The 56,633-nt window shown below is 59.9% G+C and carries 53 protein-coding genes and 1 pseudogene (2 of these 54 running past the window's edge); 27 read left to right on the top strand and 27 right to left on the bottom strand.

Going from position 1 to position 56,633, the window contains the following annotated elements; all coding sequences use genetic code 11:
- The 4 genes from JQ575_RS23370 to JQ575_RS23385 all read right to left on the bottom strand — a co-directional run.
- A protein-coding gene (locus JQ575_RS23370) for an amidase (protein WP_212035498.1) crosses the window boundary here: on the bottom strand, window positions 1-454 show its start. It extends 968 nt beyond the left edge of the window; only the first 454 of its 1,422 coding nucleotides appear in the window; it begins with the start codon at window positions 452-454; its stop codon lies off the left edge, out of view.
- Between the two features lie 6 nt (window positions 455-460).
- Window positions 461-1,624, bottom strand: coding sequence for a M20 aminoacylase family protein (locus tag JQ575_RS23375; RefSeq protein ID WP_212035499.1), 1,164 nt, complete (start codon window positions 1,622-1,624; stop codon window positions 461-463).
- A 6-nt stretch (window positions 1,625-1,630) separates the two neighbouring features.
- Complete coding sequence (locus JQ575_RS23380) at window positions 1,631-3,160, bottom strand: M81 family metallopeptidase (protein WP_212035500.1); 1,530 nt, start codon at window positions 3,158-3,160, stop codon at window positions 1,631-1,633.
- A 239-nt stretch (window positions 3,161-3,399) separates the two neighbouring features.
- Complete coding sequence (locus JQ575_RS23385; RefSeq protein ID WP_212035501.1) at window positions 3,400-4,530, bottom strand: M20/M25/M40 family metallo-hydrolase; 1,131 nt, start codon at window positions 4,528-4,530, stop codon at window positions 3,400-3,402.
- 390 nt (window positions 4,531-4,920) lie between these two features.
- On the opposite strand from JQ575_RS23385, the gene JQ575_RS23390 reads away from it, so the two are divergent.
- The 4 genes from JQ575_RS23390 (at window position 4,921) to JQ575_RS23405 (ending at window position 10,048) form a co-directional block, all read left to right on the top strand.
- Complete coding sequence (locus JQ575_RS23390; RefSeq protein ID WP_212035502.1) at window positions 4,921-6,501, top strand: ABC transporter substrate-binding protein; 1,581 nt, start codon at window positions 4,921-4,923, stop codon at window positions 6,499-6,501.
- 64 nt (window positions 6,502-6,565) lie between these two features.
- Window positions 6,566-7,507, top strand: coding sequence for an ABC transporter permease (locus JQ575_RS23395; protein WP_212035503.1), 942 nt, complete (start codon window positions 6,566-6,568; stop codon window positions 7,505-7,507).
- A complete protein-coding gene (locus JQ575_RS23400; RefSeq protein WP_212035504.1) occupies window positions 7,507-8,430 on the top strand; it encodes an ABC transporter permease in 924 nt (307 codons plus the stop codon). The genes JQ575_RS23395 and JQ575_RS23400 overlap by 1 nt, the downstream gene beginning before the upstream one ends.
- A gap of 1 nt (window position 8,431) precedes the next feature.
- A complete protein-coding gene (locus JQ575_RS23405) occupies window positions 8,432-10,048 on the top strand; it encodes an ABC transporter ATP-binding protein (protein ID WP_212035505.1) in 1,617 nt (538 codons plus the stop codon).
- Window positions 10,049-10,253: 205 nt separating this feature from the next.
- Here JQ575_RS23405 and JQ575_RS23410 read toward each other — a convergent pair whose 3' ends face one another.
- Window positions 10,254-11,114: an alpha/beta hydrolase gene (locus JQ575_RS23410; RefSeq protein WP_312016004.1), complete on the bottom strand. Its 861-nt coding sequence runs from the start codon at window positions 11,112-11,114 to the stop codon at window positions 10,254-10,256.
- A 154-nt stretch (window positions 11,115-11,268) separates the two neighbouring features.
- Here JQ575_RS23410 and JQ575_RS23415 point away from each other — a divergent pair, with 154 nt between their 5' ends.
- Complete coding sequence (locus JQ575_RS23415; RefSeq protein ID WP_212035506.1) at window positions 11,269-12,006, top strand: 1-acyl-sn-glycerol-3-phosphate acyltransferase; 738 nt, start codon at window positions 11,269-11,271, stop codon at window positions 12,004-12,006.
- Here JQ575_RS23415 and JQ575_RS23420 read toward each other — a convergent pair.
- A complete protein-coding gene (locus JQ575_RS23420) occupies window positions 12,003-12,626 on the bottom strand; it encodes a TMEM175 family protein (protein WP_212035507.1) in 624 nt (207 codons plus the stop codon). The two genes, JQ575_RS23415 and JQ575_RS23420, sit on opposite strands and share 4 nt — an antisense overlap.
- A 383-nt stretch (window positions 12,627-13,009) precedes the next feature.
- Between JQ575_RS23420 and JQ575_RS23425 the strand changes: the two genes are divergently transcribed.
- From JQ575_RS23425 to JQ575_RS23450, 6 genes are all read left to right on the top strand, one after another.
- Window positions 13,010-14,080, top strand: coding sequence for a site-specific integrase (locus JQ575_RS23425; protein ID WP_212035508.1), 1,071 nt, complete (start codon window positions 13,010-13,012; stop codon window positions 14,078-14,080).
- A gap of 65 nt (window positions 14,081-14,145) precedes the next feature.
- Window positions 14,146-14,487, top strand: a complete 342-nt coding sequence (locus JQ575_RS23430; protein WP_212035509.1) for a hypothetical protein — start codon at window positions 14,146-14,148, stop codon at window positions 14,485-14,487.
- Between the two features lie 767 nt (window positions 14,488-15,254).
- The gene (locus JQ575_RS23435) at window positions 15,255-15,584 is read left to right on the top strand and encodes a hypothetical protein (RefSeq protein WP_212035510.1); all 330 of its coding nucleotides are present in this window, start codon (window positions 15,255-15,257) and stop codon (window positions 15,582-15,584) included.
- Window positions 15,581-17,836 carry an AAA family ATPase gene (locus tag JQ575_RS44820; protein ID WP_249166843.1) on the top strand — a complete coding sequence of 752 codons (2,256 nt, stop codon included), beginning with the start codon at window positions 15,581-15,583 and terminating at the stop codon, window positions 17,834-17,836. Before JQ575_RS23435 ends, JQ575_RS44820 begins: the two co-directional genes overlap by 4 nt.
- 313 nt (window positions 17,837-18,149) lie before the next feature.
- Window positions 18,150-18,623, top strand: a complete 474-nt coding sequence (locus JQ575_RS23445; RefSeq protein WP_212035511.1) for a hypothetical protein — start codon at window positions 18,150-18,152, stop codon at window positions 18,621-18,623.
- Window positions 18,613-18,858 carry a hypothetical protein gene (locus JQ575_RS23450; RefSeq protein ID WP_212035512.1) on the top strand — a complete coding sequence of 82 codons (246 nt, stop codon included), beginning with the start codon at window positions 18,613-18,615 and terminating at the stop codon, window positions 18,856-18,858. Before JQ575_RS23445 ends, JQ575_RS23450 begins: the two co-directional genes overlap by 11 nt.
- A gap of 525 nt (window positions 18,859-19,383) precedes the next feature.
- Here the strand turns inward: JQ575_RS23450 and JQ575_RS23455 are convergent.
- Window positions 19,384-19,989 carry a recombinase family protein gene (locus tag JQ575_RS23455; protein WP_212035513.1) on the bottom strand — a complete coding sequence of 202 codons (606 nt, stop codon included), beginning with the start codon at window positions 19,987-19,989 and terminating at the stop codon, window positions 19,384-19,386.
- Window positions 19,990-21,206: 1,217 nt separating this feature from the next.
- Window positions 21,207-21,725 carry a hypothetical protein gene (locus JQ575_RS23460; RefSeq protein ID WP_212035514.1) on the bottom strand — a complete coding sequence of 173 codons (519 nt, stop codon included), beginning with the start codon at window positions 21,723-21,725 and terminating at the stop codon, window positions 21,207-21,209.
- 90 nt (window positions 21,726-21,815) lie between these two features.
- On the opposite strand from JQ575_RS23460, the gene JQ575_RS23465 reads away from it, so the two are divergent.
- On the top strand, window positions 21,816-22,322 hold the full coding sequence (locus tag JQ575_RS23465; protein WP_212035515.1) for a lipocalin-like domain-containing protein: 507 nt from the start codon (window positions 21,816-21,818) through the stop codon (window positions 22,320-22,322).
- Window positions 22,323-22,516: 194 nt separating this feature from the next.
- On the opposite strand, the gene JQ575_RS23470 is transcribed toward JQ575_RS23465, so the two are convergent.
- Complete coding sequence (locus tag JQ575_RS23470) at window positions 22,517-23,011, bottom strand: hypothetical protein (protein ID WP_212035516.1); 495 nt, start codon at window positions 23,009-23,011, stop codon at window positions 22,517-22,519.
- Window positions 23,012-23,386: 375 nt separating this feature from the next.
- Between JQ575_RS23470 and JQ575_RS23475 the strand changes: the two are divergent.
- Window positions 23,387-23,886 (top strand): annotated as a pseudogene (locus JQ575_RS23475) (NUDIX domain-containing protein).
- 513 nt (window positions 23,887-24,399) lie between these two features.
- Here the strand turns inward: JQ575_RS23475 and JQ575_RS23480 are convergent.
- The 4 genes from JQ575_RS23480 to JQ575_RS23495 all read right to left on the bottom strand — a co-directional run bounded on the left by JQ575_RS23480 (window position 24,400) and on the right by JQ575_RS23495 (window position 27,657).
- Window positions 24,400-24,603, bottom strand: a complete 204-nt coding sequence (locus JQ575_RS23480; protein ID WP_212035517.1) for a hypothetical protein — start codon at window positions 24,601-24,603, stop codon at window positions 24,400-24,402.
- Between the two features lie 531 nt (window positions 24,604-25,134).
- The gene (locus tag JQ575_RS23485) at window positions 25,135-26,148 is read right to left on the bottom strand and encodes an SIS domain-containing protein (RefSeq protein WP_312016005.1); all 1,014 of its coding nucleotides are present in this window, start codon (window positions 26,146-26,148) and stop codon (window positions 25,135-25,137) included.
- Complete coding sequence (locus JQ575_RS23490) at window positions 26,145-27,089, bottom strand: N-acetylmuramic acid 6-phosphate etherase (RefSeq protein ID WP_212035573.1); 945 nt, start codon at window positions 27,087-27,089, stop codon at window positions 26,145-26,147. Before JQ575_RS23490 ends, JQ575_RS23485 begins: the two co-directional genes overlap by 4 nt.
- A 19-nt stretch (window positions 27,090-27,108) precedes the next feature.
- Window positions 27,109-27,657 (bottom strand): BadF/BadG/BcrA/BcrD ATPase family protein, encoded by a 549-nt coding sequence (locus JQ575_RS23495; protein WP_212035518.1) that lies wholly within the window; start codon window positions 27,655-27,657, stop codon window positions 27,109-27,111.
- 118 nt (window positions 27,658-27,775) lie between these two features.
- Here JQ575_RS23495 and nagA point away from each other — a divergent pair, with 118 nt between their 5' ends.
- From nagA to JQ575_RS23515, 4 genes are all read left to right on the top strand, one after another.
- Complete coding sequence (gene nagA, locus JQ575_RS23500) at window positions 27,776-28,951, top strand: N-acetylglucosamine-6-phosphate deacetylase (RefSeq protein ID WP_212035519.1); 1,176 nt, start codon at window positions 27,776-27,778, stop codon at window positions 28,949-28,951.
- Entirely contained in the window at window positions 28,952-30,148 is a 1,197-nt protein-coding gene (locus tag JQ575_RS23505; protein ID WP_212035520.1) for an aspartate kinase, read from the top strand. It abuts the gene before it with no gap.
- Window positions 30,149-32,064: 1,916 nt separating this feature from the next.
- A complete protein-coding gene (locus tag JQ575_RS23510; RefSeq protein WP_212035521.1) occupies window positions 32,065-33,345 on the top strand; it encodes a DUF892 family protein in 1,281 nt (426 codons plus the stop codon).
- A 70-nt stretch (window positions 33,346-33,415) separates the two neighbouring features.
- A complete protein-coding gene (locus JQ575_RS23515) occupies window positions 33,416-33,586 on the top strand; it encodes a hypothetical protein (RefSeq protein WP_212035522.1) in 171 nt (56 codons plus the stop codon).
- Window positions 33,587-33,671: 85 nt separating this feature from the next.
- On the opposite strand, the gene JQ575_RS23520 is transcribed toward JQ575_RS23515, so the two are convergent.
- Window positions 33,672-33,857, bottom strand: coding sequence for a hypothetical protein (locus tag JQ575_RS23520; RefSeq protein ID WP_212035523.1), 186 nt, complete (start codon window positions 33,855-33,857; stop codon window positions 33,672-33,674).
- Window positions 33,858-33,869: 12 nt separating this feature from the next.
- Window positions 33,870-34,316 carry an SET domain-containing protein-lysine N-methyltransferase gene (locus JQ575_RS23525; protein WP_212035524.1) on the bottom strand — a complete coding sequence of 149 codons (447 nt, stop codon included), beginning with the start codon at window positions 34,314-34,316 and terminating at the stop codon, window positions 33,870-33,872.
- Between the two features lie 70 nt (window positions 34,317-34,386).
- Here JQ575_RS23525 and JQ575_RS23530 point away from each other — a divergent pair, with 70 nt between their 5' ends.
- From JQ575_RS23530 to JQ575_RS23545, 4 genes are all read left to right on the top strand, one after another.
- Window positions 34,387-35,346: a class I SAM-dependent methyltransferase gene (locus JQ575_RS23530; protein WP_212035525.1), complete on the top strand. Its 960-nt coding sequence runs from the start codon at window positions 34,387-34,389 to the stop codon at window positions 35,344-35,346.
- Window positions 35,340-36,224 carry an iron-containing redox enzyme family protein gene (locus JQ575_RS23535; RefSeq protein ID WP_212035526.1) on the top strand — a complete coding sequence of 295 codons (885 nt, stop codon included), beginning with the start codon at window positions 35,340-35,342 and terminating at the stop codon, window positions 36,222-36,224. Before JQ575_RS23530 ends, JQ575_RS23535 begins: the two co-directional genes overlap by 7 nt.
- A gap of 117 nt (window positions 36,225-36,341) precedes the next feature.
- Complete coding sequence (locus JQ575_RS23540; protein WP_212035527.1) at window positions 36,342-37,526, top strand: hypothetical protein; 1,185 nt, start codon at window positions 36,342-36,344, stop codon at window positions 37,524-37,526.
- 493 nt (window positions 37,527-38,019) lie between these two features.
- Complete coding sequence (locus JQ575_RS23545) at window positions 38,020-38,997, top strand: C2 family cysteine protease (RefSeq protein ID WP_212035528.1); 978 nt, start codon at window positions 38,020-38,022, stop codon at window positions 38,995-38,997.
- A gap of 557 nt (window positions 38,998-39,554) precedes the next feature.
- Here the strand turns inward: JQ575_RS23545 and JQ575_RS23550 are convergent.
- The 3 genes from JQ575_RS23550 to ligD (JQ575_RS23560) form a co-directional block, all read right to left on the bottom strand.
- On the bottom strand, window positions 39,555-40,670 hold the full coding sequence (locus JQ575_RS23550) for a YihY/virulence factor BrkB family protein (protein ID WP_249166844.1): 1,116 nt from the start codon (window positions 40,668-40,670) through the stop codon (window positions 39,555-39,557).
- A gap of 507 nt (window positions 40,671-41,177) precedes the next feature.
- Complete coding sequence (locus JQ575_RS23555) at window positions 41,178-41,894, bottom strand: HAD family hydrolase (RefSeq protein ID WP_212035529.1); 717 nt, start codon at window positions 41,892-41,894, stop codon at window positions 41,178-41,180.
- 136 nt (window positions 41,895-42,030) lie between these two features.
- A complete protein-coding gene (gene ligD / locus JQ575_RS23560; RefSeq protein ID WP_212035530.1) occupies window positions 42,031-44,727 on the bottom strand; it encodes a DNA ligase D in 2,697 nt (898 codons plus the stop codon).
- Between the two features lie 166 nt (window positions 44,728-44,893).
- Here ligD (JQ575_RS23560) and JQ575_RS23565 point away from each other — a divergent pair, with 166 nt between their 5' ends.
- Window positions 44,894-45,913 (top strand): ATP-dependent DNA ligase, encoded by a 1,020-nt coding sequence (locus tag JQ575_RS23565; protein ID WP_212035575.1) that lies wholly within the window; start codon window positions 44,894-44,896, stop codon window positions 45,911-45,913.
- Window positions 45,914-46,181: 268 nt separating this feature from the next.
- Here the strand turns inward: JQ575_RS23565 and JQ575_RS23570 are convergent, their stop codons facing one another.
- Entirely contained in the window at window positions 46,182-47,087 is a 906-nt protein-coding gene (locus JQ575_RS23570; protein ID WP_212035531.1) for a DUF72 domain-containing protein, read from the bottom strand.
- Window positions 47,088-47,139: 52 nt separating this feature from the next.
- On the opposite strand from JQ575_RS23570, the gene JQ575_RS23575 reads away from it, so the two are divergent.
- Window positions 47,140-48,087 carry an NAD(P)/FAD-dependent oxidoreductase gene (locus tag JQ575_RS23575; RefSeq protein ID WP_212035532.1) on the top strand — a complete coding sequence of 316 codons (948 nt, stop codon included), beginning with the start codon at window positions 47,140-47,142 and terminating at the stop codon, window positions 48,085-48,087.
- A 5-nt stretch (window positions 48,088-48,092) separates the two neighbouring features.
- On the opposite strand, the gene JQ575_RS23580 is transcribed toward JQ575_RS23575, so the two are convergent.
- From JQ575_RS23580 to JQ575_RS23590, 3 genes are all read right to left on the bottom strand, one after another.
- A complete protein-coding gene (locus tag JQ575_RS23580; protein ID WP_212035533.1) occupies window positions 48,093-48,287 on the bottom strand; it encodes a hypothetical protein in 195 nt (64 codons plus the stop codon).
- A gap of 61 nt (window positions 48,288-48,348) precedes the next feature.
- Complete coding sequence (locus JQ575_RS23585; protein ID WP_212035534.1) at window positions 48,349-48,669, bottom strand: hypothetical protein; 321 nt, start codon at window positions 48,667-48,669, stop codon at window positions 48,349-48,351.
- On the bottom strand, window positions 48,666-49,304 hold the full coding sequence (locus tag JQ575_RS23590) for a cysteine hydrolase family protein (RefSeq protein ID WP_212035535.1): 639 nt from the start codon (window positions 49,302-49,304) through the stop codon (window positions 48,666-48,668). The genes JQ575_RS23585 and JQ575_RS23590 overlap by 4 nt, the downstream gene beginning before the upstream one ends.
- 287 nt (window positions 49,305-49,591) lie before the next feature.
- Here JQ575_RS23590 and JQ575_RS23595 point away from each other — a divergent pair, with 287 nt between their 5' ends.
- The 3 genes from JQ575_RS23595 to ligD (JQ575_RS23605) are packed head-to-tail and all read left to right on the top strand — an operon-like array spanning window position 49,592 to window position 51,406.
- A complete protein-coding gene (locus JQ575_RS23595; RefSeq protein ID WP_212035536.1) occupies window positions 49,592-49,852 on the top strand; it encodes a hypothetical protein in 261 nt (86 codons plus the stop codon).
- The gene (locus JQ575_RS23600) at window positions 49,839-50,441 is read left to right on the top strand and encodes an alpha-ketoglutarate-dependent dioxygenase AlkB (RefSeq protein ID WP_212035537.1); all 603 of its coding nucleotides are present in this window, start codon (window positions 49,839-49,841) and stop codon (window positions 50,439-50,441) included. Before JQ575_RS23595 ends, JQ575_RS23600 begins: the two co-directional genes overlap by 14 nt.
- Window positions 50,438-51,406 (top strand): non-homologous end-joining DNA ligase, encoded by a 969-nt coding sequence (gene ligD / locus JQ575_RS23605; RefSeq protein ID WP_212035538.1) that lies wholly within the window; start codon window positions 50,438-50,440, stop codon window positions 51,404-51,406. Before JQ575_RS23600 ends, ligD (JQ575_RS23605) begins: the two co-directional genes overlap by 4 nt.
- Window positions 51,407-51,485: 79 nt before the next feature.
- Here ligD (JQ575_RS23605) and JQ575_RS23610 read toward each other — a convergent pair whose 3' ends face one another.
- Complete coding sequence (locus tag JQ575_RS23610) at window positions 51,486-51,740, bottom strand: hypothetical protein (protein WP_212035539.1); 255 nt, start codon at window positions 51,738-51,740, stop codon at window positions 51,486-51,488.
- 1,016 nt (window positions 51,741-52,756) lie between these two features.
- Here JQ575_RS23610 and JQ575_RS23615 point away from each other — a divergent pair.
- Window positions 52,757-52,999 (top strand): hypothetical protein, encoded by a 243-nt coding sequence (locus tag JQ575_RS23615; RefSeq protein ID WP_212035540.1) that lies wholly within the window; start codon window positions 52,757-52,759, stop codon window positions 52,997-52,999.
- Between the two features lie 1,204 nt (window positions 53,000-54,203).
- Here the strand turns inward: JQ575_RS23615 and JQ575_RS23620 are convergent.
- From JQ575_RS23620 to JQ575_RS23635, 4 genes are all read right to left on the bottom strand, one after another.
- Window positions 54,204-55,046 carry a Ku protein gene (locus tag JQ575_RS23620; RefSeq protein ID WP_212035541.1) on the bottom strand — a complete coding sequence of 281 codons (843 nt, stop codon included), beginning with the start codon at window positions 55,044-55,046 and terminating at the stop codon, window positions 54,204-54,206.
- 68 nt (window positions 55,047-55,114) lie between these two features.
- Entirely contained in the window at window positions 55,115-55,387 is a 273-nt protein-coding gene (locus JQ575_RS23625) for a hypothetical protein (protein ID WP_212035542.1), read from the bottom strand.
- A 310-nt stretch (window positions 55,388-55,697) separates the two neighbouring features.
- The gene (locus JQ575_RS23630) at window positions 55,698-56,309 is read right to left on the bottom strand and encodes a hypothetical protein (RefSeq protein ID WP_212035543.1); all 612 of its coding nucleotides are present in this window, start codon (window positions 56,307-56,309) and stop codon (window positions 55,698-55,700) included.
- Window positions 56,310-56,322: 13 nt separating this feature from the next.
- Window positions 56,323-56,633: the 3' portion of a PepSY domain-containing protein gene (locus JQ575_RS23635; protein WP_212035544.1), read on the bottom strand. Its footprint extends 4 nt past the window's final position; the window shows 311 of its 315 coding nt (coding positions 5-315); its start codon lies off the right edge, out of view; its stop codon occupies window positions 56,323-56,325.

Here is a 56,633-nt window from a genome sequence, read left to right on the forward strand (position 1 = left end):
GGGTGAGGGGATGGAAGCTCGAAAGGCCCGACGACAGCATGCCGTAATCCGGCATCGTCGTTTTGGAGAAGATGATGGAGCCGGCCTCGCGCAGCCGTGCGGCCGGCGGCGCGTCCTTCGGTGCGGGCACTAGCTTGACGCTGGCGGCGCCGAGCGGCACCGGCTGGTCCTTGGTAGCGATATTGTCCTTGATGGTCACAGGCACGCCGTCGAGCGTGCCGACAGGCTCGCCCTTCTGCCAGCGGTCGGTCGATGCCTTGGCGACGGCGCGCGCGCCCTCGGGGTCGAGCAGATAGAGCGCCTTGATGTGCGGCTCCCACGCCGCGACATGCGCCAGCACTTCCTCCAGCACTTCGGACGGCGAGAATTGCTTGGCGCGATAGCCGGCGAGAAGGTCGACGGCGCTGAGATCGTGCAGCGACGTGACCTCTTCTTCTTTTTTGGTTTTATGCATGACCACCTAACCTACTGGCATACGGGTCTCGATGATGCGCGCGAACATGCTGGCGCCGATCGGCAGGATCTTGTCGTCGAGGACGTAACCGGGATTGTGCACGGGCACCGAGCCTTCATGGCCGACCCAGAAATAGGCGCCGGGCACCGCCTGCATCATGTCGGCGAAATCCTCGCTGCCCATCTTCGGCTCGGTGCGGGTGATCACCTTGTCCGGATCGACCACCGTACGCGCTACCGCCTCAACGATCCGCGACTGCTCTTCCTGGTTCACCAGCACGCTGAAAGTGTCGCGGATATCGGCAGTGATCTCGCACTGGAACGCCGCGGCGATGCCGGCGCAGATCGCGCGCATGCGCTCGCGGATCAGCGCGCGCACGCCGTCGTCGAAGGCGCGGACGGTGCCGCACAGCTTGGCCTGGCCGGGAATGACGTTGTAGGCCGAGCCGGCATGGATCTGCGTGATCGACAGGACCGCCGGGTGATGCGGAGGCACGTTGCGGCTGACGACGGTCTGCAGCGCCTGCGCCAGGGTGGTGGCGATGATCACGGCATCCTTGGAGCGCTCCGGCATCGCGCCATGGGCGCCGTAGCCGTCGATCGTGATGTCGAAGAAATCGGCGCCGGCCATCGCCGGGCCCGGCAGGATCGCGATCTCGCCATGGTTCAGGTCAGGTGCGTTGTGCAGGCCGTAGACCTCGTCGCAGGGAAACTTCTGGAACAGGCCGTCCTTGATCATGGCGCGGGCGCCGCCGAGGCCTTCTTCGGCGGGCTGGAAGATGAAATGCACGGTACCGTCGAAGTTTTTGGTTTCGGCGAGATAGCGCGCGGTACCGAGCAGCATGGTGGTGTGGCCGTCATGGCCGCAGCCGTGGAAGCGGCCCGGAATGGTCGAGCGCCAGCGCAGGTTGGTGTTCTCTTCCATCGGCAGCGCATCCATGTCGGCGCGCAGGCCGATTTTCATGCCGCTGTTGCCCTTGCCCTTGAGCACGCCGACGACGCCGGTGCCGCCAAGGCCGCGATGCACCTCGATGCCCCATTGCGTCAGCTTGTCGGCGACGATCCCTGAGGTGCGGACCTCCTCGAAGCCGATCTCGGGATGCGCATGAAGATCGCGCCTGATCGCGGTGAGTTCATCGGCATAGCCGTCGATGCGTTCGATGGTGGGCATGTCTGTTTATCCGGTTACGGTTGAACGAGATTTGGCTGGAGTCGCAAAAGCAGGGCCGTTCGGCTTGATGCGGATACCCGGACGCAGCTGCGTCCAGGGCAGGGTAGCGGTATCGGCCGGCATCGCGCCGGGCGCGGCGCAGATCAGCAGCTTTTCGGCGATCGGCTCAAAGTCGGCGCGGAAGTGCACCGAACTCTTGTTGACCAGGATCGCCTGTTCGGTCGGTTCGATCCCGACATAGCGGTACATCGCCTGGTCGGCGAGTTGCGCCTTGTAGGAACTCACGACCACACGGACATCGCCGATGCGCAGGCACGCCGACGGTCCCATTTCCATGTCGCGGCCGCCATAATAGGGGCCGGACGCCACGAACTTGCCGTCCGACAGTTTTTCGACGACGAACGTTTCCTGATACGGTGCGTCGCCCGGGATGCCCGACTTGCCGCCGAGCGAAAGCGTCACGGTGGCGCCGACGCCTGCGGCATGCGCGGCCTTGGCTGACTCCGGATCATAGATCACGCCGGTCGCCGCGCGCGTCGCCTTGTTGCGAACCAGCGCCCGCAGCATGCCTGTCGTGTCGGAATCGCCGCCGGCTCCGGGATTGTCCTGGGTGTCGGCGATGACGATCGGCTTGGTCGCGTTCTTCGCCAGCTCCATGGCGTGGCGCACGCCGTCGTCGGGCGAATAGATGCGGCCGTCGAAATCGTCCTCATGGCTCTCGATCAGCGCCACCAGTTTGTCGGCAGCTGCATCCGCATCGGCCTGCGTCGCGCCATAGGCGAATACGCTGGGACCACAATCCCTGAAATCGGCGGCCGGAAATCCGGGCGCGAATGACAGCGTCGGAACTGAAGCGCTCTGCATCGCCGCCAGTTTTTCATAAATGCCTTTGGTCGGCTGGTCGTTGGTGCATTGCCAGCTGATCGGAATCAGGAACGGCAATTGCCGGAAGGCTTTTGCGTAGCGCGCCTTTGTCTTGAGCATCAGCGCCAGATGGTTTGCGCAGGCCCGGCCGGTGTCGGCCATGTCGACGTGCGGGTAGGTGCGGTAGGCGATGAGCGCATCCGCATGTTCCATCATCTCGGGCGAGACGTTGGCATGGAGGTCGAGGCTGACGACCAGTGGAAGGTCCTTGCCGATCACCTTGCGCACCCGGGCAAGCGTTTCGCCTTCGCCGTCGTCGTAATGCTCAGTGACCATGGCGCCGTGCAGGTCGAGATAGACGGCATCGATCGGCCCCGCGCCCGCGATGCCGTCGACCATTTCCTTCATGATGCGTTCGAAGGCATCCTTGGTGACATGGGCTGATGGAACAGCGGCCGCCGAGATCGTCGGCACCAGCTCCCAGCCATTGGCCTCGGCGGCTTCGACAAAGCCGGCAAGGCCGATATTGACCTTGCGCATCACCTTGAGCACGTCGGCGCCATGCTCCATCGACGGCCATCCGCCACCATGAACGAAATCGTCATAGGTCGCCTTGGTCGGCGCAAACGTGTTGGTCTCGTGCAGAAAGGCACCAACGGCAATGCGGGTCATCAAGTCTTCTCACCGGTGCATTCGTTGGGGGACGTTAAGCGTGTCATTGCGCCAAGCGCAAGCTGCGGAGCAATTCCGTTTTGCATGCCGCCCTATGCGTCATTGCGAGCGACTTGACGTATGAGCTTGCTCCGTCATTCCGGGGCGCGAAGCGAACCCGGAATCTCGAGATTCTCCGATGTGCAATTGCACATCTGAGGTTCGATGCTTCGCATCGCCCCGGAATGACGGAACGGCGCTCACGTCAATGTCGCCAGCAGACCCGCCATCAACCGGCCGCGCTCGGCGAGACTGTCGACTTCGATGTGTTCGTTGAGCGTATGCGCGTCGGCACCTCGAACGCCCAGGCCATCGAGGGTAGGGATACCCATCGCGCCGGTAAAGTTGCCGTCGGAGCCGCCGCCGGCGCTGGCGTGCGGCAGTTCGAGACCAAGGCCTTGCGCAATGCCGCGCGCCTGTTCGTAGAGCGCCATCGTGCCGGCGTCGGGCTCCCACACCGGCCGCGTCACCCCGCGGGTGACCTTGAACGTGACGTCATTGCTGGTCCCGGAAAGCGCGAGCATCCGCTCGACGCCGCGATCGAGATCTGCCTGCCGCTTGGCCATGCTGAGCGCCTCGCCGGTGCAGGTGGTGGCGACGCAGTTCACCCACTGGCCGCCATGCACAATGCCGACCGAAAAAGTGCAATCTTCAGTCGTCATGCCGTCGATGGCGATAATCTGGCGTCCCATCTCGCGGATCGCGGAACGGCCGGATGAGAGCGTGGCACCGGCATGGCTCGGCTTGCCGATCGCTTCGAGATTGAATCGGGCAATCGCATATCGTCCGGTGACGACGCCGTTGTTGGCGCGACCAGGCTCGGGCACAAGCACGTATTTGTTGCGGGCCGCTTCGGCCTCGATGATGTCGCGGGTCGATGGCGTGCCGACCTCTTCGTCCGGCGTGAACAGCACCGTGATCGGCAGCGGCGTCGTGAACGATGCACGCGCCAGTTGCCGGATCGCCTCCAGGCTGAGGTAGTTGCCGCCCTTCATGTCGAATATGCCCGGGCCGTAGCATTTGTTGCCCTCGCGTCGCCACGCCAGCTTTTCCAGCGTGCCGACGGGATGGACGGTATCGAGATGACCCGCGATCAGGATGCCGGGTTCGCCCTGCTTCGGGTGGGGAAAGCGCGCGCGGACGCAGCCGGCAAAGCCTTGCCGCCCGGCGATGCGTTCGATGGTCGCACCCATGATGGCCATCTCCCGCGCCGCAAGATCGAGCATGCGGTCGACCGCGCCAGCTTCCCACGTGGGGCTTTCGCATTCGACCCAGGTCCGCAGCCCCTGCAGCATGGTCTCGGAATCAAAGGGAAGGTTGGCAGGATTCATCTGGATTCTCCCGGTTCGGCCGGAATGTTTGGGCTCGGTGCCGATGGGTCCGTACGAGAGGGACCGGCAGGGATTTTGTAAAGGGAAAACATCCCGCCGTCAGACTTTCGCCGTAGCGGATCGGGGAATGATAATTCTGGCATCATTCTTGATTGTAGATTTTTGTGGAGGCGTGCTGGCGGAGCTGGATAGGGCCGTCCAGCGGCCAGCGCAAGCCAGACGCGGATGAGGGCTATCCCGACTTCCACCTGAACGCCGGCGTCATCCGTGTCGTCGGACCAAAAGGGTGTTGTGAAGCTCAAGATCGACCCTATAGTCCGGTCAGAAACCGGGCAGGGGGCCCGAACAAGATAAAGCGTTCGGGCGCCGAGCGACAATGGAGGTGAAGGAATGAATGCGTTCAGAAAAACAATTCTGGCTGCGACTTGCGTCGGCAGCCTGATGACGGTGGCGGTGCCGGCGCTGGCCCAGACTACCTTGCGCGCCGTCATGCACTCGGATCTGAAGATCCTGGATCCGATCTGGACCACGGCCTACATCGTCCGCAACCACGGTTACATGATTTACGACACGCTTCTCGCGCAGGATGAAAAGGGCGAGATCAAGCCGCAGATGGTCGAGAAGTACGAAGCCGCGGCGGACGGCAAAAGCTACACCTTCACGCTGCGCGACGGACTGCTGTGGCACGACGGCAAGCCGGTGACGTCGGAAGACTGCATCGCTTCGATCAAGCGCTGGGCGGTCAAGGACTCGCTCGGTCAGAAGATGATGACCTTCGTCGACTCCATCGACGCGGTCGATGCCAAAACTTTCACCATCAAGCTCAAGGAACCGACAGGCCTCGTGCTGCTCGGTCTGTCAAAGCCCTCGTCCAACGTGCCGTTCATGATGCCCAAGCGCGTCGCCGAAACCGACGCCAACAAGCAGATCGAGGATTTCACAGGCTCCGGCCCGTTCGTCTTCGTCAAGGATGAATGGAAGCCGGGCGACAAGACCGTCTACATCAAGTTCGACAAGTACAAGCCGCGCGCCGAGCCAGCATCGGGTCTTGCCGGCGGCAAGGTCGTCAAGGTGGACCGCGTCGAGTGGCGCGCGATTTCCGACGCGCAGCAGGCGGTCAACGCGCTGCAAAAGGGTGAGATCGACTACATCGAGCAACCCAGCCATGATCTCCTTGGTACCCTGAAGAAGGATGCCAGCATCGCGATCGTCCAGGTACCGCAGATCAAGGCGCAGTACGTCTTCCGCCCCAACCACCTGCACAAGCCGTTCGACAACCCGAAAATCCGCCAGGCGTTGTGGTACGCCTTCAATCAGGAAGACTTCCTGATGGCGACCATCGGCGACGAGAACTACATCAAGGCGTGCAAGGCGCTGTTCGTCTGCGACACCCAGTTCGGAACGACCAACGGAACGGATGCCATTCTCAACTCGAACGCCAAGAAGTCGCAGGAGCTTTTGAAGGAAGCGGGCTATGACGGCACGCCCGTCCTGCTGATGCACTCCACCGACCTGAAGGCTCTGACCAACCTCGCGCCGGTGGCGAAATCGCTGATGGAGAAAGGCGGCTTCAAGGTCGATATGCAGTCGATGGACTGGCAGACCCTGGTTGCGCGCCGCGCCAAGAAGGATCCACCGAGCGCCGGTGGCTGGAATGCGTTCCTGACGGCCTGGGTCGTGGCCGACGTGATGAACCCGGTCTCTGCCGCCTATGTGAATTCGGGGTGCGACAAGGCTTCGTTCGGATGGCCCTGCGACCCGGAAATGGAGAAGCTGCGCGACGATTTCGCTCGAACAACCGATCTGGCAAAGCAGAAACAGATCGCGGAAGCGGTCCAGAAGCGTAATATCGAGATCACGGCCATGATCCCGGTCGGCGAATATGTCCAGCCGATTGCCATTCGCAAGAACGTCAAGGGGCTGTTGATGGCGCCGGTTCCGGTGCATTGGAACATCGAAGTCACCAAGTGATGTGCAAGTGATGTGATGGAAGCGGGCGGCTTGCCGCCGCCCGCTTGGTTTCGGGGATCGACCTATGTATGGCTACTTCTTCCGGCGATTGCTCGGCACGATCCCCGTGATGCTGGTGGTTGCGGTCTTCATCTTCCTGATGCTGCGTCTGACCCCGTCCGACCCGGCGGCCGTCATCGCCGGCGACAATGCCACCACCGAACAGGTGGCGCAGATCCGCAGCCAGCTCGGCCTCGACCGGCCGATGATCGAGCAGTTCGTCATCTGGTCGGGCAGAGTGCTGACGGGTAATTTCGGCGAAAGCTTCTTCTTCAAAAAGACCGTGGCCTCGCTGATTGCCGAACGCATCGAGCCGACCTTGTCGCTCGCCTTGTTCACGATTCTGATTGCGGTGTTTGTCGCTGTTCCGCTCGGCGTGCTGGCCGCGCACCGGCACGGTTCGTGGATCGACCGCATCGTCATGGGCTTTTCGGTGCTCGGCTTTTCCGTGCCCGTGTTCGTGATCGGCTACCTCCTGATCTATTTGTTCGCGGTCTATTTGAACTGGCTGCCGGTGCAGGGCTATCAGCGAATCTCGGAGGGGGTCGGCGGCTGGGTGCAGCGGCTGATCCTGCCGTCGGTGACCTTGTCGGTGATTTATATCGCCCTGATCGCGCGCATGACGCGCACCAGCGTGCTGGAAGTGCTGTCGGAAGACTATATCCGCACCGCGCGGGCCAAGGGACAGTCCGAGCGAAAGGTGCTGTTCCGTCATGCGCTGCGCAATGCCGCCGTTCCGATCGTCACGGTGATCGGACTTGGCGTGGCGCTCCTGATCGGCGGCGTCGTCGTGACCGAGAGCGTGTTCACGATCCCCGGCCTTGGCAGGCTCACGGTGGATGCGGTGCTGGCGCGCGACTACCCGACGATTCAGGCCGTGATCCTGCTGTTCTCATTCGTCTACGTCATGATCAACCTGTCGGTCGACATGATCTACACCGTTCTCGATCCCAGGATTCGCTACTGATGGCCGACGCGACGATCCTCGAACCCGTGCTGCCGGCGAGCCCGGTCAAGCCCGCCGCGTATCGCAAATTGCTGCGCAACCCGGGCGTGGTGTTCGGCGCCGCCGTCATCACGATCGTATTGCTGATGGGGCTGCTCGCGCCCTGGCTCGGAACCATCGATCCGACGGCGATCAGCCCAATCGCGCGCAACAAGGTGCCCGGCACGGAAATCACGATGCGGACGGACACCGGCGAACGCATCAAGATGATCACCAAGTTCGGCACGGACAGCCTGGGACGCGATGTCTACAGCCGCGTGGTCTATGGCGCGCGGGTCTCGCTCTTTGTCGGCATCACGGTGGCGCTGATCAGCGTCGCCTGTGGCCTGTTCATCGGTCTGCTCGCCGGCTTCTTCCGCATTCTCGACGCCGTCATCATGCGGATCATGGACGGGTTGATGGCCATTCCGGCCATCCTGCTTGCGATCGCCATGGTGTCGCTGTTTCGTTCCAGCGTATGGACGGTGATCATCGCCATCACTGTTCCACAGATTCCGGGCGTGGTCCGGCTCGTGCGCTCCATCGTGCTCAGTGTGCGCGAGGAGCCTTATGTCGAGGCGGCGGTGACGCTCGGCACCTCCACCCCGAAGCTGCTGTGGCGGCACGTGTTGCCCAACACGATCGCGCCGATGATCGTGCAGGGCACGTTCATTTGCGCGTCGGCCATTCTGATCGAGGCCATCCTGTCGTTCCTCGGCATCGGCGTGCCGCCGGAGGTGCCGACCTGGGGCAACATCATGGCCGAAGGCCGTCAGGTCTTCAGCCTGTATCCGCACAATATCATCTATCCCGGGGTGTGCCTCGCGCTCACGATCCTTGCCGTCAACACTCTCGGCGACGGCTTGCGCGATACGCTCGATCCCAAAATGGCGAAGCGGGTGTGATGTGAGCAATACCGTCCTCGAAGTCTCCGATCTTTCCGTCGCCATCAGGGGAGGCGACCGGCCGCACGCCGTGCAGGGTATCAACCTCACCGTCGATGTTAACGAGATCGTCTGCGTGGTCGGCGAATCCGGTTCCGGCAAGTCGGTGACGGCGCAGGCCGTGATGGGCCTGTTGCCGAAGGGCGCGATGCAGGTCGAGACCGGCTCGATCCGGCTGCAGGGCGATCAACTGCTCACCAAATCCGATACCGAGTTGCGCGCCATCCGCGGCACCCGCATGGCCATGGTTTTCCAGGAGCCGATGACCGCGCTCAACCCGGTCGAGCGGGTCGGCGACCAGATACGTGAAGTGCTGGAGATCCACACCAGGCTCGACCAGAAGGAGCAGCGCGCGCGGGTGCTCGAGATGATGCGCGCGGTGCATCTGCCGGACCCCGAGCAGATGATCGACGCCTATCCGCACCAGCTGTCAGGCGGCCAACGCCAGCGGATCATGATTGCGGCCGCGCTGGTGCTCGACCCCGCTTTGCTGATTGCCGACGAGCCGACCACGGCGCTCGACGTCACCACGCAGGCTCAGATCCTCAAGCTCGTACGGGAAATGCAGGGGCGCACGAAAACCGGCGTACTGTTCATCACCCACGATTTCGGCGTCGTTTCCGAGATCGCCGACCGTGTCGTGGTGATGCAGATGGGCCGGATCGTGGAGCAGGGCCCCTGTGAGGAAGTGCTGCGGGCCCCGCGCGAGGACTATACCAGGATGCTGTTGCGCGCGGTGCCGAGCATGACGCCGCCGAAGCGATCTCCGGTGACCGGTCCGGTGGTCCTGCAGACCGAGAATCTCTTTAAGACTTATGGCAAGCGATCGCTGTTCCAGCCGAAAGCGCGCGTCGTGGCCGCGGTCAAGGACGTCTCGCTGACGATCCGTCGCGGTGAAACGCTCGGCATTGTTGGCGAGTCCGGTTCAGGCAAGTCGACAGTGGCGCGTTGCGTCGCGCGGCTGGTCGACACCTCAGGCGGCGGCATCAAGATTGACGGCATCGATATCGCGGCAATGCGGGAGGCGAAGTTTCGTCCGATGCGCCGGCGCGTTCAGTTCATCTTCCAGGATCCATATCGATCGCTCAATCCGCGCCGCACGGTCGGTGAGGCGATCATCGAGGGGCCGATGAATTTTGGCGTAAGCCGCAAGGAGGCGCTGCAGCGCGCGCGCGACCTGATGGCGATCGTACACCTGCCTCCCGCCGCGATCGATCGCTTTCCGCACCAGTTCTCCGGCGGCCAGCGCCAGCGGATCTGCATTGCGCGGGCGCTGGCGATGGAACCTGAATTGCTGATTGGCGACGAGCCGGTGTCGGCGCTCGACGTCTCCGTGCAGGATCAGGTGCTGAAGCTGCTGGACGAGGTGCGTCGAAAGTTCAATCTGGCGGTGCTGTTCATCACCCACGATTTGCGGGTTGCAGCCCAGGTCTGTGACCGGATCGCGGTCATGCAGCGCGGGGTGATTGTAGAGCAGGGCACCACGGCGGAGGTCTTCGCCGCGCCCCAGCACGAATATACCAGGGCATTGTTCGACGCCGCGCCCGGCCGCAATCAGGAATTCGCCGCCAGCGCTTGATGGCTCTCCTAGCAGTTGCTGTCGCGCAGCAGTTCTGGCCCGTCGTTCGAGAGCGGAGACGGGATTTGCGGCCGTGGCGAAGGCGAGTGCGGATCCCTGGCCGGCTTGCTCCCCGTGGCATCAGATTTTTCGGAAGGTTGTTCGCTGGCCATGTCGTCATGCTCCAATTGCTGCAGGACAACATTTTAGCGGGCATCAGGTTCCGTCAATCCGGGTGCGCTGCGATATGCGCCAGCAATAATTCGCTGACCCGGTCCGGCGCCTGATCGGCCGCGAAATGGCCGACGCCGGGCAGCACTTCGAATTGATAGGGCGCGGCGACGAAATCGCGGGTGCCTTCGGCGGCGACACGGCCGACGGTGTCGTCGGCGTCGCCCCAGATGTAGAGCGTGGGCACGCGGATCGGACCGAGCGGCCCGCGGACCGCGCCGCGCGCACGGTACCAGGCCAGCGCCGCTTCCATCGCGTCCTTGTTGCCAAGCACGGCCAGATGCCGTTCGATCGCCTCAGTGGGAACGCCGTTGGCAATGAGCCGATCGCGCAGCCATTTGCCGTCGTCGGCGAGCACCACATCCGCAGCGTCAGGTTCGAGGAACGCCTTGTGGTGTCGTGAGCGACTAGCCTGTTCGCCGTCGGACATGTGCAGCGCGCGATTGAACGCGTTCGGATGGGGCCGCGAAAGAATGGTGAGCGAGGCCAGCCGCTCGTGGCAACGGTCGGCCAATCCCCAAGCGATGCTGCCGCCCCAATCATGGCCGACCAGGTGGAAACGCGCCTCGCCATAGCCCGAGGCCGCGGCGATGGCCAGCGCGTCGTCGATCAAGCGGTCGATCAGGTAGTGCGAGAACTCGCGGGGGTTAGGCCGCGCACCCGGAGAGTAACCGCGCTGGCTCGGCGCAATCGCGCGGTAGCCCATGTCGCCGAGCGCCGTGACCTGGGCGCGCCAGCAATGCATCGATTCGGCAAAGCCGTGCAGCAGCAACACCAGCGGCGCGCCTGGCTCGCCCGCGACGAGGGCGTCGAAGGTGAGTTGCGGGGAGATGGTGATCTGTTCCAGGGCGGGCACGCGACAATCCTAGATAGACAATGCCGGCCGGTCCACGGTGAAACGATTTTTCTTTGGGGCAGGCGGTGGTCTGGGCCCGTCCGGAATTATGCAAGGGCCGAAAAGTACTGTATCTGGGGCCCGTCAATCGCAGAAGCCTCAAGGGATATTATCATTGCATTATCTGAGATCGGTCGCATTCGATGCATTGGTGCTGTTGTGGACGCTGGTGCTGTCGCCGGCGATACCCCTGTTGTGGGTTTTCGATGCGAGCAGCGCAAAAGTTCGCGCGGTGTCCCAATTGTGGTCGCACGGCATCGTGTTTCTTCTGAAATACGTGGTGGGGCTGGATTACAGGGAGCAAGGCCGCGACAACATTCCAATTGGCCCATGCATCATCGCCTGCAATCACCAATCGCTGTGGGAGACGGTTGCGCTCTGCGTGATTTTTCCCGATGCCAGCATCGTCGCCAAGAAAGAGCTGCTCAATATCCCGGTCGTCGGCTGGTTCCTTCACCGCTATCCGATGATCCTGGTCGACCGGTCAGCCGGCCGGCAGGCGCTCAAGCAGATGATCGCGGAAGCAAGGGACGCGATCGGCGAGGGCCGCAAAGTCTTGATATTTCCGCAAGGCACGCGCCAGGCGGTCGACGAGCCCATGACATTCCACGCGGCCGGCATCGCCGCGCTGTACACCAACCTCGATATCCCGGTGTTGCCGACGGCGCATAATTCCGGATTGTTCTGGGGCAAGAAGACGCTGATGATTCACAGCGGCAACATTTCGCTGTCCTATCTGCCGCCGATTCCGCCGGGGTTGGATCGGAAAGAGTTTCAGGCGAAGGTCGAGCGGCAAATTTCCGAAGAGGCGAGCCGATTGATCAAGGCGGCCGACGCGAAGGTCGTTCTTTAGCGCGACCATCGTCCGGCGAGCCAGCCTGCGACCGGCGAGAAAAAGGCCAGGCACCAGATGAACTGCGCCACCTTCGGGGAGAAGGTGGCGATGGCGGTCCCGATCACGAACACCAGGATCGGAAATAACACCGTCACCCGCAACGGCATATCGCGGCGGGCCCTGAGGGCGATAACCCACAGCAGCCCGTTCAGCGTGGCAATCGTAGCGAGATGGATTCCATAGATCACGGCGACCACGCCATCGAGCCGATAGCTGCCATAGAGGCCGTTGGTCACCGGCAGGATGATGATCGACAGCAGAAACAGCAGATTGAGGAATACCACGCCGCGGCTGGCTTCCGGCGCAACGGCGAGCCGCCGGTGATGGCTGAACCAGAACAGGCCGGCCACCACAAAGCTGATCGTCAGCGCGATGACCGGTTGCGCATAGACGCGAACGAGGTCGATCCAGGCCGGTGCGCTGGCAAAACTGGCGGCCTTCGGCAGGTCGTAGGCGAGCAGTGTCATGGCAACGCCGAATATCGTGTTGCTCAGCATCTCCAGCCGGCGCATTTCGAAAAGACTAGTCTGCTGCAACGTCGCTCCCCCGCCCACGCTTCGCCCCGACGTCCCGGCCATGGCCGTCGCTCGCCAGAGCGTCCCCTTTGCCTCGCCAGTCCGTCTTCGCTTTCGCTGCGCTTCAGCTACGCCGGACACGCTTCGCCCTTACGGCCTAAGCGTGGCTGCGCCACGCGTAGCCCGTCAGGGCGAAGCGTGGTGCGGGCGGTGGGACTCGAACCCACACGACGTTGCCATCGAGGGATTTTAAGTCGTTTTTTGGGCCCTTGTGGTCTCTCAGCCATCTCAATTGGTTGTTCTTTATAAAGCGAATAAGACCAGTGACTTGTCTGGTTTCTCTATCGTTTCCGCACCTTTTCGCTTGCCCTTCGGAACCGCCTGAAATACGTTTCAAGTGTTGACGGTTTGTTGACGATTTCATCAAGGGACATCCGAGGGATTTTATGGCCGAACGCCTTACCGACCGGGGCATTGCCGCCCTTAAGGCAGCCGATGCAGACCAGTACTACTTTGATAGCGAGGTTAGCGGTCTGGCCGTTCGTGTCTACCCGACCGGTAGCAAAGTGTTTGTGTTCGACTGGCGGGATAATGGCCGGCAACGCCGCGCCACCATCGGGCGATTTCCGGCGTGGACCATCGGCAAGGCCCGGACCCACGCCGGCAAGATGCGCCTCAAGGCCGACGTCGGGGAGATCGTCACGCCCGGCCGGGGAGGGCGGGTAGCCGACCTGATCGAGGAATGGAAAGAAACCGTCAAGGTTACGCGGCGGCCATCGACCGCCAAAAGCTATCTGCGCTTGATCGACAGCCATATCGTTCCGGCCTTCGGCAAGGGCGAGCCGAAGGGCATCACCCGCAACGCTATCGAGTTGTGGCACGGCGAGATTGCGAAACGCACGTCGACCGAGGCCAATCGCGCCATTGCCGTACTGTCAGCATTCCTTTCGTGGCTGGAGCACGACAAGAAAATCGACCGCAACCCGGCCAAGGGCGTGCGTCGGCGGCCCGAAAACCAGCGGCATGTTTTTCTCGATGCCGACGAGATCACAGCCGCTCACGCAGCACTCGACGCCGACGACACCCGCAACGCCGCATTGGCGCTTAGGCTGGCGCTTCTCACTGGCTGCCGCATTGGCGAGGTTTTGCTTCTTGAGCCCTCTCAGATCGACGCTAAGCGCAAGCTGTGGATCAAACCGGCCGCGAGCACCAAGCAGAAGAAGCTGCACATCGTCCCGCTGCAGGCCGAGGCGCTCGCCATCGCCAAGGAACTACTTCACATCGGTTTGCCGGATTACGATGGATGCCGCCGTGCTTGGCTTCGAGTCAGGACCATCATCGGCCGCGAGGATATTCGAGTTCACGATCTGCGCCACAGCCGCGCCAGTGCGCTCGCTCGTGGTGGTGCATCGCTGCCGCAGATCGGCCGGGTGCTGGGCCACACCGCGCCCGGGACCACGCAGCGCTATGCTCATCTGGTGGCCACCGATCTGGCCGACCTCGTCGAGCGCTCGTGATGCGCAGGGTCAGACGACCCATCGATGAAAAACCGCGCAAGTATAAAGGGCGGCCAAGGCGCTCGTTGATCGAGGCGCTTGAATTCGGCCTGGAAGTTGAGCGCGAGTGGAAGCCATACGACATTATTGAAAATGTGTTTCACAGACTCCATCGGCGCAACCCACAGCGCTGGAAATCCACCCGCAGCATGTACCGGCTGTGGCGCGAATATCAGGCTAATCAGCGTCGGCGCGCTTGGCTGGCGGTCCAGATCAAGGAATTAATTGAAATCAGGCAGGGGGTCGGCGGCCCCGACGGATACCTGGTAGACAGCGCGATAAGAATGGCGACCTGGTGGCTGGATCAGATTAACGATCCCCGGAAGCTTGCCAATCAGCTCGACGAAGAACGTCGTCACGTGCACTGATTTTATGGCAGTAAAAAACGCTTTTAATGGCAGTTGGTTTAGGTCCATCTCATAGGGACGCTACCTAACAAGGTGGAGTTGCCATGAGTGATCTGTGTGAACCATTGCCGCCCGGCTACCTGTTAGCCGAACTCGGCTACGTCGATGAGATCGAGGCTGCGGCCGCCCTCGACGTCACCCACACAAAACCCTCGTCGACTATCGCAAGCAAGGCATTGGTCCCGACTTTTGCGAGGTGGCCCGCCGCATCATGTATTCTAAAACGAAGCTGGCCGAATGGCTCGCCAATGGCGGCACGCGGGGGCGCGCAGCCAATGCCTGAACACGAAGAAAACGCCGCGCCGCCCGTCGCACCGAGGGGGGCCAACGCCTGAAAAAAAACCGCCCGGCAGCGGGCGCTACCGAGCGAGGAAACCAACCAACGCATCTTGGTGGGGCATCGAGAACCTTCCATTAGCACGCAACCGGTTCCCTCTCAAGCAGCACTTCTGCCGCCGCGGCTCCCGACACCGGAGTTGCGATCATCATGTTGCCTGACCAAAGTTTCTTCCAGTTGCTCGATCTCGCGAGGCACCGCGCTCGCCAGCCACACGAGGTGATCACCAGCTTCTGCCGCTGCTCGCTGATCGCATCAGGGACCGCCTGCATGCGGCGAAATCGATCTCGCGCCCGGCGCTCCCGTCGTCACCATCGTGGCGGTTCGGTCGGACGTTCCGACGATCCTGACGGCACAGGCGACGGATCTAACATCGATATGCGGATGCATCATGAGCACGATGATGTCCAACGATGACACGCGCGAGCGCCAAGCCCTGCGTCTGGTCTTTCATCGCGTCGGGAATGGACTGTTCGCGGCAACGTATGACGGCCAGCGGCTTTGCGTCTCCGACACGCCACTAATCTGCAGCGCCAACTGCTTGCTCAATGCCGGGCATCATCCCGACACGCCGATCGTCGGCCGCTGGGCCCGCTGCCATTTCGACAATCTGAACACGACGTTGTCGATCGCTGCCAGCGGCCGGTTCGACGAAAGCAACGTGTTTCCGATGCGACGGAGAGCGGGACTGATGACGGGACCGCGGGGAGACGCAGCATGATTGATCTCAATCACGCTCCGAGACAGGACGAACTGAAAGCTGCCAACGAGTTCGATGTCGACGACGTTCGCGATCGGATTAATGCCGACGTTGAAGGTTTTGTGCAATGGCTGTGCAAGGGTCGCGCGCTGATCAAGAAGGGTGTGGCCCGCATCGGCAACGTCCAGGGCGATGCCGGCGCCAGTCTCAAGATCGAGCTAAAAGGACCGAAGCGCGGCGTCTGGCACGATCACTCGACCAAGCAGAGCGGCGATCTGATTACGCTGTATCGCCTCAACATGGGCTTTGTCGACAACGCCGCCGACTTCCTGTTCAGCGTTCGGGAAATCGCCAAGTATTTCCTGCATGATCCGATCGAGATCGAGCGCCGGCCCTGGCGACCGACACCGATCGAGAAGATCGAAGCGGACGCGGTGAAGTTCGGCACCAAGCCGATCGAGGACATGGTGCAGCTCGGCGCGCCGGTCGCGAGCTTCAAATATCTCGATGTCGACGGCAAGATAGTAGCGATCGTGCGACGCTACGAACCTGACGGCACCCGCGCGAGCAAGACGTTCCTGACCTATAGCTTTGAGGTGATCGACGGTGGGCCGCGCTGGAAAGGCAAGATGCCTCATCCGCGTCCGCTGTTTCGGTTGCCGGCGATCGCGGCGGCCAAGACCGTGGTTTTGACCGAAGGCGAAGCCAAGGCGAACGCGCTGGCTGACCTGGGCTTTGCGGCGACCTCCATCATGGGTGGCGCCAACGCGGTCGGGAAGACCGACTGGACGCCGCTCAAGGGCAAGACGGTGACGATCTGGCCTGACGCTGACATAGCCGGCGAGACCTTCGCGCGCGACGCCACCGCGGTGCTGATGGCGCTCGGCTGTCGGGTGGCGATCGTGCAGATTCCGAGCGGCAAGGTGGAAGGCTGGGATGCGGTCGACTGCATTGCGGAAGGCGGTGATGCCAAGGCGTTGATCGATAGCGCGGTGGTGGTCACCGGTCATGCCCACGCAGGCAACGCCGGTAGCGGCGGGACGGGCAACACCAGCACTGGAAGCGGCACAGGAAACGGAAGTGGCACCGGCACCGGCACCGGGACCAGAGGCACAACTTCACCGCCGCCGCTGATCAAGGCCAAGCCGTTCATACTTCGCGACCCGAAATCATTACCGAAGCAGCAGTGGATTTACGGCAGACACCTGATCCGCAAGTTTGGATCAGCAACCTTTGCTCCCTCCGGCAGCGGCAAGACTAATATATTCATCATCGAGGGCCTGGCGATCGCCACCGGCCGGGGGCTGCTCGGAGTTCAACCGCCACAGCGGGCCCGCGTCTGGTTATGGAATGGCGAGGATCCGTATGACGAACTGGAGCGTCGCGTCGGCGCCGCCTGCCTGCACTACGACATCACGCCTGAGGAGGTCGATGGCTGGTTGTTCATCAACAGCGGTCGCGATCCTGACAGCAGGCTGGTGATCGCCACGCAGGGGCGCGATGGGGTGATCATCGCCGTGCCGGTGGTCGAGGCGCTGATCCAGACCATCCGCGACAACAAGATTGATGTCGCGATCATTGATCCGTTCATCTCCTCACACAACGTGACCGAAAACGACAACAACGCCGTCGATGCGGTGGCCAAAACCTGGACCATGATCGCCGATATCTGCAACATCGCGATCGACTTGGGGCACCATACGCGCAAAACCAACGGCACCGAGGTCACGGTGGAGGACGGACGCGGCGCCGTAGCGCTGCTCAATGCGGTGCGACCGGCTCGGGTGCTTAACGTGATGACGGAAGAGGAGGCAAAGACGGCCGGGATTAGCGACGGCCGCAAGCGCTACTTCAGGATCACCGACGGCAAAAACAATCTGAGCCTGCCGGTCGACAAGAGGGAATGGTTCCGTTCGGCGACGGTAAACCTCGGCAACGGCGATCCCAATGATCTACTCGATCGCGGCGACAGCATGGGCGTCGTCACGGCCTGGAAATGGCCGAACCCGCTCGACGGAGTGACCGGGGCCGATTTCGACAAGGCTGCCGTCGCGATCCGGGCAGGTGAGTGGAAGAAAAGCACCCAGGCCAACAACTGGGTTGGCTATGCCGTGGCCAAGGCGCTGAAGCTGAACCTGAACGACAGGGCCAACAAGGCCAAGGTAGTTGGTCTGATCAAGGTATGGTTGGCCTCCGGGGCGCTGGTCGAGGTCGAAAAACAGGACGACCGACGCAAGACCAAAATCTTCATCGAGGTGGCCGATGAGGACTGAGTTTTGCTCCACCTGGAAAAAGCAAAGGAACCTGCTCCGCTCCACCCCCACACCCCTAGAGGGGTGGTGGTGGAGCAGAATAATGCGGCACTTGCTCCACTTTGCTCCACTACGAGGTGGAGCAGTGGAGCACGCAGGTGCATCATGCGTGTTCCGGCGGATGTTTCGTCGGGCATAAGTTCGAGATGATCGAGCCGGAGCCGACGATGGCGGCGGAGTAGAGCGGATCTTTCGCGGAGGGTGAAACGGGCGTAGCGTGGGAGGTGGGGAAAACGACTGCCGGCCCTTGTTTGTAGAAAATTGGAATCTTGGCATGCCAATGCCTAAAACCGATTTCGAGCTGCCCAATCTGCGCGAAACGGGCAAGGCCAAGCGGCTCAAAAACCTGAGACCAGGCCTCGGTCGACCGAAAGGCGCGACATCGAGGATCACGAAAGATTTGCGGCAAGGTTTGATCGAAAGCGCAGTCCTGCACGGCAGCGACGGACGTGGTCGCGATGGTTTGGTCGGTTTTTGCCTGCACTTGGCTTTCAATCATCCGCGAACGCACGGCGCTCTGCTCGCAAAATTATTGCCACTGCAGATCCATGGCGACCTCCAGCACAGCGGTGTCGTCGGCACGATCAACATCGTTTCAATCCCGAGCGATCACTTCCTTACGGAGGCGGATATCGAGCGACTGCGCGAGGCAGGGCGCGAAACAATCGAGCACGAGCAGCAACCGACCGCACCCGCGGAGACCACAGCCGATCACCTGCAGCGAGCCGGCGTGCGCCGTGTGGTTTGAGAGCAAGCTCATCGCGGTCTATCTGTTCGAGTCCGAGCGGCCCGAGCCCGAGCTTCCAACCACTGCACCTGAACCGCCGATGAGCTGGTACGATCGGATGATCGCGCGCGCCTTTGCCGATGAAGGCGCCGGCCGTGCTGTCATCATGCGTGATCCGGGAATCCGACCGAAGCCGCCGCGCCGGCCGTCCTGGGACCGCGAAAACGGCGGACGCTGGCGCGCTGGAGACCTTTAAATCGATCGGCCGTCCCGAACCAGCCTCCGCAGGGCGCGCGCTCCCAGGGCGCCAGGGCGCGCTTTCCAGGCCACTTAGGCGGGTTGCCGAAAAACCCGCCCTAAGCGACCCTCCGATGTCGCTCCGAAAATTAACATCGCTCAGCGGGCTCGCCAGCCGGCCCTCAGTGCAATCGACCTGGTGCAAAACTTGCAGCAATTCCCGAGCAAACCGGCAAACGCTTTCGGATGGTAGAGGCCTAAGAATTCGCAATAACCCACCAGCCCGCCCTCGCCATAGCCGTCGCGGCCCAAATTGATGGCCGCGGCGAGCAGACAGTGTACCGGCCGGTTGCTACCTGAGCGCGGAGCAAATAGCTAAGATGAACCCAGCGGCGCCGTTAGCCGATCAAGCTCCGCAGCTCGAATCAGCGCGTTTCGAAGAACTGGCCGAGACCGACCCCGATCACGAAAACGCTCCCGAGCCTAAGCCCGAGAGCGGCACGGTTGTCGTTAAATCGGCAAACTTACGCGCGCGGCAGGGGCGTTAGGCGGTCAGTCTCTGCGCCGTGCCGACGCCAATCTCGAACTCGAGCGCAACAGCTCGAACAGACTTACCGGCGGCACGGGCGGCGCGGATTGCCTTAACTTTAACGGCGTCGCCCGCAATTTCTGGCGGTCGGCCAAGTCGAATTCCTTCAGCCCTCGCGCGCGCAAGGCCGGACATGACGCGCTCATGTATCATCGAGCGCTCAAACTCAGCAAACACGCCCATCATCTGGAAGATTGCCTTGCCAGACGGCGTCGTCGTGTCGATGCCTTGCTGGTGCAAGTACAAATCCACGTGTTTGGCATGCATCTCTTGCAACACGCCCACAAGGTCTAACAGCGATCGGCCCAACCGATCGACCGACCACGCTGCAACCATGTCGAATTCCTTACGGGACACCGCATGCATAAGCTTGGCGAGCCCAGGGCGCTTGTCTCTTCCTTTGGCTCCGCTGATGCCCTGGTCTCGATAAACGGCCGTCACCGTCCACGAGTGGCGTTTTGCGACCGCCTGCAGCTCGCGTTCCTGATTGCGGACGGTTTGATGGTCCGTGGAAGTTCTAACGTAGAGGGCTACTCGCTTGGGTCGCTTCGCGGCGTTCATGGTGACTTCGTTCCTGTTTTGATGCCCCCAGCATGTACCATAAACAGCTGGTTTTGGAACGACTGAATCCACATCTTCCGTCGTTTGATTTTGCAAGGTTTTTTGAGACGCTTAGCGATAGGGTTTTTGGAACGGCGCTTATGCGATCGCAAGTCCGCAGCTGCGTTGATGATGATAGCTCGTGCAGCGAGCGCTGCTTCTGCGCGCGGGCTTGCCCTTTGCGTTCGATCCACGACCTTACGGCAAATGCCTTCCGCGCCAGAGCGCGCCCTGGAGGAGTAGGGGGGAGGGGTCGAGCGGGAACCTCGCTTTTTTTTCCACGCACGGGAGGCTCCTCATATGCCGCCCTAAATTCGAACCAGGTGCATTTCAATTATCTAATGGGCTCCTTTTGATGTTGGGCAGGCAGGGCCTCTCATATTTTCCAAAAATCGGCGGGCATTCCAACCATTTCCCAAATCGGCGCAGTTTTTCAGAAATTCGAATGGTGCGCTGCAGCAGCGCCTGGGCCGCCGCCCGCCGCCAGCGCGGTGCTTAACGTGGCGCCGCGACTGGAATTGAGCTGCGATGGTGCGTTTGGGCCTACCAAATCGAAAACCCTTCCCTCGGCTCTTTCTCCGCACGACAAAATCTAGGGATGCGCCTGAAGCCGAAAGCCCGGCGACGTGCCAGCTAGGGATTTTTCGAAGCCCGAAACTTTCCTCCGCGCCTTTGCCTGTCGCGTCCGCTCGCATCACCCGCCGCGGCGCACGAGAATCGCAACCCCCGCCCTCGCGGCGCTCGACGTGCTGTGTGCTGCGCTCGTCAGCGAAACCAAGCCACGCAAGCGGGAGTGCGAGGGCACATAGAATGGCCATCGGAAGAAATGCCACGCTTCCAAACTTGGCGTAGAGAATGCCCGAAAAAGGGTTAGCACGGCAGTCAAGCAACCGAGCCAAACGCGCAAATTGATCGGCCGGTTCCTGCCAGACGCGCTGGTCACCGAATTCGCCGATCATAAAAGACCCGCCGCTGAGCGGCGAAGAGCGGACCACGACAAGGTGGTAACAATGCAGTCCGCTACGACGAGAAACGACAAACTTAGCCAGATGATAGGCGTAACATCAATCGGGCTGATCAGTTGCCCTACGAAACCCTCGACGGCGCGATTCGCGAAACGCTTGAAGAAATCGCATCGCCGGAATTTCCCACACGCGTCGCTGCGGCGGGTCTCGCGGCTACTGCAAATGGACCCCACCATGGAGAAAATGCAGATGTCGAAACAGAAGAGTGAGCAACCGGCCGGCCTTCAACAAACCGGCTTTCGCGTGCACCCAAACGGCAAGATCGAACCGCTTTCTGAGCGCGAGACTTTGGACATCATCGTTCGCGCTCTCAACGGGGCGGCCGCACGCGCGCTCGGCGGTCGTCGCCCAGTGCATTGAGCGTGATCGAACGCACGACAGCGCCTGGGCGCGTGTTGCGCCGAGAAGACCACCGCTGGTGACCGCCAGTGATTTCTTGAAGGCGGACGCAAGCTGCGCGACTTCGAGCTTCCTCGGCGAGGTCGCGTACGGCTTCTGCGCGAAAACAGGGCACCGAACCTTTACTCGATCTTCCTGGGTTTGGATAATCCGAGGTAAATCAACCGGATGATAGAACGCGGCGTGTTGGGAGCCTATGCTCACGCCGCTGGACGTTTCGCGCATCTCGTTCAGCGAGCCTTGGCCTCGAGATTGCGGCATCCGAGCGGGCATTTTCCTTCTACGAACAGCGGCCCGCCCTGAGCGGTTCTGGAACCCGAGGATCGAAAAGGAGATCTGACCAACGGAAATGAGGAGGATAATATGAACCGGACCAGTCTTTTCAGCGCGTCTGTACTGTTGGCCCTGGGAGCTGCTCTGCTGCCGGGAAACGTCGTTGGTCAACAGAAGTCGGTCAGGGAGCAACTGGTGGGGACCTGGACATTTGTCTCCTCGACAACCAAACTTCCCGATGGCAGTCCGGCGTGGGGCACCAATCCAAAAGGGCTGCTGATCTTCACCGAGAACGGTTACTTCTCCTCGCAAATTGTGCGCTCCGATCTGCCGAAGTTTGCGTCGAATAACCGCGCACAGGGCACGCCAGAGGAAAACAGATCCGTGGTGCAGGGGAGCATTGCCACCTTCGGCAAATACAAGGTTGACGACACGAAAAAAACCTACACGCTGAAATTTGAGGGCAGTTCGTTCCCAAATCGGGCAGAAACCGAACAGACGCGAGCATTCGAAATTACCGCCGACGAATTGAAGATCGCCAACCCATCAACATCGATGGGCGGGTCTTCTGAGCTCGTCTACAGGCGCGCCAAGTAGGTCGGAAAAAACTGTTTGAGCGGATCGCCAGGGAGGGCGCGTCTCAAGAGCGCGGCGGCCACATGGCCCGGACCCGCGCTGAGTGAATCCGCGATTCCTGAGCTGCCCGGGTCATGCAGATATCTACGTGTTTCCCGGATTCGCTAAACAACGCGCATCAACCTTAGGGGCGAATGAATGCAACAGATTGAAACCTACGATGCGCATGCGGGCGACAAATTCACAGCTCTTAACAGATCACCAAACGGACCGGGCCGGCTGCAAGGCTTCACCGGATCAGATGGTTTGGATCGATCCGCGGCTTGATTGCGCTTGCGGTCGACGTTTTTGCTCTTCTTTTTGGATTCGGTCCGTTGGGAATCTTTGAGCGAAGATGAAAATGCATTGGGATCGCGCCAGTGTCGGCTTATGATCTTGGTTTCCACCGGTGGGCTAGGCGGGGTGACGACAGGTGCGGTTGGCTCGATTGACTGCAAGACAGCTTGGGGCGGGGTTTCCTGACGCACGTAGTTGATCTCAAGCCGATCGGCCTTGCCTAGCGCGTCTTGAGCGTCAGCAATACCAACCGTCGACTCGTCTGCTAAGACCTCTGCGGCTGTGGGGCCGGCAGGCGTTCTAACCGCCTTGCCGACAGTCAAGGCGCTGAGCAGTGCTAGACACACAATCGCAAGCCAGACCGTCCTGATCATCGGCGCCCTAGACCGGTATCAGCAGGCAGCCTCCGTATGAATTTTGGCGGTTAAAGGGCGAGATACACTCAATTGTGAGGATTGTATGGCGAGGCTGTTTGCCGCTGCTCAGGCTTTGGTTGGCATGCTCGGTTCTTACACGCCAAGCACCGAGCATAGCCTGCAAAGTGGAGGAACACTTCAGTGTAGATAGGTTGGGACCGTTTTGGATTTCGCTCTGCTATATTTCGTTTTAGATGTTTTCGCTTGCTATGCTTCAAGTCAGTGCAAGTGCAATTTGCGTAATGCTTTTTGTCTTCTGTGCCTCACGATAAACCTGCGCAGCAAGGTTCTTTCGGGTTAGATTACGAGTGACGGTTGTGTGGGGGGGTGTCGTTGCCGGCGAAAGCTTCATCTCCTAAGGCTGAGAGTGCCGGCCTCCTCCTGTTCAAAAACCGTGATAGTGACATCCAGTTCCTGCTCGGCCACCCGGGGGGCCCGTTCTGGAGCCGTAGGATGTTGGTGCGTGGAGCATTCCGAAAGGGCTGATCTCTCCCGGTGAGGAGCCACTTGCTGCCGCGCGGCGTGAGTTTGCCGAGGAGACCGGGCACCATCCGACGGGAGATTTCATCCCGCTAGGCGCGGTAAAACAACCGGGCGGGAAGGTGGTTCACGCTTGGGCTGTTCAGGGCGACTGGGATCCTGCGGATCTGCGAAGCAATACGTTCGACATGGAATGGCCACCGCGATCCGGGCGGCGCCAGCCATTTCCCGAGCTCGATCGGGCAGCTTGGTTCAACGTGTACGAGGCGCGCCTAAAGATTCTGAAAGGTCAGGTCCTCTTTATCGATCGTCTGTTGGAGGCGTTGGTCAGATTGACGGGAGCTGATCATTAGCGAGAGAGCGTGTTTTCCATCGCCGCGAGCCCGGCGCCGTAAATCATCACGTCTCTGCCGCATCGCCGACTACCGCGCGCGGCTCGTAGATGCGGAAAGGGACTGAGCACGCCCGCTTCTGTACGCGTCGAGCATAGCGCCCGGCCGATAACCGGCAGGCTGTCCGCTACTCTTAGGAACCATCGTGCGATCGTTGCACTTGATGGGCATGGCGAAAACTCCCCTCAGTATCGAGATCGTTCAGGAGGGTGAGGAGCGCTTCATCGTCAAGACCCATTGCCGACGGTAGCGAGCAGCGCCTACCGATCGTAAAGCTGCCCAGGAAGAAGCGTTATCCAGATCGCCCGTACTGGACTTGGAAATTCGACAAATTCGACAAGAGTAAAAAGAAGGGGTTTTGAAAGTGGAAGGGGTGCTTAACGTTGAAAGCAGCGACGAAAGGGCGAGCAACGTCCAATCTGGTCTCGCGCTTCCTGCTGCAATCTGTCCGATCAATAAACTCTATCCGCTTCATCATTCGTCCTTGGGAAGCCGGTCAAGGTAGGCGAGTCCAGAACACGTGAGCTCTTCGGTCTCGCCTTGGCTGGCCTCCAGCCTCCCTTGCAGATGCCGCTCCAATAGGCATCGTCGACCATCCGCAACGTCAACGTCGCGATGCGTCGCCAGATAGACGGTCCAAGCTGTGTCGACCGCCTTTCGAAGAACTTCATCGACCATTCTCCAGCTCCAACAAGTGTGACCCCTGAGGGCACATTGTCCACGAAGGTTTCCTATTCTTCCCGGAGCGTCCGAGGTTCAACGGTAATCAGTCGCTGCAGTACCTGCGAGCACCAAGATGTCACGCGATCCGGGTCAATACGTTTCGAGCAGCTCCATCACTCGCCTAGAGCAGGATGAAAAAACGTTCGTCTGGTTCAAAAGCCTCGGCCTACCTCCAGCCGGGCAACTTCCGGGCGCTTTCGGACTTACGATGGAAAAAGTGGAAGAAGCCCCCGGGAGGGTCGCTTTGCTGTGCCGTTGCAAGTTTGCGGAGTTGAAACTTCGGTGAAGGCCGCTTCCGCGCTCAGAACGATAAAGGGTGACCTTGATGTCCATGCGGACTTCCGCCATTCAACGATCGACCCTCGGTCTTCATTCACTTGAACAGTATGAGCCGCTAATCGGCGCCGTTCGAACGGATAGCTATTAAGGCCCACATTCAGTTCGACGTTCTATGGCTTTGGCCGCCACCAAGCGATTAGGCAGCTGTCAGAACGTCTCGGTAATCTTGCTCAGGCGAGGGGGACGATCCGGGTCATACCCGGAGGCGCGCGCTATGTGCTCTATCATCCGATAGGCCGGAACCAGCATGGTGATGGGGTCGGTGGCGGGATCATCCTCGGCCAACCAGGGCAGCGAGCCATGCGGCCCGCCGCATAGATGTAGCGCGACCTTTTGCTCGCGCAGTTCTTCTGTCAGGGCATCTACCGAGGCCGCCGTTTCGTCCATGAGGCGCATCATGACAACCGGCGTGCGCCATGATAGCGCGGCGCGCGGTCCATGCTGCAACTCGGCAGCGCTCAGGCCAATAGAAGGTAGGCGCAGGACTTCCGAAAGTTTGAGGGCGATCTCCCGCGCCGAACCTAGGCCCAGGCCTCGCGCAGCCACAAACACAGCTGATGCCTTGGTGAGATCATCGGCAATCTTGGACCAGTCCAGCGTCATTGCGCGGTACAGGCGCTCGGGCAGCCCATCGAGGGCTGACCTCAGCGCATCATCATCCGCCAGCTCGGCGACAAGGCCGGCGCCAGCTGCCATCGAGCCTATTACGGTCTTGGTCGCGGGTACGGAATGCTCTTGGCCGGCCTCGATCGGAATGACGAATTCCGCTTCGTCAGCTACCGGTGACGAGGTCGCATTGACGATGGCGATGGTGCGGGCGCCCGCGGCGCGCGCCGACCTGGTCGCTGCGATAAGATCCGGGCTGCGCCCGGATTGCGATATCACGATGAACAGCGCATGGCGCAGCATCAATGGTGTGCGAAATGCCGTGATCACCGACGGAGCGCTGGTCGAAACGGGGAGACGAAGTCGCGTCTCGATAAGATATCTTAAGTAAACCCCGGCATGCCCGGAGCTTCCCCGGCCGCATACGACGCACAGGGGGACGGAGCCGATCTCAATTCGCTGTGCGATCTCGCGCGTGGCGGAGCGGTTACGAACAATTTTGGCGACAACATCCGCGCTTCCCCCGATTTCGCTCGCCATCGCGGAAGTGGTCACGGCTCAACCGCTCCGCCTTGCTTGCGCGCAGCCCCTCCCTTGGGATGCCGGTCACGATCCCTGGCGAGCTCGGCAAACACGCGCCGAAGGTTGCCGTCACAGTTGTTTAGAATGGTCTCGGCATCAACCCTGTCGACGCCCAGCGCCAGAAGGCCTGCCGTCTTGATGTCTCCCTCGGCCTGCTCAAGCCAGCGTGCCGCATGCGAGGTATCACACTGCGCGATTTGCGACACCATGGCCTCGGCGCGCCGCTTCAGCTTGGCGTTGGTCGGCTGCATGTTCACCATCATGCCGCGGTACACCCGGCCAAGGCGCAGCATGATCCCTGAGGAGATCAGGTTGAGCACAACCTTCTGCGCGGTGCCTGCCTTCATCCGCGTGGAGCCGGCGATCAGCTCGCGGCCGGTCTCGATCAGGATCGGAAACTTTGCCGACGTCAGCAGTGCGGTGCCGGGATTGTTGGCAACACCAATCGTCACTGCACCGAACGAGCTTGCCTGCTGCAGGGCGGCGACCGTGAATGGCGTTGTCCCGCTGGCGGCAACGGCGATCACCGCGTCGTGCGGTGTGAGCTGCGTGGCATTGATCTGCGTGACCGCATCGTCGACATCATCCTCCGCACCCTCGATGCTGGTGACGAACGCGCTGTCTCCGCCGGCGACGATGAAGCGGACCCGCTCGCTGGGCCAGGCGAAGGTCGGCATCAGCTCGGCGCCGTCCTGGACCGCCACGCGGCCCGAGGTGCCGGCTCCGATATACACAATGCGTCCATGATCACCCAGCGCCGCCTTGGCCGCTTCGGTCGCCGCAGCGATCGCGGGTAGGGCATGGCCGATCGCTGCGACTGCCGCAAGCTGGCCCTCCCACATAGCTTCCATCGCTGACGTCAGCGACCATGCATCAAGATCGGCAAAACGGGGATCGACTTCTTCGGTGGCCATATCGTTGATCCATTCGCCATCAAACGCGGAACTTTGAAGTCTGTTCATGGTCAGTTTCTCTCTTGGGTAGGTCAAGCCGCCCTCGGGCCACCAGCAACGCGCCGGCCGCCGCATCCGCGTCAGGAGACTTCAGGCGGGCGCGCAGGTCAGGCGTCAGCCAGGGCGTAATGACATCCGCGAGTCCGCCTACCAGCGAGAGCCGGTCAATTCCTCTCGCCAGGAACAGATCAAGCAGATCGCCAATGGCATCCGCCGCGCGTTCGACAATGCGACGGCCAACCGGATCGCCTTGATTGGCGTGCCGCATCACGATCGGCGCGAAGGCAGCGTCGGCAAGGCCAATTCCGGCGTACATCCGCGCGAAATCCTCGCCCGTCAGTCCGGCCTGTGCGGCTGCCGCTTCAGTGGCCTCCATGATGGAGCGCCAGGCCCTCTCGAAGCCAATTCGCATCGTGGCAGGCCCCGAGTTCGCTACTCCGAGTACGCTGCCGTTCTCGTCTTCGATTCGGGCGCGGCAGCGGGTTCCACCGCCATCAATGCCGAGATACATGGTACCTTTTGTTCCCATGAAAGGTTAACACGAAGGTTTCGCTCCGGGTCCGTCCCAAAGCCCCTTGGTGTGCAATTGAAGCCTTGTTCGCGACCCGCCTCACGAGTTCGTGACTGCCACTCTCGGATCAACACTGATGGGCCAGGTTTCCTCTCTCACGATTGCCGCGCAGCATATCTTTGATGGTGCCGACATGCGCGGGCCGGGGTCGGTCAGGATCTCGCAGGGGCGGATTGAAAGCATCGCCTTCGGCCAGGCGGAGGCGCGCGCCTCCGTCCACGCTCCCGCAGACGCGGTCCTTGCCCCCGGATTCATCGACATTCAGGTCAACGGAGGCGGGGGCGTTCTTCTCAACGATCAACCAACGGAGGCTGGCGTTCGACGCATCGTTGAGGCGCACCGCAAGGAGGGCACCACGGGCTGCTTGCCGACCCTCATCACCGATCGCAGCGAGGTGCTCGAGCGATTGGCTGCAGTCGCCCAGGCTTGTCTCAAGGTTCCCGGCGTTCTCGGTTTTCATCTGGAAGGACCGGCCCTCAACAGGTCTCGCAAGGGCATTCATCCGGAAGCCGAGATACGCGTGCCCGATCGGCGCGATCTCGCCGCGATCAAAAGTTTTGGAGGCCGCGGCCGCTCCATTGTAACCTTGGCCCCGGAATGCGTGCCTGCATCCATGATCGATGAACTGATCGGCGCCGGATTGCGTATCGCGGCCGGCCACAGCGACGCCACCGCAGCCGAAATCAGGCAGGCGGTCGATCGCGGTCTCTCGGGAGTGACCCATCTGTTCAATGCCATGTCGCAATTGCAGGCCCGGGAGCCGGGCTTGGTGGGCGCTGCGCTTGACGATGACCGGCTGTTTGCAGGGATCATCTGCGACGGTATCCACGTTGACCGCGCCGGATTGCGTGTTGCCTTCCGCTGCAAGGGACGCGATCGACTGATGCTGGTCACCGATGCCATGCCACTGGCGGGCACGAACGACCGGCAATTCATGTTGCAAGGAAGGCTTATCACGTTGCACGAAAATCGCGTGGCTGGCCCCGATGGCACACTCGCGGGCGCTCACCTCACCATGATCGAGGCCGTGCGCAACGCTGTTGCGCTGCTCGGAATCTCCCTTGTCGATGCCCTCATCATGGCCTCTCGGACGCCCGCGGCATTTCTGGGTCTTGAGTCCGAGCTTGGACGGATCGCGCCCGGATACCGTGCGGACCTTGTCGCCTTCAGTCCGAACTTTGAGGTCGTTGGGACATGGATAGGCGGCGTCGGTTCGATGTGCGAGCCGAGCGAGGCTTCTCACCGAGGTTAGATGCGCAATCATCCCATCATCGTGCAAAAGTATGGCGGTGTCTGCCTTGAAACACCGGCGAAAATTTGCGCGGTTGCGCGCAGCCTCGCCGACCTGCATGGCCGTGGTCATCGGGTCGTGGCAATCGTCTCGGCCATGGGCAAGACCACCGATCAATTGATCGATATGGCCTATCAGGTAAGCCCGACCCCCAATCGACGCGAACTCGACATGCTGCTAACGACCGGTGAGCGCGTCAGCATGTCCCTGATGAGCATGGCGCTTTCCGATCTCGGCGTGCCCGCAATCAGCTTCACCGGCAGCCAGGCCGGCGTGATGACCGATGGCTCCCATTCCTCCGCACGCATTGTGGATGTACGGCCCATTCGCGTGCGTGAGGAACTTGATCGTGGGCGCGTTGTGGTGCTGGCAGGATTTCAGGGCGTGAACCCGGCGACCAGGGAAATTACGACTCTCGGCCGGGGCGGCAGCGACACCACGGCCGTTGCGATGGCCGCGGCCCTGAAGGCCGATCGCTGCGAGATCATCAAAGATGTCGACGGAATTTGTTCGGCCGATCCGCGCATCGTGCGGGAGGCAAAGCCCCTGCGGCAAGTGGACTTCGCATCCCTGTCCGAAATGTGCTTCTGGGGTGCAAAGATCCTTCATTTTCGCAGCCTAGAGCTGGCGCAAAGTCAGGATGTGCCTCTGGTTCTTAAGCGGTGGGGTGGCACAGAAAACAGCACTCAAGTAATGAAAGAGGTTACAGGTATGGAAGACGGAAAGATTCTGGCCGTCAACTCGATGGCTCGCATTGAGCACGTGGAGATCGATTCCAAAGATCTCAATCACGGTTTCGAGAAATTCGCGCAGCATCTCAAGCGGAACGGCCTGTCTTGGCCGCAGCTCCTCGCCGCGAGCTTCACGGTTGGGAAAAGCAGCATGACCATGGCCTGTGATTCAGAGTGGCTCGACGCCCTGTTGCGCACTTTGGACGGAAATAAGGATTTGCGCCAGCAGCGCGAAGCCTCAAGCTCGGTGAGTCTCACGTGCTTCGGTGGCGTTTCGTCGGAATTGCCCTTCAGGGCGTTGCAGGTTCTCGGACTTCACGGGATTGTGCCCGACAAGTATGTGTTGTCGCCGCATTCTGTCAGTCTGTTTGTGCCTGTGGAGAACCGGGAGGCCGCGGTTAGGGCGTTACATTCGCTTGTCCAGTAAGCATAGGTTCGCCAGGTGGTTCGGATCGCTTCCGCTGGGTTCGTACCGGCCACAATCGAATCAGATCGAAATGGCCGCGCTGCCTTTGCTTTGACCTTAGCCCGGCCGGTCTTGCCCTCGCGGTGGGGGATGCAGCGAGCTGACCAATTCAACGGTTTGGTGAACCGCTTCACGCAGTCGAACCCGTTAGCATTGTTCGCCGCGCGAGGTCCTGTCGGAGCCGAGGCCAACCTCCTCGCAAAATCGCATACGGCAATGGACCTAAGCCGCTAAGAAACGGCCCAACCTCCGCTGCAGCAAGTTCCAGCAGCCCCAACTTTGCGCAGCCCAAGATACGACATTACCTATTTCCCGGCGGAACATGTGCCAACAGTTATGCGTTCATATGCATCATCGGAGACACGATCATGGCATCGAGCGCTCGCATTTTCTTCGCCGGAGTGGGAACGACTTTCGCAATCCTCGGTGTTGGCTTTGGCGGCGGGCTTCTCATGGCGAACTCGGCTCTCAAGGAACCCACGGGCTATCAGGCTCGCGCAACCGCGCAACCGCTATCACCTGTCAGAGTCATCTTGCCTACGACTGCAGAAGCAGCCCAACCAACGCAGCCGCCCCAACGGGTAGCTCTGTCTGACGTGGTACCGGAGGCCGCGAGGGAAGCGCAGCCAGAAAAGCGCCTTGAGCAGATAGATCTTAGGAAGACTGAAGCGGAGTTGCGTGAGCGTCGCAAACGTTACGCGGAACGTAAGGCTAAGCGAGAGGCAGCTCGCGCTAGGCAACTGGCACGAGCGCGTTCAGATGCACCGATTATGGCATTTGGCGGAGAGAACACTCCGCGTTTGGCACTATTCGGCAACTAGATGCGGGCGTTTGGTTCTAGCGCTTCGGGCGCCGGTCCCAAAGGGTTGCCCAGTGCGATTCCACCTTCCTTCGCCCGGTCCTAATCGGTTGGTTGTTCCGGCGTGATAGTGAATACGAGTAAGCGCGTATCAGTTCCTACAAAAAAATTTGCCTGCGCGTTGCGATTTACGCCATCCGCTTTTGCGGGTTACCGCAGTCCAAGAGACGACGGCGCTCGCCACAAGCGGATTGCCGACCGGCATTGCGAATCCTATACGTCTGATGGAGCGGGCTGTGGTGATAGATAACACTCGGAAAAGGCGCGCAAGAAATCCGGAGGATCCTGAGAATTGTTGCGGCGTTGAATGAAGCGGCGGTAACACCTATTGTTCCAACTGCAGCCGGCTAAATTCCGCGACCCTGATCATGCATCCGCTCTGCGGCGTTACTGTCGGACATACAGCAATGATTTGGACGCGGCTCTACATGCCTACGGAACCAAGCGGGATGCTGCCGGCGTGCCCGTCGGCGGCTCGCCGTGACCGTTAGCACAGGGAACCCGTTAGCTTCCCACCTCTGAGGTCGGGCGAAGTTGCCCTAAATTGACTGCGTCGCGCGGCGCGTCATCAGCGAGCCGAACGGTCAACGAAGCAATCGCGGCATCACGTGCGCGCGGCATGCCCTTGGACGGCATGAGTCAATGGACGCCCAAATGCTTTGCAAGCGCTTGCCGTCGCAGAATGCGAGCATGAAAGGTTAGCCGCGGAGCGCTGCGCCTGTGTCTGGCCGCTGAAGCGGAACTGGCGTGAGACCATGACCTGCCGAAAACGGCAACCAAGAACGGACCAGTTTTCCTTACACCGCGCAACCGAAGCCTATTACGGGCACGTTGGATTCCATCCCACTAGCAAGATGCTGTTGAGCGGATCGGAAAGGCGGCACGTTGGTCACAATGGAACTAACGAATTGTGCTGGGTACACTGCTTGAAAACATTTGCATGGTGTTGGCGACTTAGGAACTTTCGGTAATCCTATAGATTACCCGCGGACCTGCCCTTATGCGCCTGGAGCGTCCAATGTATCATCATGTCAAAAAGCTCATGTTCACCGTTCGAGTCGATGAGCCCGATCCCCGCTTTGGAAATATGCTGTTGGAGCAGTTTGGAGGCGCGAACGGCGAACTGGCGGCCGCGATGCAGTATTCGATCCAAGGCTTGAACTGCGACGACCCGGAACGCAAAGACCTTTTGATGGATATCGGCACGGAAGAATTGAGCCACCTCGAAGTGGTCGGCACCCTCGCTCGTCTCCACCTCGCACCCATGAAGTTTGACCGGGATGCGGCCGAAGCAGACCCGCTGATCGCAATAGCCGGTGGCGGCGGCGTTAATCTCTTCAATTCGCAGGGCAATGCTTGGACCGCCGACTATTTAAAAATCACAGGCGAACTCGACGTCGATCTTCGAAGCAATATTGCGGCTGAAGCCCGGGCGAAGATCGTCTACGAGCGCCTCATCAATTTCTGCGACGACGCCGGAACCAAGGACGCGTTGCAATTTTTGATGACGCGCGAAATCACCCATATGAAGGCTTTTGCGGCGGCGCTTGAAAGTATGTCAAAGCCAGCATTTACGATTGGTCGGCTTGCACCAACTCCGGGGTTGGTCAACCAATTCTTCAATGACTCGACTGGATCCGGTGACCGCGGCGAAATCGACACGCGCGGTCCCTGGAATGAGGGTGGCGACTGGGAATTCATGAAGTCGCCCGCCATTCAGGCGGATGTCGACACCTTGACCGAGGCGTCCGTCGAAAGCTCGCCGGCTGAAGCTGTCGAAGGGTTACAGGAGCTCCTGGTCGACGAACTTCGCGACATTTTGCACGCGGAAAAGCAACTCACGAAGGCGCTTCCGCTGATGGCGGAAGCTGCCCGTTTTGACCAACTTCGCGAGCTGTTCGAACAGCACTTGGTTGAGACGGAAGCACAAATTGAACGCATCAACGAGTGCTTCTCCCTGCTTGGAGAAACCGCCCGCGCCAAACCCTGCAAAGGCATGATGGGTTTGGTTGAAGAAGGCCAGGAGGTCATGACGAAGGGTGAGAAGAAGGAGGATGCCGCCGCGGACCTGGCTCTTATCGGTGCCGCCCAGCGGGTTGAGCACTACGAAATATCAGGATACACGACGGCACGAAATCTGGCTTCCCAGCTCCGCCACAGCGCCGTCAGCGCACTTCTTTCGCAGTCGTTGGCTGAGGAAGAGAATGCCGACCAACTGCTGAATCAAGTCGCCCGATCCCTGATGTCCGTGGCGAGGATGCCAGCCGCAGTTGAGCAGACGACAGCGGAAGAAGCATAAGCTCGATCGTGGCGGGCTCGAGCCCGCCACGATTCCAAGCCCATCGCGATTAATCTAAAAGGAATTCCTCATGGCAAAATCGGTGATTAAAACAGTGGTTGCAGCGTTCACTGGCTCGGAAGCATTGCCCCTTGGCAGCGAGATGCCTGAGACGCCAGGGTTGAAGCTAACTGTCGGAAAGATATCTACAGCGACAAGAAAATCGTTCGTTGCCAACGGTGCTGCTTTGAAAGAGCGATAAGCGCGTCGCGTGCGCTGGTCCGCTTTGAAACGCGGGGATGGGTCCTGAATGTGGGGATTCTCGCGTCTGCTAGAACCTGGGGCTACTAGTTCACAGTTGAATTTCCTGCTTGCACAGGCTTTGTATCCTGCCTAATCCGTGCAGTGAGCAACTGCAATCTTGCTTCGAGTTCAAGATTCTGAATGAGCACTGTTCGCAGGGCGAGCCTGACATCACCATCGGCGCCCGCCAAGATCTGATCAATGGCGATTTCATAAGGGTCTTTATCCATAATTCCTCCGCGTCAGATTCGGACTGGATCGAACCAAAGCGTCATTTGATAATCGATGGTCAGTTCTTCGCCCGCCTTGATCGCGCGCTTGGCGAAGACGTCGATGAGCAGCGCATCAATATGGCGTACAAAGTTGCAGTTAGGGTCGAACGAGTGACTGAGCAAACTGGTGTAGCCGAGAGCAATCGCCGACCGGCCGCGATGTTCATACAAATCCTGTTCTACGGTGTCGTGCTCCCACATAAAAACATACGTAAAAATGACTGTGCCATCGACCGTCGGTCGTTCATGCGCGGGAATAATCAGAACGGGCGACCTTTCGATGAGTTGCCCATGCTCAATATCCTCCAAGGCGACGATCCCACGCCCCCGATCCCCAAAGTCAACGACGCCTATAGCACCCCGCCTTGCCAGCGGTAGAGCTCGGTCGGGCATTTGCATCAGTTGTTGATCATTCATTCCTTTCGAACATCCGCCCCCTGGCTTTGTTCCTAATAGGAACATCATTCATCTGGCGGGGTTGAGCCGGATGCAACACGATTCCGATCCCATGTCCAATGCCGGGCTCAAGGCCCTAGTCTCGTTCTTGCGAGAAACTCGCTATGAATTTGTCACCCCAACCCCGGCTACTCACAACCGGATCAATAATCGACCGGCGCATAGACGCGCAGAACTGTTAACGGACATATTTGGTTGGAGCAGACCCTTCGAGAGTGCTGTTCTACCAGCATCGCTGTTTGACGTATTGAAAGATGGTGGTGTCATCCGCGAAAAAGATGGCGGATGGATAAGCGGTGTACGTGCATCGACGCTGCACAGGCAGACCTTGCTGCACTCAGCGTTCCCGACGTTGTCGCCGGACGCGGTATTTTTCGGACCCGATACTTATCGCTTTGCCAATGCGATCAGGAGCAATCTTCGAGCGGAGCCGCGCACACTGCAAAGAGCCCTGGACATTGGCTGCGGAACAGGGGCGGGAGCAATCGTGATTTCCAAGCAGGCGACATGCGACGAAATATTAATGACTGACATCAACGAAACGGCTCTGCAGTTCGCAGCGCTTAATGCCGACGCGGCCGGCGTCGAAGCCGTCCCTTTGAATAGTGACCTGTTTGCGAACGTAGATGGCGATTTCGGTTTGATCGTAGCTAATCCACCTTACCTGAACGATCCACTGCAACGAGCGTATCGCCACGGTGGTGGCGAACTGGGGAGCGCATTGTCTGTGCGCATTGCGGAGGCCGCTAAAGACCGGCTCTCGCCGGGCGGATCGTTACTTTTGTACACGGGGTCGCCGATAGTCGCCGGACGAGATCTCCTTCTTCGAGCTGTTGAACAATGTTTTGCAGGCTCTAATCTGATCTGGTCTTACGAGGAAGTCGATCCCGACGTATTTGGCGAAGAGCTTGAAACTGAAGCCTACAGCACCGTCGATCGGATTGCGGCTGTGCTTTTAACCGCACGGATGCCGGGAGTACTCGAATGCTAGATATTGTTCGTTCACCGCCGCTAGATAAGGATCGGGACATCCAGTTTAAGCTCAATCGCCTTAATGCATTGCGCTTCAATCCAGGGCTGCCAACTCCAAACTGGAAAGTTGAAGCCGCTGAGCTTGCCGAGCTCTCCTTCCTGGAGGGAGGCTTTCTCGAGCCGGCTCGCAAAGCGGTCGCAGCAAGAGCGGCTTTGGCGCCAACAGACCCGAAACAGTTCGTCGGCTGGTTTGAGGAGCTGAAGGAAAGCGGCCCTGGCCAGAACGACCCGCTGTTCCCTTGGCTCGCCGAAGAATGTTCGATGGACCAGATGAAATGGTTTCTGACGCAGGAGGTCGCCGGCGAAGCTGGATTTGAAGATCTAACGGCGCTGACGCAGTTGAAACTCCCGGTTCAGCCCAAACTTGAGTTAGCAAGGAACTACTGGGACGAAATGGGGCGGGGCAACCCAAAAGCCATGCACGGACCGCTTCTGGCTGCGCTATCGGAGCACCTAGGCCTCAATCCGCGGCCAGACACGACCGTGACCGAAGCGTTGACGCTCGCGAACACTATGGCGGGTCTGGCTGCCAATCGCCGTTACGCCTACCATTCAGTAGGCGCGCTCGGGGTAATCGAAATGACGGCGCCGGCGCGGTCGGCTGCGACCTCGGCCGGCTTGAAGCGGCTTGGCGTCAAGGCCGGGAATCGACACTATTTTGCTCTTCATGCCGTGCTCGATGTCAAACATTCGATGGCGTGGAACGCCGAGGCTATCAAGCCTTTGATACAGCAAAACCCTGAGTACGCCACTGCCATTGCCGAAGGTGCCTTGATGCGCCTGGTATGTGGAGCACGTTGCTTCGAGCGCTATCGAGCCGAATTCAGGCTTCAGTAAGCCATGCGCTTCTTGGGCATAGGCGACAGCTGCGATCTCGGGGCTCTGTATATGAGGCTTCTCGCTGATGGCCACGAGGTGAGAGTCTACGTCGGAGAACCTTTAGCTCAAGGAACTATGGCTGGCCTCGTGGAACACACCTCTGATTGGCAGAGCGAGCTTGGCTGGATTAGGTCCGTTGGAAACGATGGCGTAATCCTCTTCGAGAACGTGGCTAAATCGCGAGGTCAACTTCAGGATCAGCTGCGCAAAGATGGTTTCAACGTGATCGGCGGAAGTGCATACGGCGATCGACTGGAAAACGACAGGGCTTTTGCTCAACACATTCTTGCCGACATAGGCCTCAAAACAGCCAAGGTGTTTGAATTTTCCGACTTGGCCCGTGCCGACGCGTTTTTGGCGCGACGCCCTGGCCGTTACGTGTTGAAGTTCAACGGGCCAAGTTTCGGTGCGAAAGATAACTACGTTGGAAGGCTCTCCAGCGGTCTGGACGTGATGGCGGTTTTGCAAGCCAAAGCGTCTCGGTTGCATGATGGCTCTAGTTTTATATTGATGGAGCACGTCGAAGGCGTGGAGATGGGTGTTGGCTCCTATTTTGACGGGAAAGAATTTGTAGGTAATGCCTGCCTCGACTGGGAACACAAGAGGTTCTTTCCCGGAAATCTTGGTGAACTCACGGGTGAGATGGGGACGATTGCTACTTTTGACCGGTCCCAGAGATTTTTCGAGCAGACGTTAAAGCCGATGGCCCCATTGCTTTCCGCTGGCGGTTATTGCGGCTACATCAATCTGAATACTATCGTCAATTCATCGGGTATCTGGCCTCTGGAGTTCACGTGTCGCTTCGGTTATCCCGGTTTTGCGGTCTTGGGGCCCTTGCAGGAAACGAAGTGGGCGGACCTGTTCGCAGTAATGAATGGGCACCCGGGGCAAGTGCGAATGCGTCCAGGCTTTTGCGCAGCAATTGTCTTGACGACGCCCCCCTTCCCCTATGATCGCAAGGCTGTGGAAGAACCTGTCGGATTGCCTGTGATATTCGATGGCGAGCTAACTCCTGACGAGCACAACCATCTTTATTATGGTGAGGTCGGCCTTTCCAAGGGACGTCTGGTCACATCGGGCCAATACGGCTGGACTATGGTGGCGACCGGTACCGCGAAATCCATCGAAGATGCTCGAATTAAAGCTGGTGCGCTGGCTGACAAAGTGGTGGTGCCAAACGTGCGATACCGGCGTGATATCGGATCCAACTTGATCGAGCGAGATTTCCGGTTGGTAGAGGATCTCTACCTTTTCGACTGACCTAAGCTCGCACTCAAGGGGCTTCTTTTGTCGTGGCAACCCGGCTCAATTTGCTGAGCAAAATCCCCTCAGAGAAACGTTGATCCATCCCGCTGCTCCGCAGTAATCCAATGACAAAAATGCTAGAGTTCGTATGAAGTCCGCATGGTTCGTGCCCCCTCTTCGCGTGACATCCGTGTCGAAGGGTGCCGTCATTCGGGGCAGTGCACCTCCCTTCACGTGGATTGACGGAGTCAACGTTTCAGCGGCCCTTCGCTCTCGGCGGACCGTTTCCGATACACGGTGCCTGGCCCGGGCTGACAACAACGGACGCTTCGAGTGTCGGGTGCGCGCACGCGTCCGTGATGTTGTCCGTTTACGGTGGCGCCGCCCCGACGGCAGCGTCGGCGAGTGGGTGTTGCGGCGAGTTCCGGTGGGAGGCAAAGCGCGACATCCCGAGGTCGCAGTATTCCGAATGGGTGTAATCCTGGCCCGGAGGGGACTTGTTCGGCTGATGAATTTCAGCAGTTTGCGCCCCATCGCCGAGCCTGAGGCCAGATTGCGGTTCGTCAACCGGCGGACTCGCCGATCCGACACCATTCAGCTCAACGCGAAGGGCAACTTCCGACCGCGTACGATGGTGACGGCGGACCCAGGCGATGTGCTGAACATCTATGGCTTCTGCGGGCGGTGGATCAAGGTCGGGCAGATCGAGATTCCGCCTCCGACGCCTGACGGTCTGCCGAAGATCGCGCCTTTCAGAGGGAACAAAGTGGCTTTTCGAGTGGCTGCAATTAATGGGCGCGTGTTTGATGGTCGCCCCCGTGCCGGCGACGTGGTGCAGGGCGAACTGAGCAACTGCCATCTTGCCGCGGCGGCCGCGGCCGTGGCTCACTTCCGGCCGGAGGCTCTGATCCTCAAAGCCCGTGGGCGCCTCTACGAGGCCACCGTGTTTTCGGCCGGCCGGGGCCGCCGTATCCTCGTCGATCGCGAACTCTATTATCGCCCGTCGGGAGAACTCATTTTCGGGCAGAACGGTCTGATGCAGAGCACGCGACCCGCGTGGTGGCCGATCCTCGAGAAAGCCTGTGCGACGGCACTCGGTGGATATAGTGCGCTGGACCGGGGAGGCACTGCGCATTGGGCGTTGCACATGATCACAGGACTGCCTCCGCGCCATCGACTTTTGGCGCCCGACTACGAGCAGGAACACTGGCGGGATCTCGCGTCTGTTCTCGCCACGAGTTCGCCTATTATAGCAACGACCCCGGCCCGCACAAATCGCAATAGCGGGATAGTGCAAGATCACTGCTATACGGTGTTGGGCTGCCGCGAGCATCGAAGCCGCCGTTGGATTACATTGAGGAATCCCTGGGGAGAGATGACGCCCCCCGGCGTTCGACGCTGGCGTGACGGCGTCTTTGAGATGCCGTGGCTGTCGTTCCTGCGTCACTTCTCAGGGCTGAGCTTTGTGGATACGAGGCCACCGTAGGGCCCCTGGGTGCTGGCCGTTTAAAGGGCGGGGCGATCGGCAACAAGCCGCGGCGTCTCCAGCGCGAAGACGACGCAAAAAATGTATATGTCGGCAGATGGCGGAGATTCGCTAAAACTCGGAGTGCCGTTCGGTTGTTCAAATGGACGTGGGAGAAGGACCGGGGCTGATGGAGGGGCAAGATTCGAAAGTCGGCGTGTATCCGAGCATCGCCCCACCGGCTCCACTGCCAGAGCGAACCGCGCGTCATCCGCATGATTAATCGGGTTAAACCCAGGCACAACCACGAAGCGCCCGAGCAGGCCGACCAACCAAGGATCGAAAGCCGTAGCCATGGACGCCGCGGCGCACGTGAAGGCTCGCGTTCTGCTTGCGTTGGTGCTGATCGGCCTCGCGTTGTCTTTGCCCGCCCGCTACGGCGGGCCGTTTTTGTACAACGACTAAGCGGACTAAGTCCCGCAAGTCTAAAAACTTACGACACAGATTCGCGCGGCGGACGGACCATCTCACGTCCCCGACTCCATAACCTCTATATCGTAGATGTTTCGCGGCGCCTTCTATCGCGCCGAGCCCACCGTGTCAGCCATCTTGGCCCCGCGCAGGCCCAGGGGTTTGGGCTTTCCGGTTGTCGTGTCGTAGATCGTCTGATGCTCCATCTCGGCATTTAGCTCGGCGCCCAGCAGTATCGCAATTGCGGAGATCCAGAGCCACGTCATGAATCCGATAGCCGCGCCAAGCGAACCGTAGGTTTCATTGAAAGTCCCGAAATTAGCTGCGTAAAAGGAGAACAGTGCGGAGGCAGCAATCCAAAGAAACGTAGCTGCTGCGCTGCCCCAAGTGATCCATCGCCAGCGTGGTGCCGCGCGGCTGGGTCCGAAGCGGTAGATGAGGGAGAGGCCGATCGCGAGTGCTAAAAACATAGCGGGCCAGCGCCCAATCAGGATCAGGAGATCGACGGCTTTCGACAGGCCGAGATATTCCAGCGTAACAGGAATGACGACGACTGCGCCCAGCGCCGACAGGACGAACGCGATCCCTGCCACCGTGAACCCCAACGACATCGCGTTAAGTTTTAGGAAGCCGCGCATTTCCGGTTCGCCGTACACGATGTTGAGCGTGTCAAACAGTGCCTTCATCGCGGCGTTCGCGCTCCATAGCGATACGATTAAACTTATCGCCAAAGTGAAACCGAGCGTCTGGCTTCCTTTTGATCCGACCCGCGTCAGCTGTTCGCGAACCACATCAACCGCGCCGCCCGGGAAGAAGCCCGAGACTTCGTCAAGATGTTTCGCGATACTAGCTGGATCGGAAAAAAGTCCGTAGATGGCGACGAGGGCCGCGAGCGCGGGAAATATTGCGAGGATGCTGTAGTAGGTCGTGCCTGCCGCGAGCGCGAGAATGCGGTGGTCGCTTATGTTCCCGTACACGCGCCAGAGGATGTCCGTCCATCCTTTCGCGGGGATGTCCGACGGCGATGCCGCGTCCCGACCGCGGTCACCGTCTTCGGCCGCGAACCCGGCGGGGGATTCAGGGCGGCTTTCTTTCGGCTGCAAGGATAGCTTCGCGCCTTTCGCGGGAGCCGCGCGATCTATCATGAAAGCTACGGCCAGAAGTCCGAGAGTTGCGGCAATATCCCAGCCTCCTAGTCCACGCTCACCTTTTATCTTGCTCATGAGTATCTCTTCGAAGGTAATGGCGCTGAGCGATCATGAGTTCCTTTTAGGGAGAGGCGACCGGACTCGATCGCTTTTAAATACCCTGCGGTCATCCTGTCCGGGTCGACTGCGACATGTACACGCGAAGTTCCGGGGCCAGTTCGACAAGGCATCGGCCAGGGATCTCGCTGCTATCGAGATGCCGTCGGCGGCGGGAAAAATCTACTCGGTGCGCACGCTTTTTCCCGCGGCAGAACCGATAACTTGCGCGCGGACGGGCCTTATGAAACACGAATGCAAACTGCCAAAAACTTGTGATTGACGGTCCGCTGGCCGCCTGCATCGTCATCAGCAACCCTGAATAAATCGAGTGGTCAATCGCCATTCAGAACGACGGCTTCGCAAATCTCGTTTGCGGCTCCAACTTCACGCTCGAAGATGATTAAGAAAGGCGCGTCCAACTGGTATCTCGAAGCCTAGGAAGCGAAGCACCTAAGGCTCGTTGAGGCCGTCTTGTGAGGTCGCTTACCCCGCCAGTCGCTTTGACGAGATTTCGAGCAGTGTGCCCATCGCCGCCTGGCCTTCCGGGGCGGCTTCACCACTTTCGAGACTGAACAGTAGCGCACGGATGTCGCCGGCCACGGCAAAGCACCCTGCCTGCGAAAGCACCTCCGGAGTGAAGCCGCCGGTCATCACGCCGGCCGCCTTTGTACCGGCCTCAAGGCCTGCCTCGGCGTCATATGGCGTGTCGCCGATCATAACCGCTTGGGAGGCGGGCACGCCCAGTTTGCCGAGTGCATGGCCGACCAGCCGCGGATCAGGCTTGCCGTGTTTCACGTCATCGCCGCAGGCTGTCCCCGCGATGAATTCATGTGCATTGATGAGCGAAAGATAGCGCTTGAAGGAAAGGCCCTTGCAGTCGGTTGCGAGCGCCACCTTCCCGCCGCGGGCGGTCAGCGCGCTGAAAACATCCCGCACGCCTTCGAACGGCTTGACGCTATCAAGGTAAGAGCTCTCGTAGATCGCGCCTTGTTCTTGAAGAATTGCTCCTCTTTCCTTCTCCGCGGCGTCCGGTACCATAAGCTGGAGCGTCTGGTCGCCGTCGAGTCCGGAGTAGAGCTTTAGCGTTTGATAGGGCACGCGGTAGCCATGGCGCTCCAAAGCATCCTGCAAACTGCGGAGATTCTGCGGGACGCTGTCGACGAGCGTCCCTTCTACGTCGAATATGAAACCGGCAAACATTACGCACTCCCAGCAGAAGTCGTACAACAACTTGAACAATTCGTCATTTATATGAGAGTTCCAATCGCGCTGCCTTGCTGTGGTACGCGCGGCGCGGTTGTTTACTGAGTGAATCCCGTGCAGGCGCTGGAACCGATCAGGCCGCGCGTTTGGAAATCGTCTTGAGGCGGGCCATCGCGTCCAGCGGAGATCGCTCCGCCTCGCAGTAATCGGACCAGGCCTTCGACTTTTTCAGAAGCCCAGGCACAGTATGAATCGTATATTTGGTGGGATCCAGACCGCGCTTTACCAGCGCCCATACCACTGGCATGGAAACCGGCGCGTTCGGGCGGCTTCGGGGAGACAGAGGAGCCACGGCCGTCGAGAACTGGTCGTTCCGAAGGTAGTCAAGAAAAATCTTGCCCGTTCGCTTCGCCTTGCTCATGTTGATTAGATAGCGCTCCGGACTGTCGTCTGCCATTTGACCGCAAACATCCCGGGCGAACTGCTTCGCTTCGGCCCAGGTCAGCCTCTGTCCCTTTTTTGGACGCGCGAGCGGCGTCACGACATGCAAACCCTTGCCACCCGTCGTCTTGCAGAAGGAGACGAGGCCGAGGTCGGATAGGCGGTCGCGCATCTCATTTGCCGCGTCGATGACGATATTGAACTCGACGTCTGGCGCGGGATCAAGATCGAAGACGAGGCGGCCGGGCAGGGCCGGGTCGCCCGGTTGGTTATTCCAGGGGTGCAGCTCGACGCCGGCGCTCTGCGCCACCGCGGCCAGCCCTTCCATCCGATCGATTTGCACATAAGGTTTGCGATCGCCGGACACTGAGACTTCTTCGAGAAGGTTGGACCCGCCCTTCATCGAATGTCGCTGAAAGAAGCGTTGTCCGCCGATGCCATCGGGGGCCCTGATGATCGAGCAGGGCCGGCCCTTGAGGTGCCCCATCATCCATGTGCCGACATCCTCGAAATAGCGCGCGAGGTCTAGCTTGGTGACGGCGCCCTCGCCCTCGTCGGGCCACAGCACCTTGTCGGGACGGCTCAGAGCAACCCCCATCACGACGCCGTCGCTGGAAGCCGCCGATAAAGGTCTGGCGCGGGCGGCAGTTCGCTTCGGTACGGGTTTCGCTATATCGGTGGTGTTCGAGGGAGCCGGCCGCTCGGCTTCGACCTCTCTCGCGGGTTTGTCCTGACGCAGGCCTTTGAACGACGCCTGGCGGATCATACCGGCGCCGGTGAATCCCGCAAACTCGATCTCTGCGACGAGCTTCGGCTGAAGCCAATGCACGCCTGCTTTCTTGCGGGGGGCGCCCTTGCCACCGAAGGGGCTCTTTTCCGAAGCGGCGGCCTTGAGCGCGGGGATCAAACCCGAAACCTTATCGGCTCCAAAGCCGGTTCCGATATTGCCGACATAGACCAGATGGTCGCCACGGTACACCCCCGCCATCATCGACTTGAACTGGCTTCCGTTGGTGTTCCACCCACCGATGACAACCTCGTGCCCGGCTCGGCATTTGGCTTTGGTCCAGTTATCGCTACGTCCGGAAGCGTACCGTGCGCCGGCTTGTTTCGATACAATGCCTTCCAGGGACATCCGGCAAGCCGATTTGAGGACGGCGTCTCCGCCACGCTCGAAATGCTCGACGTATCGGATTTCTACCTGATCTTTGCCATAGGCTTTTTCAAGCAGCCGCTTAAGAGAGTGCTTTCGGTCCGAGAGCCGTTGCGTCCGCAAGTCCTCGCCTTCGAGAAAGAGAATATCGAAGGCAAAAAAGACCAGATCATCGCTCTTCCCCTCTGACAAGGCTGCCTGGAGCCCCGCGAAATCCGGGGAGCCACGATGATCCAGGGCGACGATCTCTCCGTCGATCAGGCAATCCGATAGGTTTCTTGCGGCCGTCGAGATGGCTGGGCCGAATTTGGCAGTCCAATCGAGGCCCTTTCGCGTTTTCAGAGTGACGTCACCGTCCTCAACGCGCATCTGGATGCGATAGCCGTCGAACTTAATCTCATGGACCCAGTCGCCGCCGGCGGGTGGCCGTTCCACGGACTTGCACAGTTGCGGCGCTACAAAAAGCGGCATGCCTGCGTCTGAGGAAATGCGTTTCTTCTTAGAAGCCTTCTTGGTCGAGGACCGCTTCGAACGGGCTGCAAGCGGCTGCGCCCGCTTCTTGGTCGACGACGCATTGGACGCGGCGCGATGGGACGTCCATTCGGCCTTCGCCGACGCCCTCGATCTACTTCCGGTAATGAAAGCTTTCGGTCCGCGGCCTTTGCCGCCGGCGATGTCGTCCATCGGGCGGCCGGACGCCACAGATGCATCCTCGTCCAGGATCCTGTTCTTCTTTCCCTCTCGCGCGAACGCATCCCGGTGCTTAATCAACAGCCAGTTGTTACGCTTCTCGCCTTCCCGCCTGCGCATCCGGGTGAGGATCCAGCCTCCCTGGAGCTTCTCGCCTTCCAAGGTGAAATCCAGCTTGCCCTTTCGGAAAGCTCTTTGCGGATCGTCGCACCTCCAGAATCCGCGATCCCACACCATCACCGTTCCGCCGCCGTATTGGCCTTTCGGAATCGTACCTTCGAAGTCGCCGTAGTCCAGCGGATGATCTTCGACCTCCACTGCAAGTCGCTTGTCGTGCGGGTCGAGCGAGGGACCCTTGGTGACGGCCCATGATTTGAAGACCCCCTCGAGCTCCAATCGAAGGTCGTAGTGCAGGTGGGACGCCGCGTGCTTCTGGATGACGAAACGGAGACCCTTCGTCGCCTTGACCTTCTCAACCCCACTCGGCTCGGCCGTTTTCGAAAAATCCCGCTTGGCACGGTATTTCGCGAGCAGTTTCTTCACCATTCAACACCTCGCAACGTACTGGAACTGAAAGTTCCTGGCTCAGTTAAAGTTCCTGTTACTGGAGGTCAGAATGACGCCGCGTCGCGGCAAAAGGGACGAAGCGATCCAAGGCCCACGGCCGGAAACGCAAGGCGGCTTGAAGAAGACCTTCGCCTCTCGCCCGGCGATGGAAGCGCGTCCGGTCGATGAGATCCCGGAAGGCTCGGAGTGGCAGTATGAGCCCAAGTGGGACGGATTCCGCTGCATCCTGACGCGAGATGGCAACGCGGTCGCAATGCTGTCGAAATCCGGTCAGGACCTCAGCCGGTACTTTCCTGAGATCGTATCCGCCGCGCTGTCCCTGCGTGCGAAGAACTTCGTGCTGGACGGTGAACTCGTCGTGCCTGTCGGAGGCCAGTTTTCGTTCGACGACCTTCTACAGCGCATTCATCCCGCTGCAAGCCGTGTCAAGAAATTGGCCGAAGCGACACCGGCGTTGTATCTTGCGTTCGACCTGTTGAAGGAAGGAACGAGAGAACTTGCGACCGAGCTGCTGTCCAAGCGCCGCGGGCTTCTAGAAAAGTTTGCCGACCGCCAGTTTCCGAAAGCGGTGCTTTTTCGTCTTTCGCCCGCCAGCAGCCAGTTGAAGGAAGCGGAGCGCTGGCTCATGGCGGCAGGTGGCGGCAGCGACGGTGTGATCGCAAAACGTCTCGATCTCGCGTATCAGGCTGGCAATCGCGAAGGCATGCAGAAGATAAAGAAATACCGAAGTGCCGACTGCGTCATCGGCGGTTTCCGCTACGCCGAGAAAAGGCAGGCGGGCCGCAAGGTCGTCGGCTCCGTACTGTTGGGGCTCTATAATGGCGACGGACTGCTTCATCACGTCGGCTTCTCGTCCGGCATCAAAGCCAGAGACAAGGTCTCGTTGACCGACAAACTAGAGGAAGTCCAGCAAAAACAAAGCTTCACGGGAAATGCACCGGGCGGTCCCAGTCGATGGTCGACAAAACGATCATCCGAGTGGACGCCGGTGAAGCCCAAATACGTCGTCGAAGTGTCCTATGATCACTTCACCGGGGAGCGGTTTCGACATGGCACGTCTATCCTTAGGTGGCGCCCCGACAAACGGCCAAGTCAATGCACCATGGATCAGGTCAAGCAGAAGGTGGCCCGAAGGTTCATTAGCGACATCCTCACGAAGACCTGAAAAACGACACTGCCGCTCGCTCTAGGAAAAAAACGGGAATTCGTGAAAAAAGCAAAGGAAATTTTCACCGCTTTAGGCCTGTCATTCAAGGTAAAAAGACCTGCGACACAACCTTTCGGGATAGCATTGGATCTCTCAAAGGCTGGTGCCGAAGCTAGTTTTAGCTCACCGGAACATCACTCGCACACTGCAGCGTTGCGCGTACTGCGAACCGCTTGGTCCAGCCCTGCGGCGACATCGGCAAGCAGGACAGATCCAAGAAGTTTCATTATTTGCTAAGAACGCGGCCCAACATCCGGCGCAGGGTTATCGCATTTTTAGGGGCATGAGCGTCATTGTCATTATTGAAATACACCCACGCGCGTTTCGCCCCACTGGCCTTGATCCGCTCCGCCCATACCGCAAGCTCGGCCTTTGAGTAGTCGTGCCGATACCAACGCTTGGGACCGTGCAGCCGGACGTAAATCTCATTGGCTGTCCGGACGAGTTCATCGGGGAGGCGCGGGCCGCTGCAGGAACAGAAGACGATCCCCGCCTCCCGGAAGGCGCTATAAACCTCTTCATTCCACCAGCTGGCGTGCCGGAATTCCACGACGTTGCGGCGCGTGGGATCGAGCTGACTGACGATATCACGCAGCCGGGTCTTAGTGTAGCGATAGCTCGGCGGAAGCTGAAACAGGAAGCATCCCATGCGTTCGCCCAATATGTCGGCGATCATTCCAAAATCCTTCACGAGCGTCTTCGTGCCTTTAAACCTCTTGATGTGAGTGATGTGCTCGCTAACCTTGACCGTGTAGACGAACTTTCTTTTCCCCGGCTGGCGCCTCCATGCCTGAACACCGGCAACCGTCGGCCATGAGTAGAAGGAGGCATTGATCTCTACGGTGTCGAGGCTCTTCAGGTAATGTGGGAACCAGTCGCTCTGCGGCACACCTTCATAAAATGAATCGCGCCATTTCCAGTAACGCCAGCCCGAGCATCCTACAAAAACCTTTTGCTTATGCTCGGCAATCGTCCTCGCGATATTTGTTTCGCTCTTCAGGCGGGCGGCATGCATCTTTGCGGCGCGTTTGACATTGTCCTCACGCTGCTTTTGGCGGCGAAGCCGACGCCGTTCGCGGCGCTCTTCGAGCGTCGGTTCGGTCCATTGAGCTGGTGTTTTTGCGCGCGGCATACTTCTCTTCCCGCTTCGTTAACGTCCCAACAGCGGTGCGGAGTTCCAAGCAATGCGGGAGATTTTGTATGCGTTTGCAACGGAAGGGCTTTTAATGCAATTCGATGTTCTCATCGTCGGCGGCGGACCCGCCGGATTAAGTGCCGCGCTGATCCTGGGAAGGTGCCACCGGAAGGCGCTGCTCTGCGATGAGGGCCGCCAGCGGAATCTGAGCTCGCACGCCATCCACGGCCTGCTCGGACGGGAAGGCCGGTCCCCGTCGGATTTCCTAGACGAGGCGCTGGAGGAACTCTCCCGCTACAAATCCGTCGAGGTACGCGGGACGCGGGTAACCGATATCGTTCCTGCGGGCGAGGCCTTTAAGTTCGTCTGCGCGGACGGGACGCAGGGTGCGGCTTCGAAGGTACTGCTTGCGACCGGGCTCGTCGACGAGCTCCCCGAACTCGCCGGGCTCGAGCCCCTTTACGGGGTTTCCGTGCATCACTGTCTCTACTGCGACGGTTTCGAATATGCAGGGAAGCCGGTGGCCGCCTATGGCAAGGGCGATAAGGGCGCAGAGCTGGCCATTATGATGAAGCACTGGATGTCTGATGTGGTTGCCTGCAGCGACGGCACGGATGTCAGCGCGAAAACGATCAGGAAGCTTGAAAAATACAAAATTCCGCTGCGCGCTGAGCCGATCCGGTCTCTTGAAGGCGCGGACGGGGAGCTTAAGAGAATAGTATTTGAGAGCGGGCCGGAACTCCCCCGGGCGGGTTTTTTCTTTTCGACGGGCTGCCATCAGGCGTCGGACCTGTCCAAGCGTCTAGGCTGCAAACGTAATGACAAAGGAGGCGTGATGATTGATCCTGCCACTGAGGCAAGCAGCGTTCGCGGCGTCTATGTCGCGGGTGACGTGTCGCGTGACGTCCTTCTTGTCGCGGTCGCCATCGCGGAAGGAGCTCAGGCGGCCGTCGCGATAAACAAGGCATTCCTGATGCGAGACGGATTTTGTGAATAGTGGTCCTAGCTTTCCGCTTCTTTCTCCGCCTTCGGAAACCAGCGCAAAATTCCGAGCGCGTTGATCACAAGGAGAATCACGTTCTGAATCACGAGGGATGCCTTGGTCTCCAGCCAACCGTCGACCATCCATGCGATGGATGCAACGATGAAAATCATGAAACCGGCGACGGTGACGCGTGCGCTCAGATTGGCTGCCACGAGGGAAGCGGCAAGGACCGTTGTAACTGCGCGAATGTTCTCAGGATCATAAGCTCATCCATCACAGCCGCCTGATTTCTTGGGCGCGGATGACAACCTCATCTTGGGAGAGTTCGCGCTCCAGCCTTTCGCGCAGGGTCTGCCAGTAGCTACTATCGATTTCTTCCACCATGACTTCGACAACAGCAATGCTGTCCTTCTCTGTCCCGCCGCCGCTCCGCCACAGGCCCTGTCCCGGCGCGCGCAAGAAGCTGGTCGCGCCGCCGAACCTATCTGTCAGCTCTTTGAGAAAGCCGTCGAACCAGTCCTTACCGATCGGCTGTCCCTTGCCGGTCTCTGTTGGAAGCAGGATCTCCACAAGATGAGAAGTGCCGGGGCTCATGATGTTCTGCGCTGCCGCATGCCTCCGGGCCAGTTATCAAGTAGCGTTTGCGTCGTCACGGTTTCGACCTGTTCGCCGAAGCGGTTCATGTAGACATTCATCATCGCATCGTGGGTTTCGTCCGCCGAGCTGCAAAGCGCGTCGGTGACGAGGATGACGCGGAACCCCCAGTCGATCGCGCCCAGCATGGTCGCCAGCACGCACACGTCGGTTTCGCCGCCGGTGATGATGACGGTATCGATCCCCGCGCCCCCCAGCTGCTGGTGCAGGTCGGTGCCGGTCCAGGGAGAGTACACATGTTTGTCGAAGGTTCGGGCCGGGGGCACGTACTTGGCAAGGTCCGGGACCAGGCCGATCATCTCCGGGCCCAGCTGATCTAGGGTCATAGAATCCCACCGCTCATAGTAATGACGCCACATGCCGACGCCCTGGCCGGACTTTTGGGCCGGGATAAACCGGGTGAAGATTGTTTTTTCCCGATGGGTCGAAGTGATCGACAGGATGTTGGGCAAGACGCGCTCCAGCCACGGCATCTTCCAGTCCGTGCCCTCGGCAAACATCTTCTGCATGTCCACACAGAGGTGAACCGCGGTCTCTCCGGGCGCGCCGTAGCGCAATTCATCATTCTTCGGCATGGCTCTTTCCCTGAAAGCCAGCTCTAACGATGGCGAGACAGCATGGTTCCTGTTGGGAAGCGTTGCCAGGTTATGCAGCCCGGCGAGCCTGCGGCCAGGAACGGGTTGGGGAGTCAAGCTCAGCGCAGCTGGCGCCGAGCGGAGCGAGCTGTGCCCTTGAGGCCAAGGGCAGAACCCTCCGTTCTTGCGCGAGAGATCGTGACCGTGCGGCCGAGCCGGCGCGCCGACTGGAACTCATGTTATGCGACTGGTGTTGGGTATCGACCAGACCATCGAGGAAGACGACAATGGCAAAACGGGCAACTTCCAGGAAAGCGGCGAAGAAGCGTGCCGCCAAACGCGAACTGATCGCCCCGCGCGGGGACAAGCGCTACATCCGGCGCGACGCTGCGGGGCGGATCAAGGAAAGCGATGATGTGAACCGCTCGCTGTCGCAGGACCGCCGCCGGAAGGCGAAGAAGGCCGCCAAGTCCGGCCAGGGCGACCGCGGAGACGGGAAGTCCGTGTCGAAAACTACGGCTCGAAAGAAGACGCGTGCAAAACGCTAGTCAAACTCTCGATCTTTTCGGCGACGACGCTCTTCCTGAGGGTTTCATATATCAGTCTGATTTCATGAGCCGCGAGGAAGAGCAATCTCTTTTAAGGCATATTGTGCCTCTTCCGTTTCGCGAGTTCGAGTTTCAAGGCTTCACCGGAAAGCGCCGGGTCTTTTCGTTCGGCTGGCGCTACGACTTCAACGGTGGCGGCCTATCAAAGGCCGAGGACATGCCGGAGTTTCTATCCGGCATCCGCGCGCGGGCGGAAGACTTCGCGGAAATCCCGCGCGGTACCCTCCATCAGGTCCTAATCACCGAATATACACCCGGCGCTGCGATCGGCTGGCACAAGGACCGCTCGGTGTTCGGGGACGTGGTCGGCATTTCGCTTCTGTCCGCCTGCACCTTCCGGCTGCGCCTAAAGACGGGCCATCGCTGGCAGCGCCGCAAGCTCACGGTAGAGCCGCGCTCTGTCTATCTCCTGCGCGGGCCTGCACGATCCGAGTGGGAGCACAGCCTCCCCGGCGTCGAAAGCCTGCGCTATTCAATTACCTTCCGAAATGTTCTCGAAGGGGCCTCGCCCGAAGGTTTGCGGGCATGAGCCGGACTTCCACGTTACCGAAGCGGCTCCAGCCGATGCTCGCCACCCTGACCGATGGTCCGTTCGACGATGCCCGTTGGATATTCGAGGACAAGTATGACGGCTTCCGAATGGTGGCTAACATCGCAGGCGGTAGGGTCACTCTCTACAGCCGCAACGGCAAGATCATTAGCCACCGCTACACAGAAGTTGCGAAGGCGCTCGAAGGCGTGAAAGGCGACGCCGTGATTGACGGGGAACTCGTCGCTCTGGACGAAAACGGCGTGTCGCACTTCCAGCTGATGCAGAATGCGCTCCGTCACGAGGCGAATCTCCAGTATTGCGCATTCGACCTGATGTTTCACGATCAGGAAGACCTGCGCAGGCTTACGCTGCTCGAACGCAAGAAGCGCCTCAAGGAAATCCTGCCGCGCCACAAACGCATCGCCTTCAGCCGTCACCGCAAGACGAACGGTACAAAATTCTTCGAGAAAGCGGAGCGCCAGGGCCTTGAGGGCATCATGGCCAAGCGCGCGGACAGCAAATATCTGTCGGGCGCCCGCACGGACAACTGGCTGAAGATCAAGACGTCAAAGCGCCAGGAAGTCGTCATTGCGGGGTTCACCGCGCCCAGGCGAACGCGTCCCTTCTTTGGAGCGCTTGCCCTCGGACTGCGCGAAAAGAACGGTTGGCGCTACATCGGTCATGTCGGAACAGGCTTCGGCCACAAGACGCTTGAGGAGCTGCACGGTAAGCTCATCAAGCTGAAGACTGCGAAGTCTCCGTTTGCCGGCAAGGTCAAGGATGAGGCCGTCACGACCTGGGTCAAGCCTTCGCTGGTGGCGGAGGTGAAGTTCACCGAATGGACGACAAAAGGTGAAATGCGCCATCCCGTATATCTCGGGCTCAGAGCTGATAAGCGGGCTGAAGACGTAACCCACGAGCGCGAGAAGCCGGGACACAACAAGAGGGCCGGCAAGCGGTGACGTGCTCCCAGTCATCGAACAGTAAGGAACTCCGACCTGCAAATCCTTCGGACGGCTTCGTAAGGACGATAACGGAAGCCTAAACGAGCTCGCGCGCTCCCGTCTCCACGAACACCGTCATCGTATTGAAACGGCGGGGCCGTCCGATATGCCGCCCGGCGTCGCGTGAGCCGATTTCGACGAGCAAGGCTGAGGCGTCCAAGCTGATCGACGAGATGCCCCAGAAGGCGAACGTATGAATACAGGTAAACCAGTCTTGACGGACCAACAGCGTGACGAACCAAACGGCTGTGCCACGAGGCAGACGTACGGACAAGTCGGGCGAGTTGCTCACGCCTGAAGGCTCGCAGCGCATCATCGACGATTTGAAGAAACAATTGGCCGAACGAAAACCGCTGGAATTCCAGCGGTTCTCTTGTCTCGGTTATCGAGTGGTCGTGGGGGCAGCCGGGGCCGCGGGTGACGGAGCAGTGGTCGGGGCCATCGGTGCCGACGGGCGCGTGGTGTTCGAACCGATCGTAGTTCCGGGTGCTGAGTTGTCAGCCGTTCGGTTGTTGTTCCAAGGTGCCCACATAAACAGAACGGCGAGGACGGCGAGTCCAGCAATGAGGGCGATCATTCCGCGGCCCATTCCGGCCCGGCGGTTCTCACCACCGGTCAAGCGGTCGCGATTTAAATTATTGTCTGTCATTTCACTTCTCCACAACTGCCCCCGGTCCAACCGATGCGATACACAATGGTTCCTCAGGTTAGAATGAGACTGGCAGCTCTTCCCTTACGTGAGGCGTATTCGCGGTTGCAATCCCGTACGCACATCCTTCCAGAGCGAATTTCACTACGTACCCGCGATTGCCGACTGCAAATATGAACAAACTCATCATTGGCTTTGCCGATAAGTCGGTAGAGCTCCGCAAAGCTCGGCTTCCTTTTGATAGACGATGGGCAGGAGCAACCTTTAAACCACCCGCCCGTTGCCCCGCATGACAGACACTACACAAGACAAGCGAGCGTCGAGCTCTTCCCCCGAAGCCCGTCACAAGGCCGATACAGGCAAGCCGATAGAGACCACCGAGCAGCTGAGGATCGCAATCGACCAAGGCAACGGAAAGGTCGATGCGACTGACCCCGCTGCCGCTCCGCTTGGAACCGACGACGAAGCGGGCGGAACTCCTAACAGCTATGCGCAGGTACGCTTGGCCGCTGCGCACGAGATCCGGCCCCATAAGAAACGACAACGGACTTCCGGTCTTGGGGCCGCATGGTGGGTCATCGGGGGAAGCGCATTCATGGCAGTGTCAATCGTCGCTTCCGCTCTTTGGATAATACCGTGATTGTGCAAAGGAGAAAGCAATGACTGATTACGTAGACAAGCGCGGCGGAGCCTACGACCCAGTAACCCCGGCCGGAAACCCGCAGCCGCAGCAGGTGAAAGACAAGCAGACACCAAGCCAGAAGGACCAATGGGGTGCGGACGTTCGGCCCGAACCCCTACCTGGTCCTGACCAAGGAAATTACCCGCTGCCTGAAGGCTTGCGGAAAGAGCGCATGGGTCCACTCAACAAAGATACGGGCCGGCGCCCGAAGCAGACTTAGTTCGGAAGGCCTCCAGAGCGCCGCACGATTTCTGCTTAGCTCTCGGGAGAACGTTGGGCCGTTAATGCTGCTTGGGGCAATTGGGGCTGACAGAGCTCATGAAATCCGAATTGCCACTTTTCCCGATGCAAATCGCCCTCATTGTGGGTGACACCGGAGAGCAAATGACCCCCGCGAGCGAAAAGACATGCCTTGGCTTATGGCGGCGTTTGCCGTGGTTATCCTGGTCATCGTCGGCGGGGCGTTTTTCCGCTGGCACTAAACAGTCGCGTGTCTTGAATCTGCGGGTTGCCTATTCGGAGTGCCAAAGAGAGCGGCCCCAGCGCAGGGGAGACTGAGGCCGTCGTTCCAGCACGCCACGGCGGTGAGCATTCGGTCGTATTAGCAAATTCATCGTTCCTAGATATCGGGCTTGTTTCGAGCTCGAGTGGCCTAGTGCGAAAATTGCCGTTTTGCCTTTCATCCCAAGTGGGGGCGCTTCTTTCCATTCTAGAGGTAAGTGAACTGCACGAGCGCCGACCGGCTCCTTGCACCATCATAGCCGGTCGGGCCACATGATGTGGTATACCGTATGTTCGCCGCCTCATACGTCGCCCGGGAAGCCGGCGACTCGCCGCTCGTTCCCTAAAAGCGGCTGTTTTTCAATGAGAGCGGCTATTCGACCATACTCGGTTTCTCATCAGCGCGATTGAGAGCCGTGGACCGTAAAGGCACATGAGGAACGCTTCCACCGCTCCATGCGTTGGATTCCGGGGGCTATGGAGAGCCTCACGGACAAGAAGATTCTGGTCCTCGGCCTTTTGGTCGCATTTTGCTTCGCCCTAGCTGCAATAACCCGAGCAATAGTCAGCGCAGACACGGCCCAGAACAAATCCGTCGAAGGAGTGCCGCAGGCTGCAGTGCGGGATGGTTTAGACGTTCGGCTCATCTCGCAACGAACATCAGACATGAGGTCAGAGCGTTGAATTTGGCTCGAGATTGCTTCGGGCCACCGCGAATTGGAATGCCCGGACGAAATGCCAATTTAATCGTCGGACGTGGCTACTGCACTTTGCTTTTGCGAGACCGCAATAGCCAAAGGCGATTGTCGACAGCCTTCACCGTTCGCTTCAATCATTGGCGATTGAAACGGAAGTCCGGCCGGCATCCCGCAATTCCAGCAGCCGCCGGTCTTCTTCATCGCTCCATGGTCCTTTCTTGACCATCAGCCGGCCTTGCGCTTCGCGGTTGCACGCATTTTCTTGGACGGCTTTTCGGCCGGGGCGGAACCCTTGCCACCCTTGATGCTCGCCTTCAGCGCATCCATCAGGCTGAAAACGTTGCTGGGGGCGGCTCGCTTCGCGGCGACTATCGGCTGGCCCTTCTGCTTTTTCTCGAGCAATTCCTGCAGCGCCGCCTCGTAACGATCCTCGAATTTTTCCGGATCAAAATGGCCGGCCTTGGACTCGACGATGTGCCTGGCGAGATCCAGCATGTCCTTCGTGATCTTGACGTCCTGGATCTCGTCGAAGTACTCGGCGGCGTCGCGCACCTCGTAGGGGTAGCGCAGCAGCATGCCCATTAGGCCCTTGTCGCGGGCTTCCAGCGCGATGACGTGCTCGCGGCTGGTGAGAACCACCCGGGCGATCGCCACCTGGTCCATCGAGCGAATGGTCTCGCGGATCACAGCGTAGGCGTCATGCCCGACCTTGCCATCCGGCACGATGTAATAGGGGCGTACCAGGTAAAGATCATCGATCTCGCCGCGAGGGACGAACTCGTCGATCTCGATGGTGCGGGTCGAGTCCAGCGCGATGTTTTCCAACTCGTCCTTTGTGACTTCCAGACAGCGGTCCTTGTCGATCTGGTAGCCCTTGATGATGTCTTCGGACGTAACCTCTTCGCCGGTTTCAGCATCGACCTTCAGATACCGAATTCGATTGCCGGTTTTCTTGTTGATCTGATTGAAGCTGATCTTCTCGGATTCCGAGGTAGCGGGAAACAATGCGATCGGGCAGGTCACGAGCGACAGCCGCAAAAAGCCCTTCCAATTCGCGCGCGGGGCCATGAACTCAAACTCCACCTATACTGAATAAGATCAATATAGGCGGGGGATGGGAATGTGGGAGTCCCGGCTTAGCAGTCCGGGCAGGTGTCGCCGATGGACTGCATGACAGCCTCTGATGCTGCAAGGCACGCTTCCGGCGTGGCTCCGGGAAACGGGTTCCGCCAGGCTTCCTCGCGTGCCCGGTTCCAGGCATCCGGGTCCGAGCGGTCTTTCCGATGACCATGATGGTCGCACTCGGTCACGGCCTGCTGTTCGATTAGCACGCCAAGCGCCCAGCCTTCGAGCGTGCGGTAAGCTGGCCGTCCGGTCGGCGGAGAAGTGTTGCGCTGCGGGTTGCTCATGTTCATTCCTCGAATCAAACGATGAGCAGCAATATAACACCCGGCACCTACGGTCTGAATCAGGGCTGCTTATGCCTATTGTCCACCGATAGGCGAACGCATCGAGGCCGCGTCACGCAATGTGCAAAAGTGAACTTAGCAGATGACTATAATTTAATTGTTGGAGTCCTCTCGCGTATCTCGGGGGTGGACAGAGGTGCGCCGCCGCAGCCGGCCGGCGGTCCCATCTTCGCCTACCCCAGGGTGGGGCTATTGGCAGCTGGCGGTATCGCCTTAAAATGAAAGGCCCGCCAGAGGCGGGCCTTAGTTTTTATAGATTTCGATAAAGATCTCGTTCTCGACGTATCTCGTCAGCCCCATAGGGCTGCGCTGCGGGATCGAACGACTGCCACCCGCTCTTCTGCCAAGCGGCAGTTCGGTTTCGAAGATTGACAGCCGACTCGTTCAGAAGGCCATCGAGCCGAGCGTGGTCGGCGTCCGCAACCCTGGCGGAAACGAGCGTGCCGCCTCGTCGAACACCTTCAGCGTAGGCATGGGCGTCTTCGTCGGAGATGCCGGCTTCGGTCAGTGCGCCCACAATGCCGCCAGTAGCCGCGCCGGCCGCAGCACCGACGGCCGTTGAAGCGAGCCATCCCGCGGCAACAACCGGTCCGAGGCCTGGAATAGCCAGCAGTCCTAGACCTGCGAGCAGGCCCGCTGCTCCTCCCAACCCAGCACCGATGCTGGCGCCCTTGCCGGCACTTTCGGCGCGGTCGTCCACGCCATCGGCGTCACGGTCCTTCTTGTCTCCGCTAAACCAGTTGTCGGAGTTGTTTGCTACGATGCTGATGTCGGAATGCGCCACCCCAGCGGACTCGAGGCGGGCCACGGCCCGCTCAGCATCAGCGTAGCTGTCATACAGGCGAGAAATTGTGACGGTCATCTCGATGTTCCTTCTACTTGATGGGGTTCACATTGCCTTGGAAATCGAGGCTGACGTCGGTGGAAGCGCCGCCTTTGTCGGCCTTACCGCGCCAGACACCGTTATCGTCTTTCTTGAGGTCGCTGACATTGCCGTAACCGGCTTCTTCAATTTTTGATTTTGCCTGGCCCTCGGTAAAGCTATTCCGGCCGGCAACAGGCGCGGCGGAGTTGTTCTGTCCCGCACTGTTGACGGCATTGTTGTTCGGACCCGATTGGGCCGGCGGATTTTGCGCAAACGCTGGGGCCGCGGCCATCAGGATGCAGAAGGCGAGTGTCGAACGTT

The organism is Bradyrhizobium sp. JYMT SZCCT0428 (assembly GCF_018131075.1).
Classification (GTDB): Bacteria; Pseudomonadota; Alphaproteobacteria; order Rhizobiales; family Xanthobacteraceae; genus Bradyrhizobium.

Bases quoted from the DNA above. Each gene is read 5' to 3' on its own strand.
- JQ575_RS23385 (WP_212035501.1), bottom strand. From the start codon at position 4,530: ATGAATCCTGCCAACCTTCCCTTTGATTCCGAGACCATGCTGCAGGGG.
- JQ575_RS23425 (WP_212035508.1), top strand. From the start codon at position 13,010: ATGGCCGAACGCCTTACCGACCGGGGCATTGCCGCCCTTAAGGCAGCC.
- JQ575_RS23570 (WP_212035531.1), bottom strand. From the start codon at position 47,087: ATGCCGCGCGCAAAAACACCAGCTCAATGGACCGAACCGACGCTCGAA.
- nagA (WP_212035519.1), top strand. From the start codon at position 27,776: ATGGGCCAGGTTTCCTCTCTCACGATTGCCGCGCAGCATATCTTTGAT.
- JQ575_RS23465 (WP_212035515.1), top strand. From the start codon at position 21,816: ATGAACCGGACCAGTCTTTTCAGCGCGTCTGTACTGTTGGCCCTGGGA.
- JQ575_RS23375 (WP_212035499.1), bottom strand. From the start codon at position 1,624: ATGCCCACCATCGAACGCATCGACGGCTATGCCGATGAACTCACCGCG.
- JQ575_RS23390 (WP_212035502.1), top strand. From the start codon at position 4,921: ATGAATGCGTTCAGAAAAACAATTCTGGCTGCGACTTGCGTCGGCAGC.
- JQ575_RS23520 (WP_212035523.1), bottom strand. From the start codon at position 33,857: ATGGATAAAGACCCTTATGAAATCGCCATTGATCAGATCTTGGCGGGC.
- JQ575_RS23575 (WP_212035532.1), top strand. From the start codon at position 47,140: ATGCGGGAGATTTTGTATGCGTTTGCAACGGAAGGGCTTTTAATGCAA.
- JQ575_RS23540 (WP_212035527.1), top strand. From the start codon at position 36,342: ATGGCTGGCCTCGTGGAACACACCTCTGATTGGCAGAGCGAGCTTGGC.
- JQ575_RS23545 (WP_212035528.1), top strand. From the start codon at position 38,020: ATGAATTTCAGCAGTTTGCGCCCCATCGCCGAGCCTGAGGCCAGATTG.
- JQ575_RS44820 (WP_249166843.1), top strand. From the start codon at position 15,581: ATGATTGATCTCAATCACGCTCCGAGACAGGACGAACTGAAAGCTGCC.
- JQ575_RS23590 (WP_212035535.1), bottom strand. From the start codon at position 49,304: ATGCCGAAGAATGATGAATTGCGCTACGGCGCGCCCGGAGAGACCGCG.
- JQ575_RS23395 (WP_212035503.1), top strand. From the start codon at position 6,566: ATGTATGGCTACTTCTTCCGGCGATTGCTCGGCACGATCCCCGTGATG.
- JQ575_RS23480 (WP_212035517.1), bottom strand. From the start codon at position 24,603: ATGGTCGATGAAGTTCTTCGAAAGGCGGTCGACACAGCTTGGACCGTC.
- JQ575_RS23455 (WP_212035513.1), bottom strand. From the start codon at position 19,989: ATGAACGCCGCGAAGCGACCCAAGCGAGTAGCCCTCTACGTTAGAACT.
- JQ575_RS23470 (WP_212035516.1), bottom strand. From the start codon at position 23,011: ATGATCAGGACGGTCTGGCTTGCGATTGTGTGTCTAGCACTGCTCAGC.
- JQ575_RS23565 (WP_212035575.1), top strand. From the start codon at position 44,894: ATGGAAGCGCGTCCGGTCGATGAGATCCCGGAAGGCTCGGAGTGGCAG.
- JQ575_RS23510 (WP_212035521.1), top strand. From the start codon at position 32,065: ATGTATCATCATGTCAAAAAGCTCATGTTCACCGTTCGAGTCGATGAG.
- JQ575_RS23495 (WP_212035518.1), bottom strand. From the start codon at position 27,657: ATGGGAACAAAAGGTACCATGTATCTCGGCATTGATGGCGGTGGAACC.
- ligD (WP_212035538.1), top strand. From the start codon at position 50,438: ATGAGCCGGACTTCCACGTTACCGAAGCGGCTCCAGCCGATGCTCGCC.
- JQ575_RS23595 (WP_212035536.1), top strand. From the start codon at position 49,592: ATGGCAAAACGGGCAACTTCCAGGAAAGCGGCGAAGAAGCGTGCCGCC.
- JQ575_RS23625 (WP_212035542.1), bottom strand. From the start codon at position 55,387: ATGAGCAACCCGCAGCGCAACACTTCTCCGCCGACCGGACGGCCAGCT.
- JQ575_RS23615 (WP_212035540.1), top strand. From the start codon at position 52,757: ATGACTGATTACGTAGACAAGCGCGGCGGAGCCTACGACCCAGTAACC.
- JQ575_RS23435 (WP_212035510.1), top strand. From the start codon at position 15,255: ATGAGCACGATGATGTCCAACGATGACACGCGCGAGCGCCAAGCCCTG.
- ligD (WP_212035530.1), bottom strand. From the start codon at position 44,727: ATGGTGAAGAAACTGCTCGCGAAATACCGTGCCAAGCGGGATTTTTCG.
- JQ575_RS23630 (WP_212035543.1), bottom strand. From the start codon at position 56,309: ATGACCGTCACAATTTCTCGCCTGTATGACAGCTACGCTGATGCTGAG.
- JQ575_RS23380 (WP_212035500.1), bottom strand. From the start codon at position 3,160: ATGACCCGCATTGCCGTTGGTGCCTTTCTGCACGAGACCAACACGTTT.
- JQ575_RS23515 (WP_212035522.1), top strand. From the start codon at position 33,416: ATGGCAAAATCGGTGATTAAAACAGTGGTTGCAGCGTTCACTGGCTCG.
- JQ575_RS23490 (WP_212035573.1), bottom strand. From the start codon at position 27,089: ATGGCCACCGAAGAAGTCGATCCCCGTTTTGCCGATCTTGATGCATGG.
- JQ575_RS23420 (WP_212035507.1), bottom strand. From the start codon at position 12,626: ATGGCCGGGACGTCGGGGCGAAGCGTGGGCGGGGGAGCGACGTTGCAG.
- JQ575_RS23620 (WP_212035541.1), bottom strand. From the start codon at position 55,046: ATGGCCCCGCGCGCGAATTGGAAGGGCTTTTTGCGGCTGTCGCTCGTG.
- JQ575_RS23555 (WP_212035529.1), bottom strand. From the start codon at position 41,894: ATGTTTGCCGGTTTCATATTCGACGTAGAAGGGACGCTCGTCGACAGC.
- JQ575_RS23525 (WP_212035524.1), bottom strand. From the start codon at position 34,316: ATGAATGATCAACAACTGATGCAAATGCCCGACCGAGCTCTACCGCTG.
- JQ575_RS23460 (WP_212035514.1), bottom strand. From the start codon at position 21,725: ATGCCCGCTCGGATGCCGCAATCTCGAGGCCAAGGCTCGCTGAACGAG.
- JQ575_RS23535 (WP_212035526.1), top strand. From the start codon at position 35,340: ATGCTAGATATTGTTCGTTCACCGCCGCTAGATAAGGATCGGGACATC.
- JQ575_RS23585 (WP_212035534.1), bottom strand. From the start codon at position 48,669: ATGAGCCCCGGCACTTCTCATCTTGTGGAGATCCTGCTTCCAACAGAG.
- JQ575_RS23445 (WP_212035511.1), top strand. From the start codon at position 18,150: ATGCCAATGCCTAAAACCGATTTCGAGCTGCCCAATCTGCGCGAAACG.
- JQ575_RS23505 (WP_212035520.1), top strand. From the start codon at position 28,952: ATGCGCAATCATCCCATCATCGTGCAAAAGTATGGCGGTGTCTGCCTT.
- JQ575_RS23530 (WP_212035525.1), top strand. From the start codon at position 34,387: ATGCAACACGATTCCGATCCCATGTCCAATGCCGGGCTCAAGGCCCTA.
- JQ575_RS23550 (WP_249166844.1), bottom strand. From the start codon at position 40,670: ATGAGCAAGATAAAAGGTGAGCGTGGACTAGGAGGCTGGGATATTGCC.
- JQ575_RS23400 (WP_212035504.1), top strand. From the start codon at position 7,507: ATGGCCGACGCGACGATCCTCGAACCCGTGCTGCCGGCGAGCCCGGTC.